The organism is Pseudomonas sp. NPDC087803 (assembly GCF_044742995.1).
Classification (GTDB): Bacteria; Pseudomonadota; Gammaproteobacteria; order Pseudomonadales; family Pseudomonadaceae; genus Aquipseudomonas.
This window is the reverse complement of the sequence record NZ_JBIUVO010000028.1, coordinates 1-57671: the sequence shown is the minus strand read 5'-3', so window position 1 is coordinate 57671 and position 57671 is coordinate 1. Positions and strand designations below refer to the sequence as shown.

The 57671-nt window shown below is 61.2% G+C and carries 46 protein-coding genes, 1 other RNA gene and 2 pseudogenes (1 of these 49 running past the window's edge); 28 read left to right on the top strand and 21 right to left on the bottom strand.

Annotation, left to right across the window (positions count from 1 at the left end):
- From recC to ACIOUG_RS15670, 6 genes are all read left to right on the top strand, one after another.
- A protein-coding gene (gene recC / locus ACIOUG_RS15695; RefSeq protein WP_401066816.1) for an exodeoxyribonuclease V subunit gamma crosses the window boundary here: on the top strand, positions 1-2548 show its 3' portion. Its footprint begins 905 nt before the window's first position; 2548 of the gene's 3453 nt are visible here — the last part of the coding sequence; the start codon falls outside the window, past its left edge; it ends in the stop codon at positions 2546-2548.
- Positions 2545-6234 (top strand): exodeoxyribonuclease V subunit beta, encoded by a 3690-nt coding sequence (recB, locus tag ACIOUG_RS15690; protein WP_401066815.1) that lies wholly within the window; start codon positions 2545-2547, stop codon positions 6232-6234. Before recC ends, recB begins: the two co-directional genes overlap by 4 nt.
- Positions 6231-8339, top strand: coding sequence for an exodeoxyribonuclease V subunit alpha (gene recD / locus ACIOUG_RS15685; RefSeq protein ID WP_401066814.1), 2109 nt, complete (start codon positions 6231-6233; stop codon positions 8337-8339). The genes recB and recD overlap by 4 nt, the downstream gene beginning before the upstream one ends.
- 119 nt (positions 8340-8458) lie before the next feature.
- Complete coding sequence (locus ACIOUG_RS15680) at positions 8459-9034, top strand: YfiR family protein (protein WP_401066812.1); 576 nt, start codon at positions 8459-8461, stop codon at positions 9032-9034.
- Complete coding sequence (locus tag ACIOUG_RS15675; RefSeq protein ID WP_401066810.1) at positions 9031-10299, top strand: diguanylate cyclase domain-containing protein; 1269 nt, start codon at positions 9031-9033, stop codon at positions 10297-10299. The genes ACIOUG_RS15680 and ACIOUG_RS15675 overlap by 4 nt, the downstream gene beginning before the upstream one ends.
- A gap of 43 nt (positions 10300-10342) precedes the next feature.
- A complete protein-coding gene (locus ACIOUG_RS15670; protein ID WP_401066818.1) occupies positions 10343-10798 on the top strand; it encodes an OmpA family protein in 456 nt (151 codons plus the stop codon).
- Here ACIOUG_RS15670 and ACIOUG_RS15665 read toward each other — a convergent pair.
- Positions 10795-11742, bottom strand: a complete 948-nt coding sequence (locus ACIOUG_RS15665) for a LysR family transcriptional regulator (RefSeq protein WP_401066809.1) — start codon at positions 11740-11742, stop codon at positions 10795-10797. The two genes, ACIOUG_RS15670 and ACIOUG_RS15665, sit on opposite strands and share 4 nt — an antisense overlap.
- A 150-nt stretch (positions 11743-11892) precedes the next feature.
- Here ACIOUG_RS15665 and ACIOUG_RS15660 point away from each other — a divergent pair, with 150 nt between their 5' ends.
- On the top strand, positions 11893-13419 hold the full coding sequence (locus ACIOUG_RS15660; protein ID WP_401066808.1) for a CoA-acylating methylmalonate-semialdehyde dehydrogenase: 1527 nt from the start codon (positions 11893-11895) through the stop codon (positions 13417-13419).
- Between the two features lie 9 nt (positions 13420-13428).
- A complete protein-coding gene (mmsB, locus tag ACIOUG_RS15655) occupies positions 13429-14316 on the top strand; it encodes a 3-hydroxyisobutyrate dehydrogenase (protein WP_401066806.1) in 888 nt (295 codons plus the stop codon).
- A gap of 262 nt (positions 14317-14578) precedes the next feature.
- Here the strand turns inward: mmsB and ACIOUG_RS15650 are convergent, their stop codons facing one another.
- Complete coding sequence (locus tag ACIOUG_RS15650) at positions 14579-14929, bottom strand: cupin domain-containing protein (RefSeq protein WP_003221437.1); 351 nt, start codon at positions 14927-14929, stop codon at positions 14579-14581.
- Positions 14930-15024: 95 nt separating this feature from the next.
- Positions 15025-15924, bottom strand: a complete 900-nt coding sequence (locus ACIOUG_RS15645) for a LysR substrate-binding domain-containing protein (protein ID WP_401066804.1) — start codon at positions 15922-15924, stop codon at positions 15025-15027.
- Between the two features lie 231 nt (positions 15925-16155).
- On the opposite strand from ACIOUG_RS15645, the gene ACIOUG_RS15640 reads away from it, so the two are divergent.
- Positions 16156-16920: a sulfite exporter TauE/SafE family protein gene (locus tag ACIOUG_RS15640; RefSeq protein WP_401066803.1), complete on the top strand. Its 765-nt coding sequence runs from the start codon at positions 16156-16158 to the stop codon at positions 16918-16920.
- Here the strand turns inward: ACIOUG_RS15640 and ACIOUG_RS15635 are convergent.
- Positions 16910-17224, bottom strand: a complete 315-nt coding sequence (locus ACIOUG_RS15635; protein ID WP_401066802.1) for a putative quinol monooxygenase — start codon at positions 17222-17224, stop codon at positions 16910-16912. The two genes, ACIOUG_RS15640 and ACIOUG_RS15635, sit on opposite strands and share 11 nt — an antisense overlap.
- Positions 17225-17406: 182 nt before the next feature.
- On the opposite strand from ACIOUG_RS15635, the gene ACIOUG_RS15630 reads away from it, so the two are divergent.
- From ACIOUG_RS15630 to ACIOUG_RS15600, 7 genes are all read left to right on the top strand, one after another.
- A complete protein-coding gene (locus ACIOUG_RS15630) occupies positions 17407-17997 on the top strand; it encodes an NAD(P)H-dependent oxidoreductase (protein WP_401066800.1) in 591 nt (196 codons plus the stop codon).
- Between the two features lie 172 nt (positions 17998-18169).
- Positions 18170-19081, top strand: a complete 912-nt coding sequence (locus ACIOUG_RS15625) for a LysR substrate-binding domain-containing protein (RefSeq protein WP_401066799.1) — start codon at positions 18170-18172, stop codon at positions 19079-19081.
- 103 nt (positions 19082-19184) lie between these two features.
- Positions 19185-20078: an NAD-dependent epimerase/dehydratase family protein gene (locus ACIOUG_RS15620; protein ID WP_401066798.1), complete on the top strand. Its 894-nt coding sequence runs from the start codon at positions 19185-19187 to the stop codon at positions 20076-20078.
- 368 nt (positions 20079-20446) lie between these two features.
- Positions 20447-21796, top strand: coding sequence for a GntP family permease (locus ACIOUG_RS15615; protein ID WP_401066797.1), 1350 nt, complete (start codon positions 20447-20449; stop codon positions 21794-21796).
- Between the two features lie 15 nt (positions 21797-21811).
- Positions 21812-22672 carry a MurR/RpiR family transcriptional regulator gene (locus tag ACIOUG_RS15610; protein ID WP_401066795.1) on the top strand — a complete coding sequence of 287 codons (861 nt, stop codon included), beginning with the start codon at positions 21812-21814 and terminating at the stop codon, positions 22670-22672.
- Between the two features lies 1 nt (position 22673).
- Complete coding sequence (locus tag ACIOUG_RS15605; protein WP_401066793.1) at positions 22674-24131, top strand: amidohydrolase family protein; 1458 nt, start codon at positions 22674-22676, stop codon at positions 24129-24131.
- Positions 24132-24282: 151 nt separating this feature from the next.
- On the top strand, positions 24283-24651 hold the full coding sequence (locus tag ACIOUG_RS15600; RefSeq protein ID WP_123587331.1) for a glyoxalase superfamily protein: 369 nt from the start codon (positions 24283-24285) through the stop codon (positions 24649-24651).
- A gap of 60 nt (positions 24652-24711) precedes the next feature.
- On the opposite strand, the gene ACIOUG_RS15595 is transcribed toward ACIOUG_RS15600, so the two are convergent.
- Both ACIOUG_RS15595 and ACIOUG_RS15590 read right to left on the bottom strand, forming a co-directional pair.
- Entirely contained in the window at positions 24712-25077 is a 366-nt protein-coding gene (locus tag ACIOUG_RS15595) for a DUF6124 family protein (protein WP_401066792.1), read from the bottom strand.
- Between the two features lie 481 nt (positions 25078-25558).
- The gene (locus ACIOUG_RS15590) at positions 25559-26575 is read right to left on the bottom strand and encodes an AraC family transcriptional regulator (protein WP_401066790.1); all 1017 of its coding nucleotides are present in this window, start codon (positions 26573-26575) and stop codon (positions 25559-25561) included.
- A gap of 211 nt (positions 26576-26786) precedes the next feature.
- On the opposite strand from ACIOUG_RS15590, the gene ACIOUG_RS15585 reads away from it, so the two are divergent.
- From ACIOUG_RS15585 to ACIOUG_RS15560, 6 genes are all read left to right on the top strand, one after another.
- On the top strand, positions 26787-28382 hold the full coding sequence (locus tag ACIOUG_RS15585; protein WP_401066788.1) for an FAD-binding oxidoreductase: 1596 nt from the start codon (positions 26787-26789) through the stop codon (positions 28380-28382).
- Between the two features lie 5 nt (positions 28383-28387).
- A complete protein-coding gene (locus tag ACIOUG_RS15580) occupies positions 28388-29983 on the top strand; it encodes a glycerol-3-phosphate dehydrogenase/oxidase (RefSeq protein ID WP_401066787.1) in 1596 nt (531 codons plus the stop codon).
- A 20-nt stretch (positions 29984-30003) separates the two neighbouring features.
- On the top strand, positions 30004-31572 hold the full coding sequence (locus tag ACIOUG_RS15575; RefSeq protein WP_401066786.1) for an FGGY-family carbohydrate kinase: 1569 nt from the start codon (positions 30004-30006) through the stop codon (positions 31570-31572).
- Between the two features lie 230 nt (positions 31573-31802).
- Positions 31803-33092: a phospholipase gene (locus ACIOUG_RS15570; protein WP_401066784.1), complete on the top strand. Its 1290-nt coding sequence runs from the start codon at positions 31803-31805 to the stop codon at positions 33090-33092.
- A gap of 47 nt (positions 33093-33139) precedes the next feature.
- A complete protein-coding gene (locus ACIOUG_RS15565; RefSeq protein ID WP_401066782.1) occupies positions 33140-35098 on the top strand; it encodes a DUF1302 domain-containing protein in 1959 nt (652 codons plus the stop codon).
- A gap of 149 nt (positions 35099-35247) precedes the next feature.
- The gene (locus ACIOUG_RS15560; protein ID WP_401066780.1) at positions 35248-36621 is read left to right on the top strand and encodes a DUF1329 domain-containing protein; all 1374 of its coding nucleotides are present in this window, start codon (positions 35248-35250) and stop codon (positions 36619-36621) included.
- Positions 36622-36885: 264 nt separating this feature from the next.
- Here the strand turns inward: ACIOUG_RS15560 and ACIOUG_RS15555 are convergent.
- Positions 36886-37482: pseudogene (locus ACIOUG_RS15555) on the bottom strand (methyl-accepting chemotaxis protein); the annotation flags it as partial.
- A 309-nt stretch (positions 37483-37791) separates the two neighbouring features.
- Positions 37792-38772 (bottom strand): annotated as a pseudogene (locus tag ACIOUG_RS15550) (methyl-accepting chemotaxis protein); the annotation flags it as partial.
- 288 nt (positions 38773-39060) lie between these two features.
- On the opposite strand from ACIOUG_RS15550, the gene ACIOUG_RS15545 reads away from it, so the two are divergent.
- Positions 39061-39729, top strand: a complete 669-nt coding sequence (locus ACIOUG_RS15545; protein WP_401066778.1) for a histidine phosphatase family protein — start codon at positions 39061-39063, stop codon at positions 39727-39729.
- A 76-nt stretch (positions 39730-39805) separates the two neighbouring features.
- Here ACIOUG_RS15545 and ACIOUG_RS15540 read toward each other — a convergent pair whose 3' ends face one another.
- Together ACIOUG_RS15540 and rimJ are read right to left on the bottom strand one after the other, a co-directional pair.
- Positions 39806-41284 carry an ArnT family glycosyltransferase gene (locus ACIOUG_RS15540; RefSeq protein WP_401066776.1) on the bottom strand — a complete coding sequence of 493 codons (1479 nt, stop codon included), beginning with the start codon at positions 41282-41284 and terminating at the stop codon, positions 39806-39808.
- Positions 41285-41314: 30 nt separating this feature from the next.
- Positions 41315-41902 carry a ribosomal protein S5-alanine N-acetyltransferase gene (rimJ, locus tag ACIOUG_RS15535; RefSeq protein WP_401066775.1) on the bottom strand — a complete coding sequence of 196 codons (588 nt, stop codon included), beginning with the start codon at positions 41900-41902 and terminating at the stop codon, positions 41315-41317.
- Between the two features lie 168 nt (positions 41903-42070).
- Between rimJ and ACIOUG_RS15530 the strand changes: the two genes are divergently transcribed.
- Complete coding sequence (locus ACIOUG_RS15530; protein ID WP_401066774.1) at positions 42071-42616, top strand: GNAT family N-acetyltransferase; 546 nt, start codon at positions 42071-42073, stop codon at positions 42614-42616.
- A gap of 90 nt (positions 42617-42706) precedes the next feature.
- Here the strand turns inward: ACIOUG_RS15530 and ACIOUG_RS15525 are convergent, their stop codons facing one another.
- From ACIOUG_RS15525 to ACIOUG_RS15485, 9 genes are all read right to left on the bottom strand, one after another.
- Positions 42707-44113, bottom strand: a complete 1407-nt coding sequence (locus ACIOUG_RS15525) for a DUF2252 domain-containing protein (RefSeq protein ID WP_401066773.1) — start codon at positions 44111-44113, stop codon at positions 42707-42709.
- A gap of 76 nt (positions 44114-44189) precedes the next feature.
- Positions 44190-44636, bottom strand: a complete 447-nt coding sequence (locus tag ACIOUG_RS15520) for a hypothetical protein (RefSeq protein ID WP_401066772.1) — start codon at positions 44634-44636, stop codon at positions 44190-44192.
- 160 nt (positions 44637-44796) lie between these two features.
- Positions 44797-45186: a transfer-messenger RNA gene (gene ssrA, locus ACIOUG_RS15515) on the bottom strand.
- Positions 45187-45282: 96 nt separating this feature from the next.
- Complete coding sequence (locus tag ACIOUG_RS15510; RefSeq protein ID WP_401066770.1) at positions 45283-45561, bottom strand: hypothetical protein; 279 nt, start codon at positions 45559-45561, stop codon at positions 45283-45285.
- 129 nt (positions 45562-45690) lie between these two features.
- Complete coding sequence (locus ACIOUG_RS15505) at positions 45691-48501, bottom strand: FAD-binding and (Fe-S)-binding domain-containing protein (RefSeq protein WP_401066768.1); 2811 nt, start codon at positions 48499-48501, stop codon at positions 45691-45693.
- Positions 48498-49169, bottom strand: coding sequence for a lactate utilization protein C (locus ACIOUG_RS15500; protein ID WP_401066767.1), 672 nt, complete (start codon positions 49167-49169; stop codon positions 48498-48500). Before ACIOUG_RS15500 ends, ACIOUG_RS15505 begins: the two co-directional genes overlap by 4 nt.
- Positions 49169-50623: a LutB/LldF family L-lactate oxidation iron-sulfur protein gene (locus ACIOUG_RS15495; protein WP_401066765.1), complete on the bottom strand. Its 1455-nt coding sequence runs from the start codon at positions 50621-50623 to the stop codon at positions 49169-49171. Before ACIOUG_RS15495 ends, ACIOUG_RS15500 begins: the two co-directional genes overlap by 1 nt.
- Positions 50620-51444: a (Fe-S)-binding protein gene (locus ACIOUG_RS15490; protein WP_401066763.1), complete on the bottom strand. Its 825-nt coding sequence runs from the start codon at positions 51442-51444 to the stop codon at positions 50620-50622. The genes ACIOUG_RS15495 and ACIOUG_RS15490 overlap by 4 nt, the downstream gene beginning before the upstream one ends.
- A 150-nt stretch (positions 51445-51594) precedes the next feature.
- On the bottom strand, positions 51595-53289 hold the full coding sequence (locus tag ACIOUG_RS15485; RefSeq protein WP_401066761.1) for a lactate permease LctP family transporter: 1695 nt from the start codon (positions 53287-53289) through the stop codon (positions 51595-51597).
- Positions 53290-53550: 261 nt separating this feature from the next.
- On the opposite strand from ACIOUG_RS15485, the gene ACIOUG_RS15480 reads away from it, so the two are divergent.
- Positions 53551-54318, top strand: coding sequence for a GntR family transcriptional regulator (locus ACIOUG_RS15480; RefSeq protein WP_401066760.1), 768 nt, complete (start codon positions 53551-53553; stop codon positions 54316-54318).
- A 102-nt stretch (positions 54319-54420) separates the two neighbouring features.
- On the opposite strand, the gene smpB is transcribed toward ACIOUG_RS15480, so the two are convergent.
- Positions 54421-54903: an SsrA-binding protein SmpB gene (gene smpB / locus ACIOUG_RS15475; RefSeq protein ID WP_003221505.1), complete on the bottom strand. Its 483-nt coding sequence runs from the start codon at positions 54901-54903 to the stop codon at positions 54421-54423.
- 119 nt (positions 54904-55022) lie between these two features.
- On the opposite strand from smpB, the gene ACIOUG_RS15470 reads away from it, so the two are divergent.
- From ACIOUG_RS15470 to ACIOUG_RS15460, 3 genes are read left to right on the top strand one after another with little or no spacing between them, the layout of a single operon-like run.
- Positions 55023-56426 carry a sodium-dependent transporter gene (locus tag ACIOUG_RS15470; protein ID WP_401066758.1) on the top strand — a complete coding sequence of 468 codons (1404 nt, stop codon included), beginning with the start codon at positions 55023-55025 and terminating at the stop codon, positions 56424-56426.
- Positions 56427-56433: 7 nt separating this feature from the next.
- Positions 56434-56868: a type II toxin-antitoxin system RatA family toxin gene (locus ACIOUG_RS15465; protein ID WP_401066757.1), complete on the top strand. Its 435-nt coding sequence runs from the start codon at positions 56434-56436 to the stop codon at positions 56866-56868.
- Entirely contained in the window at positions 56861-57175 is a 315-nt protein-coding gene (locus ACIOUG_RS15460; protein WP_401066756.1) for an RnfH family protein, read from the top strand. Before ACIOUG_RS15465 ends, ACIOUG_RS15460 begins: the two co-directional genes overlap by 8 nt.
- A 61-nt stretch (positions 57176-57236) precedes the next feature.
- Here the strand turns inward: ACIOUG_RS15460 and ACIOUG_RS15455 are convergent.
- On the bottom strand, positions 57237-57671 hold a 435-nt coding region (locus tag ACIOUG_RS15455; RefSeq protein WP_401066755.1), incomplete at its 5' end, for an outer membrane protein assembly factor BamE.

Sequence of the window (57671 nt, the reverse complement as noted above, 5' to 3'; positions counted from 1 at the left end):
CGAAGCGTTGCACCAACACGCTCATCCGCTGCTCGCGGCCTGGGGCAAGCAAGGTCGCGATTACATCAACCTGCTCGACAGTTACGATGACCCCAACAGCTATCGCGCCGCTTTTCGGGACGGGCGTATCGACCTGTTCAGCGAAACGCTGCCGAAGAACCTGCTCAATCAACTTCAGGACGACATCCTCGAGTTGCGGCCACTCAATGAAACGCGTGAGCACTGGCCTGTGGTCGACCTGTCACGGGACGAGTCGATCCGCTTTCACATAGCCCACAGTGCCCAGCGCGAAGTGGAGATCCTCCACGACCAGTTACTCGCACGATTCAGCGCCAATCCGGATCTGCGTCCACGCGATGTGATTGTGATGGTGCCGGACGTCGACAGCTATGCACCGCATATCCGGGCGGTGTTCGGTCAACTGGATCGACATGATCCTCGTTTCATTCCATTCACCTTGGCCGACCAGGGCCAGCGCGGTCGCGATCCCTTGCTGATTGCCGTCGAGCACCTGCTCAAGTTGCCGGACAGTCGTTTCCCTGTCAGTGAAATCCTCGATCTGCTCGACGTTCCCGCATTACGCGCCCGTTTTGGCGTGCAAGAGCGCGATTTGCCGACGCTGCATCGCTGGATCGAAGGGGCGGGAGTGCGCTGGGGAATGAATGCCGAGCAACGCGCCGGTCTGGGCTTGCCGGATGAGCTGGAGCAAAACAGCTGGCATTTCGGTTTGCGGCGGATGTTGCTCGGTTACGCAGTCGGCAGCTCCAGCGCCTGCGCCGGTATCGAACCCTACGACGAAATCGGTGGACTGGATGCAGCGTTGATTGGCCCGCTGGTTGCCCTGCTCGACGCACTGGAACTGGCTCATCACGAACTCACTCAGATCGCTCAACCCCAGGTGTGGGGCCTGCGACTGCAAGTCCTTATGCAGCTGTTTTTCAAGGCCAGCAACGAGCACGACGATTATCTGCTGAGCCAACTCGAAGAGTTGCGCGAAACCTGGTTGCAGACTTGTGAGTCCGTCGGGCTGGTAGATGAATTGCCGTTGACGGTGGTCCGAGAAGCCTGGCTAGCGGGATTGGATCAGGGGCGTCTGTCTCAGCGGTTTCTTGCCGGCGCCGTAAACTTTTGCACACTGATGCCCATGCGCGCGATCCCGTTCAAACTGGTCTGTTTGCTGGGGATGAACGATGGCGATTACCCCCGGGCGCAACCGCCACTGGACTTCGACCTCATGGGCAGCGACTACCGACCGGGGGACCGTTCGCGGCGCGAGGATGATCGCTATCTGTTGCTTGAGGCGCTGCTGTCCGCGCGCAGTCAGCTGTACATCAGTTGGGTCGGGCGCAGCATCCGCGACAACAGTGAGCGGCCGGCGTCGGTATTGATCGGCCAGTTGCGCGACCACCTCGCCAGTGGCTGGCGACTCATCGACGAACATCAGGATCTATTGAGCGCCATGACCGAGGAGCATCCCCTGCAACCGTTCAGCTCGCGCTATTTCCATGAAGGCGATCAGCTATTCAGCTATGCCCGCGAGTGGCAGGTTCTGCACCAGAGTCATGAGCCCGAGCACGAGGCTGAACTACTCGCGCCTCATGTTCAGGAGGAGCCCCTGAGCTTGGCCCTTCTGCAGGACTTCCTGCGTAATCCGGTGCGGCATTTCTTCACTCAACGGCTCAAAGTCTATTTCGAGGCCGCCGAGGCTCCTTTGGCAGACGAAGAACCTTTCGTGCTGGACGCACTGCAGCGCTACACGCTGAGCGACAGCCTGCTCGAGGCCGCACTCAGACAGCCGGACAATATCGCTCAGGCGCTCGAGGAGCACGCGCGGCGTTTGCAGAACAGTGGATTGCTGCCCATGGCCGGTTTCGGTGAATGCCTTCAGAGAGAGTTGATCGAACCGTTGCCGGACCTGTTGCAGCGTTATCAGCAACTACTGGCGCTTTGGCCAACACCGTTGACGAGTGCGATTCCTATCAGTCTTGATTTGCAGGGCGTGCGTGTTGAAGGCTGGCTCGCGGGGCTGCATCAACGCGCTGACGGTGGCGTGTTGTCAGTCACGACCATTCCCAACAGCATCGGCTCGATCAAAAGTCGAAAATGGCATCGCCTGATCAAACCCTGGGTCAATCATCTGGTGGCCTGCGCCAGCGGACTTTTGCTGACCACCGCGTTGGTTGCGAGTGACGATACGCTGTTGCTTGAGCCTATGGAGCAGGACCGAGCCGTGCGTTTCCTTGGCGATTTGCTGCTTGCATGGCAGGCCGGCATGCGTCAGCCACTGCCGATCGCGGTGAAGACGGCTTTCGCCTGGCTTGCTCAACCTGACCCGCTCAAGGCCGAAGCTGCCGCTCGCAAAGCCTACGAAGGTGACGGCCAGAACAGCGAAGGTGAACGCCGTGAGAGTCCTGCGTTGTCCCGTCAATTTGCCGACTTTGATGCGTTGATGGCCGAGGAAACATTCTCCGGTTGGTGCGATGCGTTATACCGTCCTTTATACGAAGCGCCATGGCGTTCCTTGAGCAGCGAAGGGGCACGCGCATGAGCACCAAGACACCACTGGCCCTGGCATTCCCGCTGCACGGCAGTCAGCTCATCGAAGCCAGTGCCGGCACCGGCAAGACCTTCACCATCTCGGCCCTCTATCTGCGTCTTATACTTGGCCACGGCGGTGAATCGCACGGCTTTGGCCGTGAACTGCTGCCCCCGCAGATTCTTGTAGTGACCTTCACCGATGCCGCCACCAAAGAGTTGCGTGAACGAATCCGTACGCGACTGGCCGAGGCTGCGCGCTTTTTCCGTGAAGAAACCCCCGCGCCCGACGGGTTGATCGCCGAACTGCGTGAGCAGTTTGCTCCGGCACAGTGGCCAGGTTGCGCCAATCGCCTCGACATCGCCGCGCAGTGGATGGATGAAGCGGCCGTGTCGACGATCCATAGTTGGTGTCAACGCATGCTGCGCGAACATGCGTTCGACAGCGGCAGCCTGTTTACCCAATCCCTGGAAACCGATCACAGTGATCTGCTCGGCGAAGTGCTGCGCGATTACTGGCGCCTGTTCTGTTATCCGATGCAGGGCGATGCTCTGAACTGGGTTCGCAATAATTGGGGCGGACCGGCAGCGTTGTTGCCGCGGGTGCGCGGTCTGTTTGGCAGTGAGCGCGACAGCGATGAAGGCAAAGCCCCTGCGCAGCTGATCGAAGAATGTCTGCAGGAACGCCGTGCGGCGTTGCTCGAACTGAAAATGCCTTGGCGGCAGTGGGCGGATGAACTGCTGGTGATCTGTCACGAGGGCGTGGCGAGCAAAGCTGTCGACGGGCGCAAGATGCAGGCACGCTATTTCGAACCCTGGTTCGAGAAGCTCAAGGCCTGGGCTGAAGACGAGTCCATGGAGCAACTGGACATCGGCACCGGCTTCACTCGATTGACCCCCGATGGGATGGCCGAAGCCTGGAAAGGCCAGGCGCCGAGCCATCCTGGTCTGGACGCGATGCCGGGGCTCAAGTCGAGCCTGGACTCACTGCCGACACCTGATGCCGCGGTGCTGTTGCATGCGGCGAAGTGGGTGGGTGCGCGCTTTGAAGAAGAGAAGCGTCGCCGTGCAGAAATGGGCTTCGATGACATGCTGTTGCGCCTCGATGCTGCGTTGCAATCCGATAGCGGCGAGCGCTTGTCGGCAGTGATCCGCGAACAGTTTCCAGTGGCCCTGATCGATGAGTTTCAGGACACCGACCCGGTGCAATACCGGATCTTCGAAAGCATTTACCGCATCGAAGACAACAGCTCGGATACCGGCCTGTTCCTGATCGGCGACCCCAAACAGGCGATTTACGCGTTCCGCGGCGCCGATATCTACACCTATCTGCGAGCGCGTCAGGCCACCACCGGCCGTCTGCATACGCTGGGCACCAACTTCCGCTCAAGCCACGGTATGGTGAGCGCGGTCAACCATGTATTCGAACGCGCCGAATCCCGTGAACAGGGACGTGGCGCGTTTCTGTTTCGACAGAGCACCGGAGAAAACCCGGTGCCCTTCCAGCCTGTTGAGTCTCAAGGTCGTAAAGAGCGGTTGCAGATCGCCGGGCAAGATGTCGCGGCGCTGAACGTCTGGCAACTGTCCTCGGATCAGCCGTTGTCAGGTGCGGTTTATCGCCAGCAGTTGGCGGCGACCTGCGCCAGCGAAATCACCGCATTACTCAATGGCGGGCAAACCGGTTCGGCGGGATTTGTCCAGAACGGTGAGGATTTCAGAGGCTTGCGGCCTTCCGACATTGCGATTCTGGTGCGCGACGGCAAAGAGGCCCAAGCGGTGCGCACAGAGCTTGCTGCGCGCGGGGTACGCAGCGTTTATCTGTCGGACAAGGACTCGGTCTTCGCCGCTCAGGAGGCCCACGATTTGCTGTCCTGGCTCAAGGCCTGTGCCGAGCCGGATGTCGAGCGTTCACTGAAGGCTGCGCTGGCCTGCATCACCCTCAATCTGCCGCTGGCTGAACTGGAACGCCTGAATCAGGACGAGTTGGTCTGGGAAGCCCGGGTCATGCAGTTCCGTGGCTATCGTGAACTCTGGCGCAAGCAGGGTGTACTGCCAATGTTGCGGCGTCTGCTGCACGACTTTCACCTGCCACAGACCCTGATCGCGCGTAGCGATGGCGAGCGGGTGCTGACCAACCTCTTGCACTTGTCGGAGCTGATGCAGCAGGCCGCCGCGGAACTCGATGGCGAGCAAGCGCTGATCCGTCATCTGGCCGAGCTTCTGGCGTTGTCCGGCCAGGCTGGCGAAGAGCAGATTTTACGTCTGGAGAGCGACGAACAACTGGTCAAGGTAGTAACCATCCACAAGTCAAAAGGGCTTGAGTATCCTTTGGTGTTTCTGCCGTTCATCTGCTCGGCAAAACCAGTGGACGGCAGTCGCCTGCCGCTGCATTACCACGATGTCTCGGGCAAGGCGCAGGTGACGCTGAAACCGACCGCCGAATTGATCGCCCTGGCGGACGATGAGCGTCTGGCCGAAGACCTGCGTTTGCTCTACGTCGCTCTGACTCGCGCGCAGCATGCGTGCTGGCTGGGTGTAACGGACCTCAAGCGCGGCAATAACAACAGTTCGGTGCTGCATCTTTCGGCGCTTGGCTATCTGTTGGGGGGAGGGCAAACGCTTGCTGAATCAACCGGTCTGAGTCGTTGGTTGCTGGATCTGCAAGAGAACTGTCTGGCCATTAGTCTGGGCGAAATGCCTCAGGCTACCCAGGAAATTTACCGTCCGGAACGTCATGAAGCGGTCCTCAGTACGACATTGGTGCCCACGCGCAAGGCCAGCGAGAACTGGTGGATCGCCTCTTACAGCGCCTTGCGTATCAGTGATGTGTTGAGTGTTGGCAGCGATGAGGCACCGGACAGTCCGCAAGCGCAAAAGCTGTTTGATGATGAGCGCCTCGACCCGGATTCGCCGCGCGAGATCGTGGCCGGCGGCGCCGATATCCATCGTTTCCCCCGCGGCCCGAACCCGGGGACCTTTCTCCATGGCCTGCTGGAATGGGCTGGCGAGGAAGGTTTTGCCGTTTCCTGCGAGTCGATCAAGGATGCCATTGGCCGGCGCTGCAACCTGCGCGGTTGGGAGGGCTGGATCACCACCCTGAGTGATTGGCTGCAGCATCTGCTCAAGTCTCCACTGCCAGCCGGTCGCGGACAGCCTCCGGTGGTACTCGAGCAGTTGAAACAATACCGCGTCGAGATGGAATTCTGGTTTGCCAGCCACAAGGTCGATGTTCTCAAACTCGATGAGTGGGTACGCGAATCCACCCACAACGGCGTGGCCCGTGTGGCCGCCGAGCCGGTGCAACTCAACGGCATGTTCAAAGGCTTCATCGACCTGACGTTCGAGCACGACGGTCGCTACTACGTAGCCGACTACAAATCCAACTGGCTGGGTGACGACGATGCGGCCTACACCGAGCAGGCCATGGAGCGCTCGATCCTCGACAACCGTTACGACCTGCAATACGTGTTGTATCTGCTCGCATTGCATCGGCAATTGAAGGCGCGGTTGCCCGGCTACGATTACGACCGGCATGTCGGCGGAGCGTTGTACGTGTTCCTGCGCGGCACCCGGGCAGACAGTCGCGGCGTGTATTTCGCTCGTCCGTCGAGAGAACTGATCGAGCGTCTGGATCGCCTGTTTCAGGGCAAGCCGGAACCGAAGGCCGAACCCGCATGGGAACAGGGGGTGTTGCTATGAACCGTACATTCGCCGACTTGGTGCCCGAGTCCCTGGCAACCGCCAGCCAGTCGAGCCTTGCACCGCTGACGAATGCCGCGGATTTGCTGTTGTTGCTCGGTCGTTGGGTCGAGCGCGGCTGGCTGCGCTCGCTGGACAAGGCCTTCGTCGCCTTCCTGCACGAACTCGCCCCCGACTCCGATCCGCTGGTATTGCTCGCCGCCGCACTGACCAGTCATCAGCTGGGTCACGGGCATGTCTGTCTGGACCTGTTCGAAACCCTCAAGGCGCCGGATTTCGCCCTGTCGTTGCCGCCCGAAGGGGATGTGCAGAATGGCGCGTTGCTGCTGCCATCACAGTTGCTGGAAACGCTGGATGGCGGGCATTGGTGCAAGGCGCTGGCGAACAGCTCTCTGGTTGCACTGGCCGTGGACAGCAGCGAGGCGGCACGACAGCGTCCATTGGTGTTGTCTGGCAAGCGTCTGTATCTGCGCCGCTACTGGGCTTATGAACGCCGTATCGACATGGCATTACGCATACGTCTGGCTCAGGGTGAAACACCGCCCGACGACTTGCCCAAGCGGCTCGATGAGTTGTTCGGTCCCGTCCGGCCCGGTGCGGTGATCGACTGGCAGAAACTCGCCTGCGCCCTGGCCACCCGTGGCGCCTTCAGCATCATCACTGGCGGCCCGGGGACCGGCAAGACCACCACGGTCGTGCGTTTGCTAGCGCTGCTGCAGGCGCCGGCGGTGGAGGCCGGTCAGCCGTTGCGCATTCGTCTGGCGGCGCCCACCGGCAAGGCGGCTGCGCGGTTGACCGAGTCCATCAGCCAGCAGGTGCAATCGCTGAAGGTCGCCGATGCGGTTCGGGAAAAAATCCCTTGCGACGTGACGACGGTCCACCGTCTGCTCGGCAGTCGTCCCGGCACCCGCCACTTCCGTCACCATGCCGGAAACCGTTTGCCGCTGGATGTGCTGGTGGTTGATGAAGCCTCAATGATCGACCTGGAGATGATGGCCAATCTGCTCGACGCGTTGCCGGCGCATGCGCGCCTGGTACTGCTCGGTGACAAGGATCAGCTCGCGTCGGTTGAGGCCGGGGCGGTGCTGGGCGATCTGTGCCGCGACGCCGAAGCCGGCAGGTATGACCCGCAGACCCGGCGGTGGCTGGAGTCGGTCAGTGGCGAGTCGTTGCAGGACAGTGGCCTGCACGAAGACAGCGACGGCGAACACCCTCTGGCCCAGCAGTTGGTGATGCTGCGGCATTCGCGGCGCTTCGGTGAAGGCAGCGGCATCGGTCAACTGGCGCGGCGGGTCAATCAGCAGTTGCCGGATGAGGCGCGCCAGTTGTTGACGGCCGGGCACTACGACGATGTTTTTTCCCTGCCACTCAAGGGTGAACACGATCACAAGCTGGAGCGACTGCTGCTCGAAGGTCATGGCGACGGTCCACAAGGTTATCGCCACTATCTGAGCGTGCTGCGCAATCAGCGCCCGCCAGCGGGCCGACCGCTGGAGCATCCGGACTGGCTCCACTGGGCACGGGATGTGCTGCAGGCGTTCGACACCTTCCAGCTGCTGTGTGCGGTGCGTAAGGGACCTTGGGGCGTTGAAGGGCTGAATCTGCGGATCACCGAAGCATTGCTCAAGGCGCGCCTGATCGAACATGACCAGCAGTGGTACGAAGGCCGCCCGGTGTTGATGACCCGCAACGACTATGGTCTGGGTTTGATGAATGGCGATATCGGCATCGCCCTCAAGTTGCCCGAGCGTGAAGGTCCGGAGGCTGGCAAACCGGTATTGCGCGTGGCCTTTCCGCGCAATGACGGGCAGGGCGGTGTGCGCTTCGTGTTGCCGAGCCGGCTCAACGACGTTGAAACCGTGTACGCCATGACCGTGCACAAATCCCAGGGCTCGGAGTTCGCCCACACCGCGCTAATCCTGCCGGATGCCCTGAATCCGGTACTGACCAAGGAATTGATCTACACCGGAATCACTCGCGCGAAAAACTGGTTCACCCTGATCGAACCCCGGCCAGGGGTGTTCGAGGAGGCGGTGCAACGCAAGGTCAAGCGGCTGAGCGGCTTGATGCTGGAACTGGAGGAGGGCAGCGAGGCTCGGGGATGAAAGATCTGGCGATTGGCGGCGGTTACTGACCAGCCGGTCAGAAGGCACTGTCTCGCTGGTGTTACTCCGCTGTGCTATCGTTGCGGCATCATTTCGCTACGATCCAAGAGAATCCCTGCATGAAGGTGGCAGTCTGGGCGACAGAGCGCGTGGTTCGCTGCAAACACGCATTGCTTGTCGGTCTGCTCTGTTTGCTGACGGGCGTTGCCGTTGCGCAGCCACAAACGCCCGCAGGCATGGCCGAACAACGCGCCCAATCGGTGACGCAGGTTGTGCTTGGCATCCTCAGCTATGCACGCTGGCCGGTCGAACCTGCGCAGTTGCGCCTGTGTATCGTCGGCCCCACCGAGTACACCGATGATCTGGTCAAAGGCACCACGCAAGCCACTGGTCGTCCGGTCACTGTGCGCCGGTTGCTGGCCGACAATCCGGCCATCGTCAGTGAATGCGATGCGGTGTACATCGGCAAACTCACCGCAGATGAACGCAGTCGGCTGTTCACTTCACTGATCGGCCATCCAGTGCTGAGCATCAGTGAAGGTGGCGACCAGTGCACGGTCGGCAGCCTGTTCTGCCTGCGCGTCGGCGATGAGCAGGTGTCCTTCGAGGTCAATCTCGATTCCGTCGCCCGCAGCGGCGTACGCATCCACCCGAGCGTGCTGCAGTTGTCGCGCCGCAAACCGGCGGCGCCATGAAGCTGTTCGGTTCCAGAACCCGCCCGACACTGGGCTCGGTCATCGGCCGTGGGCATTTGATTGTCGCGCTGGTGGCCGTGACGATGGCCAGTGTGTCGCTGACCCTGCTGGGGGTTCTCGCGCTGCGGGTCTACGCCGATCACAATCTGCACCTGATTGCGCGCTCGATCAGCTACACCGTGGAAGCGGCGGTAGTGTTCAACGACAAGGCTGCCGCCACCGAGGCGCTGGCGTTGATCGCGTCCACCGAGGAAGTGGCGGACGCACAGGTTTTCGATGCGCAGGGCAAGCTGCTGGCACGTTGGCAGCGGCCCGAGAACGGCTTGTTCTCCGAAATGGAAATGCAGGCCGCCCGCACTATTCTGGAAAAGCCGATCAGCCTGCCGATCCTGCATCAGGATCGTGAAATCGGGCGCATCCTGCTGGTCGGCCACGGCGGCAGCCTCATGCGCTTTTTGCTCAGCGGTCTGGCGGGGATCGTCCTCTGTACCGCGATCAGTGCCTGGGTCGCGCTGTATCTGGCGCGCCGACAGCTGCGCAGCATTACCGGCCCACTTCGCAGCCTCGCGGCGGTGGCCCACGCCGCCCGCAGCGAGCGTGCGCTGGATCGACGGGTACCGCCGGCGCAGATCGCCGAACTGGATAACCTCGGCAACGACTTCAATGCCCTGCTCGACGAACTCGAATCCTGGCAAACCCATCTGCAAAGCGAGAACGAAACCCTCGCCCACCAGGCCAGCCATGACAGCCTCACCGGCCTGCCGAACCGGGCGTTTTTCGAGGGCCGGTTGATTCGCGCCTTGCGCAATGCCGGCAAGCACAACGAGCGGGCGGCGGTACTGTTTCTCGACAGCGACCGCTTCAAAGGCATCAACGATAACTTCGGCCACGCCGCTGGCGATGCCGTGCTGGTGGCGGTCGCCAATCGGGTGCGCGCGCAACTGCGCGAAGAAGATCTGGTGGCGCGGCTGGGCGGCGATGAATTCGCCGTGCTGCTCGCGCCATTGCACAAGATCGAAGACGCCGAACGCATTGCCGACAAGATTCTCGCCAGCATGGACATGCCCATCGCGCTGCCGGGTGACACCAGTGTGGTGACGTCGCTCAGTATCGGCATTGCGGTTTTCCCCGATCATGGTGCCACCCCAGGTGCCTTGCTCAATGCTGCCGACGCGGCGATGTATCAGGCCAAGCGCCTGTCGCGTGGCGCTCAATCCACTGCCGGGACGGAGAGCCCGGTCGTCAATCTTCAAACCAGGAGCTGATTCCGTGTTCAGATTTCCCGCTCGACTGTTTTCCGCCTTGTTGATGATCGCCGTACTGGCGCTGACCGGGTGCCAGACCGCACCGCAAAAAGGCCTGACCCCGGCACAGATTGCCGTACTCAAACAACAGGGCTTCGAGCCGACCGACGAGGGTTGGGCATTCGGCCTGTCGGGCAAAGTGCTGTTTGGCAGCGATATCGAAAGCCTGAACGCGCAGAGCACCGAGATCGTCGAACGCATCGGCAAGGCGCTGGTGGGTGTCGGCATTGAGCGGGTGCGAGTCGACGGTCATACCGACGCCTCGGGCAAAGAGGCCTACAACCAGCAACTGTCACTGCGCCGTTCCAAGAGTGTGGCCAAGGTGCTGACCACCGTCGGCATGAAGGTAGAGAACATCCAGTTGCGCGGACTGGGCAGCAGCGAGCCGGTGGCGTCCAACAACACTGCCGCCGGACGAACCGAGAATCGTCGGGTGTCGATTGTGGTCAGCGCCGATTAATCGGCAAACCGCATCTCGCGGGTCTGCCCCATCAGCAGACCCTGATTGCACTCGGTCACCTCACGGATGTAATCCCACAACAGGGTGATCCGCTTCAACTTGCGCAGATCCTCCCGGCAGTACATCCAGAACTGCCGGGTAATGTCGATTTCCTCGGGCAGCACCGGCAGCAGGCGCGGATCCTGCGCGGCGAGGAAGCACGGCAGAATCGCCAGTGAACGCCCTTGCTGCGCGGCGACGAACTGCGCGATCACACTGGTGCTGCGCAGGTTTGCGCTGGCGCCGGGCAGCACGTTCGCCAGGTACAGCAGCTCCGAGCTGAACGCCAGGTCATCCACATAACTGATGAATTGATGCTTGCCCAAATCGGCCGGGCGGCGGATCGGTGGGTGCTGGTCGAGGTAGTCCTGGGTTGCGTAGAGCTGCAAGCGGTAGTCGCAGAGTTTGCAGCACACGTACGGGCCGTGCTCCGGGCGTTCCAAAGCGATGACGATATCGGCTTCGCGCTTGGACAGGCTGATGAAGTGCGGCAGCGGCAGGATGTCCACCGAAATCGCCGGGTAGGCGTCGACGAAGTGGCTCAGTTGCGGGGTGATGAAAAAGCTGCCGAAACCTTCGGTGCAACCCATGCGCACGTGCCCGGAAAGTGCCACACCGGAGCCCGAGACCTGCTCGCAGGCCATGTGCAACGTGCTTTCAATCGACTCGGCATACCCCAGCAAACGCTGGCCTTCGGTGGTCAGCACGAAACCGCTGGTGCGCGATTTTTCGAACAGCAATGTCCCCAGCGCCGCTTCCAGCGAACTGATGCGCCGCGACACGGTGGTGTAGTCGACGGCGAGCCGTTTGGCCGCGGTGCTGGCCTTGCGGGTGCGGGCGACTTCGAGGAAAAACTTCAGGTCGTCCCAGTTCAGCGACCCCAGGGAGGTGATGTTTTTTTGCATGATGGACGGGCTTATATGTGCGTTCTTATTAGAAGTTTGCACATCTATACTCCAAAAACAGTCCGACAACCAATTCGTGACACACGCCTCATCTCAAGGCGAACCCCTTCGCCTTGGCTCCTACGATAAAAACAAGTTTCGGAGACCAGCATGAACGCATCGCTTACGCCCAACGAAACCACGGTCCAGAAGGTCAAGCTGCTGATCAACGGCGAGTGGGTCGAATCGCAGACCACCGAGTGGCACGACATCGTCAACCCGGCGACCCAGCAAGTGCTGGCCAAAGTCCCGTTCGCCACCGCCGCTGAAGTCGATGCCGCCATCAGTGCCGCGCACCGCGCGTTCCAGACCTGGAAACTGACCCCGATCGGCGCGCGCATGCGCATCATGCTCAAGCTGCAGGCACTGATCCGCGAGCACTCCAAACGCATCGCCGTGGTGCTGAGTGCCGAGCAGGGCAAGACCATTGCCGACGCCGAGGGCGATATTTTCCGTGGCCTGGAAGTGGTCGAGCACGCCTGCTCCATTGGTACCCTGCAAATGGGCGAGTTCGCCGAAAACGTGGCGGGCGGCGTCGATACCTACACCCTGCGCCAGCCGATCGGCGTGTGCGCCGGCATCACCCCGTTCAACTTCCCGGCGATGATTCCGCTGTGGATGTTCCCGATGGCCATCGCTTGCGGCAACACCTTCGTGCTCAAACCGTCGGAACAGGATCCGCTGTCGACCATGCTGCTGGTAGAGCTGGCGATTGAGGCGGGTGTTCCGGCCGGTGTGCTCAACGTGGTTCATGGTGGTAAAGAAGTCGTCGATGGCCTGTGCACTCACAAGGACATCAAAGCTGTATCGTTCGTTGGTTCGACGGCGGTCGGTACCCACGTTTACGACCTGGCCGGCAAGCACGGCAAACGCGTGCAGTCGATGATGGGCGCGAAGAACCACGCCGTGGTGCTGCCGGACGCCAATCGCGAGCAAGCGCTCAACGCCTTGGTCGGCGCCGGTTTCGGTGCGGCCGGGCAACGCTGCATGGCCACCTCGGTGGTGGTGCTGGTCGGAGCGGCGAAACAATGGCTGCCGGATCTGAAAGCGCTGGCGCAGAAACTCAAGGTCAACGCCGGCAGCGAGGCGGGCACCGATGTCGGCCCGGTGATCTCGAAAAAAGCCAAGGCGCGGATTCTCGAGCTGATCGAAAGCGGCATCAAGGAAGGCGCCAAGCTTGAACTCGACGGTCGCGACATCAAGGTGCCGGGCTACGAGCAAGGCAACTTCGTCGGCCCGACCCTGTTCTCGGGCGTGACCACCGACATGCAGATCTACACCCAGGAAATCTTCGGCCCGGTGCTGGTGGTGCTGGAAGTCGACACCCTTGATCAGGCCATCGCGCTGGTCAACGCCAACCCGTTCGGCAACGGCACGGGCCTGTTCACCCAGAGCGGTGCAGCGGCGCGCAAATTCCAGAGTGAAATCGACGTCGGCCAAGTCGGTATCAACATCCCGATTCCAGTGCCGGTGCCGTTCTTCAGCTTCACCGGTTCCCGTGGTTCGAAACTCGGCGACCTCGGCCCGTACGGCAAGCAAGTGGTGCAGTTCTACACCCAGACCAAAACGGTCACGGCGCGCTGGTTCGATGACGACAGCGTCAACGACGGCGTGAACACCACCATCAACCTGCGCTGAGGACTGGCCATGAAAATCGCATTTATCGGTCTGGGCAACATGGGCGCGCCGATGGCGCGCAACCTGATCAAGGCCGGCCACTCGCTGAACCTGGTGGACCTGAACAAGACTGTGCTGGCGGAACTCGAGCAACTGGGCGGCACTATCCGCGCCTCGGCCTGTGAAGCCGCCGAAGACGCCGAACTGGTGATCACCATGCTCCCGGCGGCGGTGCATGTGCGCAGCGTCTGGCTCGGTGGGGACGGGGTGCTGGCCGGTATCGGCAAAGGCGTGCCGGCGGTGGATTGCAGCACCATTGATCCGCAGACCGCCCGTGATGTGGCGGCCGCAGCGGCCAAACAAGGCGTGGCGATGGCCGATGCACCGGTTTCCGGCGGCACCGGTGGCGCGACCGCGGGCACGCTGACCTTCATGGTCGGCGCCACCCCGGAACTGTTCGCCACCCTGCAACCGGTGCTGGCGCAGATGGGCCGCAACATTGTGCATTGTGGGGAAGTCGGTACCGGGCAGATCGCGAAGATCTGCAACAACCTGCTGCTGGCGATTTCGATGGTTGGCGTCAGTGAAGCCATGGCGCTGGGTGATGCGCTGGGGATCGACACTTCGGTGCTGGCCGGGATCATCAACAGTTCGACCGGGCGTTGCTGGAGTTCGGAAATGTACAACCCGTGGCCGGGCATCGTCGAAACGGCACCGGCCTCGCGCGGTTATACCGGTGGTTTCGGTGCCGAACTGATGCTCAAGGATCTGGGGCTGGCGACCGAAGCGGCACGTCAGGCGCATCAACCGGTGGTGCTCGGCGCGGTGGCGCAGCAGTTGTATCAGGCGATGAGCCAGCGAGGAGACGGGGGCAAGGACTTCTCGGCGATCATCAACAGCTATCGCAAGCCGCAGTAACCACGCATCAAATGGTGGGGTGAGCTTCTGTGGCGAGGGAGCTTGCTCCCGCTGGTCTGCATCGCAGACCCAAACCCGGTCAATGCGGTTCTTCAGAAAAACCGCATTGACTGAAGTTACGACTGCTGCGCAGCCGAGCGGGAGCAAGCTCCCTCGCCACGGGTTTTTACAGAAGGCATAAAAGATGGCAGCCTTCGGCAGCTCCTACAGGGGATAGGTGAATTCCGTGTAGGAGCTGCCGAAGGCTGCGATCTTTTGCTTGTCAGGCGAAGACGAAATATTTGCGCACGGTCTCGACCACTTCCCAAGTGCCTTTCATCCCCGGCTCAACCACGAAGATATCGCCGGCGCGCAGATGGATCGGCGCCATGCCGTCCGGAGTGATGATGCAGTAGCCTTCCTGGAAGTGGCAGTACTCCCACTTCACATAGTCGACCCGCCACTTGCCCGGCGTGCAGATCCAGGTGCCCATGATCTTGCTGCCGTCTTCGCTGGTGTAGGCGTTGAGGTTGACGGTGTGCGGGTCACCTTCGAGTTTTTCCCATTTGCAGGCATCGAGTACCGGCAGCGGGTGGGTGTCGCGCAGAACGGTGATGGGGGCGGTCGCGGTCATGAGAACTCCGGGCAGTGGGCGGCTGGCAAAGAAACCAACTCGCACCCTATAGCGCCCGGTTGCCGCTCAGTTGTCTGTGCTCGACATCAAGCTGCTCAGAAACGCGCTTTGCCCTCGGGAGGAGTCAAGGCTTGCAGCAAGGCTTTGGCATAACCGGGCAGGGCGCTGAAGTCCCGGGCGCAGAGCATCAGGGTGCGGCGCGCCCATGGCTCGTTGAGGGCGATGCTGTTGAAAGTGCGTGGCGTCGCGCGTTCGATGGCGGCCAGCGGCACGATGGCGAGGCCGGCGCCTCGGGCGACCATGCGCAGCACTCCGTCGAAACCGTCGGCGCGGATGCGTACCTGCATGCGCGAGCCGCAGTGCAGTGCCTGTTCTTCGAGGTAGATTGCCAGCGCGCTGTCTGCGTTCAGGCCGACGAAATCGTGGAGCAGGGCTTCGCTGAAGCTGACTTCGGCGGCGTCGGCCAGTGGATGACCGAGCGGCACGATCAGCCGCAATGGATCGTCGCGAAACGGCTGGGTCTGCAAGTCGGTGGTGTCCACTGCATCGGAGACGATGCCAATATCGGCTGCGCCCTGACGCAAAGCGTGGGTGATGCGCGCGCTGGGCAGTTCCTGCAGATCAATGTCGAGGTTGGGGTGTTCGCGCAAAAAGTCCGCGAGCACTTCCGGCAGGTATTCGGTGATCGCCGTAGTATTGCACAACAGCCGTACCTGACCTTTGACGCCCTGGGCGTACTCGGCCAGATCCTGCTGCAGGCGTTCGGCCTGTTGCACAAGGATCCGCGCGTGGTGCGCCAGCGCTTTGCCGGCGGGTGTCGGGCTCACCCCACGACGACCGCGTTGCAGGAACTCGGTGCCCAGCGAGGCTTCCATGGCACGGATGCGCGCACTGGCGGCAGCCAGCGAGAGATGGCTGCGGGCGGCGCCGGCGGTGATGTTGCCGGTGTCGAGGATGTGCAGGTAGAGGCGCAGGTCGGTGAGGTCGAAGTGCATGGGGCAGCCTCTGGTTTCTGTGGTGTCTGGGCTGGCCCTATCGCTGGCAAGCCAGCTCCCACAGGATTTGTGTTGTGCACAAATCCTGTGGTCCACACTGAAACCTGTGGGAGCTGGCTTGCCAGCGATGAGGCCAGAAGTCGTAACAAATACTTAGCCTCTTGCATTGGCAGAGGCAGCCTCAGTATATGGCAGATTTTCAGCGCACCCGCCAAAGCGCACAGTAGCGCCATGAACACACTCGCAGATTTTTACCAAAACCTCGGCCTGACCTTGTCCCTGTTGGTCGTCGCCACCTTCATCATGGCCGGCCTGGTCAAGGGCGTGATCGGCCTCGGCCTGCCCACCGTCGCCATGGGCCTGCTCGGTCTGGCTATGGCACCGTCACAGGCAGCCGCGCTGCTGATCATTCCGGCGACGCTGACCAATGTCTGGCAACTGGCCTTTGGCGGGCATCTGAAAGGGCTGCTCAAACGCCTGTGGCCGCTGCTGCTGATGATCTTCCTCGGCACCGCCGTCGGCACGTTGTCGATCGGCATGGCAGGCGGGCATTGGGTGGTGCGCGGCTTGGGCGCGGCGCTGCTGCTGTATGCGCTGAGCGGGTTGTTGCTGCCGACGCTGCAGGTCAATCCTCGGCATGAGCCTTGGCTCGGTCCGCTGTGCGGGCTGATCACCGGGGTCATCACCTCGGCCACCGGCGTGTTCGTGATTCCGGCGGTGCCGTACCTGCAGGCGCTGGGTTTGAGTCGCGATGAGCTGGTGCAGGCGCTGGGCCTGTCGTTCACGGTTTCGACCCTGGCGCTGGCCGGCGGCCTGTTCTGGCATGGCGCACTGGGCACTGGCGAGTTGACTGCCTCGCTGCTGGTGCTGATCCCGGCGATGCTGGGCATGTGGTTCGGTCAATGGCTGCGTCAGCGCATCAGCGCCATGCTGTTCAAGCGGGTGTTCTTTATCGGACTGGGCGCACTCGGCGCCCATTTGCTGATCAGCGGCTAGCCGACGAGGCGCTGAGCATGTCGATCCGACGGATATCGAAATCGCGTTCCAGGTACGTCATGCGGTTGTCGAAAAACTCGCGCATGTGCGGCAGGTTCGAATGCACGTCGAGGTGCGTCTGGCTTTCCCAGATCTCGTAGAAGATGAACAGCGTCGGATCTTCCTTGTCGCGCAGCATGTGGTACTCGATGCAGCCGGGCTCGGCGCGGCTTGGCTCGACGTAGGCGCGGAACAGCGCTTCGAAGGCCTCGGCTTTTTCCGGGCGGGTCTTGGCGTGCAGGATGAAACCGTGGCGTTTACTCATCGAAACAACTCCTCAAATGCAGATGGCCAAGAATGCTATTGCAACAATCGGCATTCGATTCGTGCTTTTTGATCAAATGTATTTTGCGCCGACGCGGCTTATTCCGCGCGAGATGGATGGTTAACCTGCCGCCATTCGTTTTCCCATCTTTCTCCAGCCCAATGGCTGCGCGAGGCTTTCTGATGAAAAAAGTGTTGTTGCTCAATGGCGGCAAAAAATTCGCCCACTCCGACGGTCGTTACAACGCCACCCTGCACGAAACCGCGCTGAGCGTGCTGGATCGCGGCGGCCTGGACGTCAAAACCACCTTCATCGACGAGGGCTACGACGTCGCCGAAGAAGTGGCGAAATTCCTCTGGGCCGACGTGATCATTTATCAGATGCCGGGCTGGTGGATGGGCGCGCCGTGGACCGTGAAAAAGTACCTCGACGAAGTCTTCACCGAAGGCCACGGCAGCCTCTATGCCAGCGATGGTCGTACCCGTTCCGATGCGTCGCAGAAGTACGGCAGCGGCGGTCTGATTCAGGGCAAGCAGTACATGCTGTCGCTGACCTGGAACGCACCACAGCAGGCGTTTGATGACCCGACAGATTTCTTTGAAGCCAAGGGTGTCGACGCGGTTTATTTTCCGTTCCACAAGGCCAACGAGTTTTTGGGCATGACCGGGTTGCCGACGTTCCTCTGTGTGGACGTGATGAAGCGCCCGAACATCGAGAATGATGTGGCGCGGTATGAGCAGCATCTGACTGAGGTGTTCGCTCTCAAGGCTTGAGTGAATCAAGCTACTATCGAATAGCTTGGCCAAATCCTGTGGCGAGGGAGCTTGCTCCCGCTGGGCTGCGCAGCGGCCCTCGCTTCTACCTGAATCGCAGGGGAGCGCTGCGCACTCCAGCGGGAGCAAGCTCCCTCGCCACGATGAATACGCATTCGATTAGAGAGTTTCCGTGAAAGCCAGATCCGATGAGTTGCAGATTTTCGTCTGCGTGATCGAATGCGGTTCGATTTCCGCCGCTGCCGAGCAGGTCGGCCAGACCCCTTCGGCGGTCAGCCGCACACTGTCGCGACTGGAAGCCAAGCTCGACACCACGCTGATCAACCGCACCACGCGGCGCATGGACTTGACCGAGGAGGGCAAGTATTTCTTCGAGCAGGCCAAGCTGATTCTCGATCAGATGGACGCCCTCGAAGAGCGTCTATCCTCACGCCAGCAAACCCCGTCCGGACGCCTGCGAATCAACGCCGCGTCGCCGTTCATGCTGCACGCCATCGTGCCGTACATCGACGAGTTCCGAGGCCTGTACCCGGACATCCAGCTCGAACTCAACAGCAACGACCTGATCATTGACCTGCTGGAACAAAGCACCGACGTCGCCATCCGCATCGGCACTCTTGCCGACTCGACGCTGCATGCGCGCTCGCTGGGTTGCAGCCCGTTGCTGATCGTCGCCAGTCCGGCGTATCTGGAGCAGCACGGCGCGCCGCAGCAGGTCGCTGACTTGAGCGAACACACCCTGCTCGGTTTCACCCAGAACGAAGGACTCAACCAATGGCCGCTGCGCTACGTGCACGGTGACCGCTGGCCGATCACCCCGGCAATCAGCGCGTCCAGCGGCGAGACCGTGCGCCATCTGGCGCTGGAAGGCCAGGGCATCGCCTGCCTGTCGCACTTCATGACCATCGACGATATCCGCGCCGGGCGCCTCAAGGTGCTGCTGGCGGAATTCAACAGCGGTTATCGCCAGCCGATCAACGCGGTGTACTACCGTAACTCGCAACTGGCGCTGCGCATTCAGTGCTTCCTTGATTTCATCCAGAGCAAACTCGCGGCCTACGCCAGCGCCAATTTCAAGGGCTGATTCGTGATCCCTGCGCAACAGTGATTTGGCTGGTCGCGGGTTTTTCCACCGGGGTTAGCGGTCGATACTCGCGGCATCACTTATTCACGCAGGGAGTTTCTCCATGAACGTATTCGTCACCGGCGCTGCCGGATTCATCGGCGGTTCCATCGCCACTGGTTTGGTCCAGGCCGGCCACACCGTCACGGGCCTGGTGCGTAGCGCCGAACAGGCCGAGGAACTCAAGGCATTGGGCATCACCCCGGTGATCGGCACCCTCGAAGACACCACGCTGCTGACCGCACAGGCCCGCGCCGCCGATGCGGTGATCAACGCCGCCAGCAGTGACCATCGCGGCGCGGTCGAAGCGTTGCTCGATGCCCTGCGCGGTTCGAACAAAGTGTTCCTGCACACCAGCGGTTCGAGCATCGTCGGCGATGCCTCGGGTGGCAAGTCCAGCGACGTCATCTACTACGAAGACAACCTGCCGGAACCCACCGTCGACAAGGCTGCCCGCGTGGCCATCGACAATCTGATCCTCGCTGCCGCACAGGACGGCGTGAACTCGGCAGTGATCTGCAACACCCTGATCTACGGCCACAGCCTGGGCGTCAATCGCGACAGCGTGCAGTTGCCGCGTCTGCTCAAACAAGCGCGCAAAAGCCGCGTGGTGCGCCATGTCGGCACTGGCCAGAACATCTGGTCCAACGTGCACATCGAAGACGTCGTCGCCCTGTACCTGCTGGCGCTGACCAAAAACGTGCCCGGCACGTTCTACTTTGTCGAAAGCGGCGAAGCCTCATTTATCGACATGACCACCGCCATGGCCCAGGCGCTGAACCTCGGCGAGCCACAAGACTGGCCGCTGCAAGACGCCGAAGCCGAATGGGGCTACGAAATGGCCAACTACGGCCTCGGCTCCAACAGCCGCGTACGCGGCAAACACGCCCGCGAACTGCTGGGCTGGGCACCGAAGCGCACGTCGGTGGTGGACTGGATTCGTAACGAAATGGTGTGAGCCTAAACTGCACCGAGTGAAGCCATTCGCGAGCAAGCCCGCTCCCACAAGTGAAGCGCATTCTGGCCGAAGGAATGCGCTCAACCTGTGGGAGCGAGCCTGCTCGCGAAAGCGGTGGATCAGTCGGCAGAGATGTTGGATGTGAAGCCGCCTTCGCGAGCAGGCTCGCTCCCACATTGCTTTCTCGCTCACCGAAAAGCTATGTAAATCCCGCCCCCTGATTTTCATTGATCACGACAAGACATACCCATCAGCGACACGCCTTACCTCTCCACGAAAATTACTTTCATGGCGTTTGAAAACTCGATCTCGAAATGATTTATGAGTTTCACAACCCATTCGAACGTGACCCTTTCGAGGAGTACCGCATGACGCCTTCCTTCGGCTATTGGCTGCTGATTTATGCAGCGGTCGCCATCATCGCCCTGATCGTGCTGATTGCCCGTTACCGGCTCAATCCGTTCATTGTCATCACCCTGATTTCCATCGGCCTGGCGCTGGTGGCGGGGATGCCGCCGTCGGGCGTGGTGGGGGCGTATGAGGCCGGGGTGGGCAAGACGCTGGGGCATATTGCGCTGGTGGTGGCGCTGGGGACGATGCTCGGCAAGATGATGGCCGAGTCCGGCGGTGCGGAGCAGATGGCCCGTACCTTGATCGAGAAATTCGGCGAGAAGAACGCGCACTGGGCCATGGTCTGCATTGCGTTTCTGGTCGGGCTGCCGCTGTTCTTCGAAGTCGGTTTTGTGTTGCTGGTACCCATCGCCTTCACCGTGGCGCGGCGGGTGGGTGTGTCGATTCTGATGGTCGGTCTGCCGATGGTCGCCGGTCTGTCGGTGGTGCATGCACTGGTGCCGCCGCACCCGGCGGCGATGCTCGCGGTGCAGGCGTATCAGGCCTCGGTCGGGCAGACTTTGCTGTATGCGATTGCCATCGGCATTCCCACCGCAATCATCGCAGGTCCGCTGTACGCCAAATTCATCGTGCCGCGCATTCAACTGCCGGCAGATAACCCGCTGGAAAAACAATTTCTCGACCGCGAGCCCCGCGACAAACTTCCGGGTTTCGGCATCACCATGGCGACCATTCTGTTGCCAGTGGTGCTGATGCTGATCGGTGGCTGGGCCAATCTGATTTCCACGCCGGGCAGTGGTTTCAACCAGTTCCTGTTGTTCATCGGCAACTCGGTGATCGCCTTGTTGCTGGCGACCTTGCTGAGTTTCTGGACGTTGGGCATCGCTCAGGGTTTCAATCGTGAATCGATCCTCAAATTCACCAACGAGTGTCTGGCACCGACTGCCAGCATTACCTTGCTGGTCGGTGCTGGCGGTGGTCTGAACCGGATTCTGGTGGATGCCGGCGTCACCGATCAGATCGTCGGCCTCGCGCATGAATTTCACTTGTCGCCGCTGATCATGGGCTGGCTGTTCGCCGCGCTGATGCGAGTCGCCACCGGCTCGGCGACGGTGGCGATGACCACCGCGTCCGGCGTGGTCGCGCCGGTCGCCATGGGGCTGGGTTATCCACACCCGGAATTGCTGGTGCTGGCGACCGGCGCCGGCTCGGTGATCTTTTCCCACGTCAACGACGGCGGCTTCTGGTTGATCAAGGAATACTTCAACATGACAGTCGCGCAGACGTTCAAGACCTGGACCGTGCTTGAGACCCTGATCTCGCTGGTCGCTTTCGGGCTGACCGTCGGCCTTTCTTACCTGCTGTAACCGGAGCCAGTCGCCATGGACATCCTTTATCAGATCCGCGCCCGTCAGGACGCCTTCAGCGCCGGCGAGGGCCGCATCGCCCGGTTGATGCTCGACGACGTCGGTTTTGCCGCCTCCGCCAGCCTCGAAGATCTGGCGCAACGGGCCGAAGTCAGCACCGCCACGCTGTCGCGTTTCGCCCGCACGGTGGGCTGCCGCGACCTGCGTGATCTGCGCCTGCAACTGGCCCAGGCCAGCGGCGTCGGCAGCCGTTTTCTCGACCCGGCGGGCACGCCTGAACAGTCGGCGTTCTACGGGCAGATTGTCGGTGATATCGAAACCACGCTGCGTCAGCATCTGGCCGGATTCGACGAATCACGCTTCGCCGATGCGGTAAAAATGCTCGGCCAGGCACGGATGATTCATGCGTTCGGCATGGGCGGCTGCTCGACCCTGTGCAGCGATGAATTGCAGGTGCGTCTGGTACGCCTGGGCTACCCGATTGCGGTGTGCCACGACGCGGTGATGATGCGCGTCACCGCCGCCAGCCTGAATGCCGAGCAAGTGCTGATCGTCTGCTCGCTGACCGGCATCACCCCGGAGCTTTTGGAGACCGTCGAACTGGCACGCAACTACGGCGCACGCATTCTGGCCATCACCCGCGCCGACTCGCCGCTGGCCGAACTGGCCGACCTCGTCCTGCCCCTGCAAGGCGCGGAAACCTCGTTCATCTACAAACCGACGGCGGCGCGCTACGGCATGCTGCTGGCCATCGACGTGCTTGCGACCGAGCTGGCGCTGGCCAATCCTGAAGACAATCAAGAGCGTCTGCGGCGGATCAAACTCGCCCTCGACGAATACCGTGGCGGCGACGATCACCTGCCGCTGGGAGACTGACATGCTGTACGACACGCTGATCCGCAACGCCATCGTCATCGACGGCAGCAACACGCCCGGCTACCGCGCCGATGTAGCGATCCTCGACGGGCGCATCGAGCGTATCGGCGACCTGCACGATGCCCGCGCCACGGAAGAAATCGACGCTGCCGGCCGCGTGCTCGCGCCGGGTTTCATCGACGTGCACACCCACGACGACACCGTGGTCATCCGCCAGCCGCAGATGCTGCCCAAGCTCAGCCAGGGCGTGACCACGGTGATCGTCGGCAACTGCGGGATCAGCGCGTCGCCGGTCAGTCTGAAAGGCAATCCCCCGGACCCAATGAACCTGCTCGGCACGGCGGCGGCGTTTGTCTATCCGCGCTTCAGCGATTACCGCGCGGCTGTCGAAGCGGCGAATACCACGCTGAACGTCGCCGCACTCATCGGCCACACCGCACTGCGCAGCAATCACCTTGATGATTTGTTCCGCACTGCGACGCCAAGCGAAATCGCTTTGATGCGCGCGCAGTTGCGTGAAAGCCTTGAAGACGGGGCGCTCGGGTTATCCACAGGGCTGGCCTACGCCAGCGCCTTCAACGCCTCCACCAATGAAGTGAAGCAACTGACCGAAGAACTGACGGCATTCGGCGCGGTGTACACCACGCACCTGCGCAGTGAATTCGAACCGGTGCTGGAGGCGATGGACGAAGCGTTCAGCATCGGCCGTCACTCGCAATCGCCGGTGATCATCTCCCACCTCAAATGCGCCGGTGTCGGTAATTGGGGGCGCAGTCCGCAGTTGCTCGCGGCGTTGGAGGAAGCCGCGAAAACCCAGCACGTGGGCTGCGATTGCTATCCCTACGCGGCGAGCTCTTCGACGCTGGATCTGAAGCAAGTCACCGATGCTCACCGCATCACCATCACCTGGTCGACACCGCACCCGGAAGTCAGCGGCCGCGACCTGCTCGACATCGCCGCCGAATGGAACGTGCCACTGCTCGACGCCGCCAAACGCCTGCAACCGGCGGGCGCGGTGTACTACGGCATGGACGAGGCCGATGTACGAAAAATCCTTGCGCATCCACTGTCGATGGTCGGGTCTGACGGACTGCCGGAAGACCCGTTCCCGCATCCGCGCCTGTGGGGCGCCTTCCCACGGGTATTGGGACATTTCAGTCGTGATGTCGGGCTGTTTCCGCTGCACACCGCCGTGCACAAGATGACCGGTCTGTCGGCGGCGCGCTTTGGCCTGAAAGAGCGCGGCGAGATTCGTGAAGGCTATTGGGCGGATCTGGTGTTGTTCGATCCGGCGACGGTGCGCGACGTAGCGGACTTCACTGATCCGCAACGGGCGGCGCAGGGGATTGATGGGGTGTGGGTCAACGGGGTGTTGAGTTATCGCGACGGGCAGGCGAATGGTCGCCGGGAAGGGCGGTTTCTGGCGCGGGACGGGGATTTGCACGAAGGTTTCAATTGATCGCAAAGCCCCTGTAGGAGCTGCCGAAGGCTGCGATCTTTTGATCTGCGTCTCATAGTGGCACTGTGAGATTAAAGAATGTCGAAACCAAGCCGAATTGCTGACATCCAGCCCGGCTACACTCTTGGGCCAACCAGTCAGGGAGCACCCCATGAGCTTCGGCAAAACCACCCCGATCCTGCGGATCTTCGATGAAGCCAAGGCGTTGGAATTTTACGTCGATTTCCTCGGTTTCAAGGTCGATTGGCAGCATCGCTTCGAAGCGAACTTCCCGTTGTATCTGCAGGTGTCCCGGGGCGAATGCGTGCTGCACCTGTCCGAGCATCATGGCGACGCGACGCCGGGTTCGGCACTGCGTATCGAGACCGATGAGCTGGAGGCGTTTCAGCAGCAACTGGTGGCCAAGGATTACAAGTTCTCGCACCCACAGATTCAGGCGATGCCGTGGGGCAGTCAGGACATGACGATTGCTGATCCGTTTGGTAATCGGTTGGTGTTTACCAACGCGATCAGTGTCTGAGTCGAGCCAGACAAAAAAGCCCGCTGCCAGACCATTAAGGTCTGGCCGCGGGCTTTTTCGTTATTCGATCGGCACTAATTTATCCAGCACGCGGTTGACGGCGATCTCCGCCACCATCACTACTTGCGCGATGCCTTGCAGGGTCTTGCGGTGCGAGCCTTCTAGCAGACCGGCGAAGTCGTTGAGCATCACGGTGGCCGAGCCGAGGCTTTCGCAGGCGTCGGCCAGCAACGGTTCGGTGCCGCTGGCCGGGTTGGCCATGTAGAGGCGGTTGGGCTGGTACGGGGTGGCCATGATGGCGGGCGTCGGTGGGCCGAGATAGTGGTCGAGGGCGCGCTCGGCGGCTTCGTGGAATTTCCTTGAATCGGGGGATTCGTAGGGGGAGGCCGCGTCGGTGGGCGGAGGGTTGGGGGTAACTTTGAACATAGGCTGTGTTCCCGTCATTGAGCGCCAGCCCCTTTGCTACTAAACGAAAGGGTGGCAGCTGTACGCAGGTTAGTAGACCGGGGAACTCAGCTTAAGCCGGCGCGCCGAAGCGCCCTACGTACAGCCACCATCAAGCTCAGGTACGAGAGCACCTGTGATGAATGTACGACCAACCGAATTACCACGGGCTACTAAACCCGATCACTGGAAATCAGTGACGGACTCAAGTTACCGACGGCCTCCAGGGCGCACAAGCCGGCGGATTCTGGCTTAGCCGTAGGCAGCGGCGCAAGGATTTGTAGGCAGCAGGGCGTAACACTGAGTGTCTTTAAACATTTGCGCTAAAAATGTTTATTGCGTTATGGCGGCGGGCCTCATCGCGAGCAGGCTCACTCCTACAAATGATCTTCAGTGAGCGCAGATTTTGTGTTCCGCACAACTCACTGTAGGAGTGAGCCTGCTCGCGAAGAGGCCAGTCCCGTCACCCGCGATGCATCTGCCGAAACTCCCCCGGCGGCATCCCTCGCCTACTTTTGAACGTGCGATGAAACGACCGCGGCTCGGTAAACCCCAGATACTGCGCAATGTCCTGAATCGGCAAGGTGCTGTTGAGCAAATAATGCTCCGCCAGCTCCTGACGCAAATCATCCAATATCTGCTGATACGACGTCCCCGCCTGATGCAGCTGGCGTTGCAACGTGCGCACCGACACCGCGAGCTGTTCGGCCACCTGTTCCTTGCGCGGCAAGCCTTCCTTGAGCAACTGGCGCAGGATGCTTTTGACCCGCTGCTGCAGCGATGCATCCTCCAGCGTCGCCATCAAGCCCATCGCGTGCTCTTCCAGCGTACGCAGCAATTGCGCATCGGCCTGGCGCAGCGGTAATTGCAGATACGCCAGCGGCACGATCAGCGCCGAATACGCCTGCTCGAACAGCACCGGGCAATCGAAAAACGCTTCGTACTGCGCCTGGCTGGCGTCTGGCGGGCATGGATGTTCCAGCCACACGGCGGCGGGCGACAGCTGCGTGTCGGCGATCCAGCGCGCATATTGCAGCCAGGAGCCGAGAACGTTTTCCACCAGATGCCGGCGAATCCGCGGACGCTCGTAGCGGCAAGTCCAGATCAGGTGTACATGACCGTCCTGCACCTCGGCGCGGCTGACGCCCATGTCGCCCACCAGCTTTTCGAACGGCATGATCCGGCTCATGGCATCGCCCAGGGTCGCGCAGTTCATGGTGATGTAACCGAGCACGCTCCAGGAATTGGGCAGGACGAAATTTGCCGCGTTGAGACCAAACAGCGGATCGCCCGAGTGCTCGCAGAAATAATCGAGCAGGCGCTCATGGGTTTCGCCCGGCAGGCGCAGGCTGTTGTCGCTCAATTGCTGCGCCTGCAATCCGGCTGCCGCCAACGCCGGCTCGATGGCCATGCCCAGTTGCTCGGCATGGCGCACGTATTTGAGCAGCGGCGGAACCGAGGTGAAGCCGAGCGATTGCATGATCCGAATCCCTTGATCAAGGCCTGCGTGAGCGAATGAATGCCTGAAAGGTAATTTGAAACCCCGACTAAAGTAAATGGCTGACACTTGCGCGACGTTTGACTCAATTGGCTACTCGAACTGGCCGGATGCGACCGTGACACTTTTTGGCCGCTGACTAGTATGGAGGCCTGCCACATCACTGATCAGACTGCATAAGAAGGACACACGCATGCGACGCTGGAACGGCTGGGGAGATGCAACCACGGTGGTCGAACTGCCGGCCCAGGGCGCGAGTTTTCTCCATGAACGACTGGGGGCCGGGCAGGTGTTGCCCGATGCCACGCTGGAGTCGGCATTGGCGCGGGTGCCGCTCTCGCGATTGGCGGCGCACACCTTGTACAGCGTTGATGCCCATGACCGTCTGCTGCACGCCCGAGGCCAGAGCCTGCCGGACTGGCTGGCGCTGCGCGAAGGTGCGCTGGGCAACTATCCCGATGCGGTGGCGTTTCCCGAAACGGCTGAGCAGATCCGCCAATTGCTGGCGCTCGCCCATGAACAGGACCTGTGCCTGATTCCCTACGGTGGCGGCACCTCGGTGGCCGGGCACATCAATCCGCCGGATTCGGCGCGGCCGGTGGTGACCGTGTCGCTGGCGCGGATGAATCGTCTGATCGACCTCGACGAGCAGAGCCAACTGGCGACGTTCGGCCCCGGCGCCAGTGGCCCGCAGGTAGAAAGTCAGCTGCGCGCTCGCGGCTACACGCTGGGGCATTTCCCGCAGTCGTGGGAGTTGTCGACGCTGGGCGGTTGGGTCGCCAGTCGCTCCAGCGGTCAGCAGTCGTTGCGCTACGGGCGTATCGAGCAATTGTTCGCTGGCGGCACCCTGGAAACCTTTGCCGGGCCCTTGGAAATTCCGACCTTTCCAGCCTCGGCGGCGGGACCTGATCTGCGCGAAGTGGTGCTCGGGTGCGAGGGACGTTTCGGGATCATTTCCGAAGTCAAGGTGCGGGTCAGTCCGCTGCCGGCCGATGAGCGGTTTTACGGAGTGTTCCTGCCCAGTTGGAGCAAGGCGCTGCAAGCGATCCGCCAATTGGCCCAGGCGCGAGTGCCGCTGTCGATGCTGCGCCTGTCGAACGCGGTGGAGACCGAAACCCAACTGGCGCTGGCCGGCCATCCGCAGCAGATCGCCTGGCTGGAGAAGTATCTGAACCTGCGCGGCGCCGGTGAAGGCAAGTGCCTGCTGACCTTCGGCGTAACCGGCAACCGTCGGCAAAATGCGCTGTCGTTGAGCCAGGCGCGCCAGCATCTGAAAGCCTTCGGTGGCGTGTTCACCGGCACTTTGCTTGGCAAGAAATGGGCGCAGAACCGCTTCCGTTTCCCCTACCTGCGCGAGAACCTGTGGAACGCCGGTTACGTGGTCGACACCCTGGAAACCGCCACCGACTGGAGCAACGTCGACCACCTGCTCAACCTGATCGAAAACAGCCTGCGCGATGCCTTGGCGGCGCAGGGCGAACGGGTGCACGTGTTCACCCATCTATCCCATGTCTACGGCGAAGGCTCGAGCATCTACACCACTTACGTGTTTCGCCCGGCGGCGGATTATCCGGCGACGCTGGCGCGCTGGCAGGCACTCAAGCACGCGGCCAGCCAGACCATCGTCGACAACCACGGCACCATCAGCCACCAGCACGGCGTCGGCAAGGATCACGCGCCGTACCTGCCGCGCGAGAAAGGCGCACTGGCGATCGACACCTTGCAGGCGCTGAGCAAGCACTTTGATCCGGCCGGGCGCCTCAACCCCGGCACGCTGTTGCAGGAGTGACGATCATGCACCCGGACTGGAACGCCGCGTGGCGCCAGCAAACCTTGCCGACATTGGCCGACGAAACCTGGGATCTGATCGTCATCGGCGGCGGCATCAGCGGTGCCGGTATCCTGCGCGAAGCGGCGCGGCGGGGCTGGCGTTGTCTGCTGCTGGAGCAACGGGATTTCGCCTGGGGCACCTCCAGCCGATCATCGAAAATGGTCCACGGCGGTTTGCGTTACATCGCCAAGGGTCAGTGGCGCCTGACCCGTGATTCGGTGCGCGAGCGCCAGCGTCTGCTCGACGAAGCGCCGGGGCTGGTGGAGCCGATGAGTTTCATGATGCCGCACTATCGCGGCGGCTTTCCCGGGCCGCGTGTGTTCGGTGGCTTGTTGTCGGTGTACGACGCGTTGGCGGGACGCCGCAGCCATCGTTTTCATGATGCGCAGCAACTGCGTTTTCTCGCGCCGGGGGTGAAGGAAAACCACCTGCTCGGCGGCACCTGTTTTGTCGATGCGCTGACCGATGATGCACGGCTGGTGATGCGCGTGTTGCGCGAAGCGCGGGCCGATGGCGCGGCGGTGTTCAACGGGGTGCGCGTCGAACATTTGCTACGCGAAGACGGCCGGGTGTGCGGGGTTCAGGTCGAAGATTGCGAAGCGGGTGGCTCGCTGCAATTGCGTTGCGGCGTGCTGGCGGTGGCGACCGGGGCGTGGGCTGAGCGCCTGCGTTTGCCCGAGGCACCACGACAGTTGCGCCCGCTGCGTGGCAGTCATTTGTTGCTGCCGGGCTGGCGCTTGCCGGTGGCGCAGGCCTTCACTTTTTTGCATGAGCGCGACCGTCGGCCAGTGTTCGTTTTTCCGTGGGAGGGGGCAACGGTGGTTGGCACCACCGACCTCGATCATCGCGAGAATCTGGATCAGAGCGCGAGCATCAGCACTGACGAACTCGACTATCTGCTGGCGGCTTGCACGCAACAATTTCCAGGTGCCGAAGTGACGGCGAGCGATGTGCTGTCGACCTGGTCCGGCGTGCGTCCGGTGGTCGGCAGCGCGGCGGGTGAACAGCAGGGCAAACCGTCGAATGAAACCCGTGAGCATGTGCTGTGGCAGGAGCCGGGTTGTGTCACGTTAGCCGGCGGCAAGCTGACGACATTTCGCCCGCAAGCCATCGAAGTGCTCAAGGCCTGTGCCGACATGCTTGGCCGCTCTTTCGAAGATCACGGCGCCGCCGTTTTCGCAGCCGTACCGCCACTGATCATTCCCGGACTCAGCCCGCAACAGTGGCGACGGCTGGCCGGCAGACACGGCCGTGATCTGCCGCGACTGGCGCAACTGATCGCCGAGCTGGGTCACGCAACGGTCGGCAACACCGACACCTTGTGGGCAGAACTGGCCTTTGCTTGCGAGGCGGAAATGGTGCTGCACCTCGATGATCTATTGCTGCGCCGCACCCGACTGGGCCTGTTGCTGGCGCGCGGTGGCGAAGAACATTTCGCTGCCATCCGCCAACTCTGCCAGCCACGCCTGGGCTGGGACGATGCACACTGGCAGCAAGAGCTGCAGCGTTACCGGGCGTTGTGGCAACGCCATCACGGTCTGCCGGATGCCACGCCTTGAGGCCCCTTGAAGAGAGCGCCATGGACACCCCCCCGAACAAGCGTTACCTGCTGGCAATCGACAACGGCACCCAGAGCGTGCGCGCATTGCTCTTCGACTTGCAGGGCAATCTGCTGGGCAAAGGCAAGGTCGAGTTGCAGGCGTATTACTCGACGCAACCGGGCTGGGCCGAGCAGGACCCGGAATATTACTGGGCGAAACTCGGCGAGGCTTGCCAGCAGGTGTGGACGCAAACCGGGATTGATCGCTCGCAGATTGCCGGGGTGTCGCTGACCACCCAGCGCGGCACGGTGATCAACGTCGATGCTCAGGGCAAGCCGCTGCGCCCGGCGATTCTGTGGCTCGATCAGCGCCAGAGCGAAGTCGAGGGCGGGATCAACGGGCCGTGGGGCTGGTTGTTCAAACTGGTCGGCGCGCAGGCCACCGTGGATTATTTTCGCGCGCAGGCCGAGGCCAACTGGATCGCCAGACACCAGCCAGAAGTCTGGGCGGCGACCGACAAGTTTTTGCTGCTCTCGGGCTTTCTCACCCATCGTTTGTGTGGGCGCTTTGTCGACTCGGTGGGTTGTTGCGTCGGCTATCTGCCGTTCGACTTCAAGCGCCTGAAATGGGCCGCACCCAGCGACTGGAAATGGCAGGCGCTGGCGGTGCGTCCCGAGCAATTGCCGACCTTGCACAAACCCGGTGAAACCCTCGGCTACATCAGTGCTGAAGCCAGCCGTCACACGGGGATTCCCGAGGGCTTGCCGCTGATTGCCGCGGGCGCTGACAAGGCCTGCGAGGTGGTCGGTTCCGGCGTGGTCGATGCGAGCACGGTGTGCCTGTCCTACGGCACCACCGCGACGATCACCAGCACTCGCTCGCGCTATCTGGAAATCGTCCCACTGATCCCGCCGTACCCCTCGGCGATACCGGATCAGTACAACTGCGAGGTGATGATTTATCGCGGTTACTGGATGGTCAGCTGGTTCAAGAACGAGTTCGGCCTGCGCGAGATGCAGCAGGCAAAAGAGCAGGGCATTGAACCCGAGCAACTGTTCGATGCGCTGGTCAATGCGGTGCCACCGGGGTCGATGGGGTTGACGCTGCAACCGTACTGGTCGCCGGGGATTCGTGAGCCGGGTGTCGAGGCCAAGGGCGCGATGATCGGCTTCGGCGACGTGCACACCCGCGCGCACATTTACCGGGCGATTCTCGAAGGGCTGGCGTATGCGTTGCGCCAAGGCCTAGAGAACATCGAGAGGCGTTCGAAGGTGTCGATCAAGCGTCTGCGGGTGGCCGGTGGCGGCTCGCAGAGTGATGCGGCGATGCAGCTCACGGCGAACATTTTCGGCCTGCCGGCGGAGCGTCCGCATGTGTACGAAGCGTCCGGGCTGGGCGCGGCGATCTGCTGTGCGGTGGGGTTGGGCTTGTATGCGGATTTCCCCACGGCTATCGCGGCGATGACGCGGGTGGGCGCGGTGTTCACACCGCAGCCCGAGGCGCAGCAGATCTATGAGCGTTTGTACAAAGAGGTGTACCTGCGCATGTACCGCCAGCTCAAACCGTTGTACCAGAGCATCCGCAAAATCACTGGTTACCCCGCCTGAAACAACACCGCAGAACCCCCTGTAGGAGCTGCCGAAGGCTGCGATCTTTTGATCTTGTTTTTAAAAATCAAAGTCAAAAGATCGCAGCCTTCGGCAGCTCCTACACAGGGTGGGGGGTGAGCCTTCTGTGGCGCTATCGGAGACTTTTTCTGGTGAGATCGGACAGTGTCAGCGCCGGAGGCGGTTGTTAGGCTCAACCCCCACAGCACCTCCAATAAGAATTAAAAGCAATGAAGCTGACATTTCTCCTGTTGCTGCTTTGTGCAACGGCCCCGACGGCTTGGGGCTGGTCGAACCACACGGTGGGCAGCTATCTGGCGTTGCAGGAACTGCCGGCCCTGCGCGATGCGTCGCCGGTTGAGGTCGAGCCGCTGGAGCGTTTTCTCGCCGAGCAGTATCCAGCCGTGGTCGCGCTGCTGGAGCAACAGGAAAGCTTCGCCCGTGAACACTTCACCCAGTACCCGCCGCGTCCCGACAACCTGAAGCTGCCCGCCGTACCGAGCGACAATCTGCGCCACGATTTTCTCACGGCGTTGCGGCTCAATCCGCGCATCCATCTGGCGATGGTCATTCAGCCGCTGCCGGGTCAAGACCTGCCCGAACGCGAACATCTCAACGCCGATCAGGTGATGGTCGAGCAGACGCTTTCGCCATGGAATCGTCAGCGTTTCATTCGTGTGGCGGACGGCGAAAAAGTCGCCGCGCTGGCGGTATTGGCGAGCGCCGCCGACGAGCCGGATTACGGTCACGACATCAACCTGTTCAGCGATAACCCCGGCGAGGTCGGCGCGCTGTATGGCTTCGGCCCGCAGCCGTTCGGCGATGCGCGTTTTCAGTACAGCTCGCAGGCGCCGTTTCACATGGGCTTCTTCCATGAAAGCCCGGTGGTGTACGCGGCTGCCGGATTTCTTCAGCGCAGTTGGCCGGACTGGCGCGCCTATCAGTACCTGGGCCTGGCGCGTTTGGCGTTCGCCTCTGGCCATCCTTACTGGGGGTACCGCTTTCTCGGATGGGGCGCGCACCACGTGCAGGACCTGACCCAGCCGTATCACGCCAAGCCACTGCCTGGGGTCGAGCTGCCGAGTCTGTTGCTGCTGGAGGGCAAGGCGCTGGCCGGTTTTGCCGATGATAAACAGGCGTCGATCGAACGCGTCGCCACCCGCCATATGGAAATCGAAAAGTATCAATCGACCTGGTTGCGCCGTGTGCTACGCGCCGGTCAGGCGCATCCGATGCTCGCGGCCTACGCCGATGTCGCTCAAGACCAACAGTATCCGCCGTACTCGGTGGACTACTTGCGCGCAGTGGTCAGCGCCGAGTCGGTCGAGGACTCGGCGGCGTTCGATGAAGCCATCGGCCAGTGGCTGGAGACGGCCCCGGTGACCAGCGATTTCAGCAGCGGCAATCAGTTGCAGCGCGAGCGTTTCGACCATCCGGCACTCAATCAACAGCTGTTCAAACTGCTCGGGCATTTCGGCGCGCACAGCCGGATTTATGTCCGCGCTGGACTGGCACCGTAGCCATCGCGGCCACGTAAAAAACAATAAGAACAAGGAAGGAGGAACCCATGATCAACACTCGATTGCGCCTCTCCGGCGTGGCACTTCCCGGTGTCGGCCTGGCAGGGCTGCTGCAACTCTGCGCGGTGGATGCGTTGCAGGCTGCCGAGTTCAGCGTGCTGGACAATCAAGTCAGCGGCTCGATCGATACGACCCTGTCCTATGGCCGTTTGTGGCGGGTGCAGGGCCGCGACAAGAACAACGATGACGTCAACACCAACGACGGCAATCGCAACTTCGACACCGGGCTGGTTTCCGAGGTGTACAAGATCACGTCGGAGCTGGAGGCCAACTATCAGAACTACGGGATGTTCCTGCGCGGCACCGCGTTCTACGACACCCAGTTGATGGACAAACGCAACGATTACTACCGCAACAACAATCCGGCGCAGCCGAGCCAGAGCTACCCGCAGGACGACCGTTTCACCAGCCAGACCCGCGACATCGCCGGCAGCCGCATCGAAATGCTCGACGCCTATGTCTACGGCAATTGGGACGTGGCGCAGATGCCGGTCACCGCGCGGGTCGGGCGTCAGGTGTTCAACTGGGGCGAGGGAATTTTCTATCGCGGCGGGATCAACACCACCAACCCGGTGGACGCGGCGAAATACCGTTTGCCGGGGGCCGAGGTCAAGGAAGTGCTGATGCCGGTGGAGGCCGTGAGCTTCAACATCGGCCTCAGCGATTCGTTGACCCTGGAGAGCTTCTACCAGACCAACTGGAAGGAGACCCGCATCGACCCGGTCGGGACTTTCTACTCGCAGACCGACCTGTTCACCGATGGCGGCAACACCGGTTACAACAACTTCAGCGGCACCGCGCTCGACACCCCTGTGCCGGGCTTCGGCAACGTCATCGGCCTGTACAGCGCACTGGGCAACAACCCGTTGCTCGGCCCGGCGCTGAAAAGCACCGGCCTGTACGCCAACGGCGTGACCCCGGCCTACGGCAACACGCTGAAAGTGGCGTCGATCGGCAAGGACTACAACGCACGCAACGATGGGCAGTTCGGCTTCGCCTTCCGCTACATCGCCGAAGAACTCAACAGCACCGAGTTCGGCCTGTACCTGGTCAACTACCACGCCAAGGAGCCGACCATCGCCGCTGATCTGGGTGGCTACAAGGGCATCGACATGAATGCCCTGACCAACATGCTCGCCGGTGTGGCCGGCAGTCAGGCCGGGGCGCTGGCCAACGGTCTGGCGACGGCCGATGTGATGGGCAACATCCAGGCGCATCGGCGTTATGCCGAAGACATTCGCATGTATGGGTTCAGCTTCAACACCACTTTGGGCCAGGCTTCGGTGTTCGGCGAAATCGCCTATCGACCGAACCTGCCGATCGGTGTCGCTGCCACCAACGATCTGATCGGCGACCTGGCCAACGGTGCCGCTGTGGCGGTGACCGGCAAGCCGGTCAACGTCGGCGGGCAGATGGTCACGCTCGACAGCGAGATCAACAACGCCGAGCGCGTCGAAGCGTTCAACACCTCGCTGGGCAGCATCTACAACTTCGGCCCGACGCTGTCGTTCGACTCGATGTTCGGCATTTTCGAACTGGCCTCCGAACACTTGCGCGGCAGCAGCCTTCAGTACACCGCCTACGACGGCAGCACGCGCTATTACGCAGGCACCGGCAACACCTCTTATGTGTCCGGCGGTGATCGTGACGATCAGGTCAACCGCAACTCCTACAGCTACACGGTGATGTTCAACGGCACCTGGAACGACGTGTACGCCGGGGTCAACGTCTCGCCTTACGTCGTCTACAAGGATGACTTCAAGGGCAACAGCTATCAGGCCGGCAACACCATCGACGGGCGCAAGGCCTACACCCTGGGGATCAAGGCCAACTACCAGAACAAGCTCGAAGCCGAGGTGCAATACACCAACTTCTGGGGCGGCGGGCAGAACAACGGGATTCGCGACCGCGACAACGTCGGGTTCAACCTCAAGTATTTCTTGTGAGTTCTGCACGAGATTTCAGCAACACCTCATCCCCCCTGTGGGAGCGGGCTTGCCCGCGAAGACGGCAGCACATTCGACATCAATGGTGGCTGACCCACCGCTATCGCTGGCAAGCCAGCTCCCACAGGGTAAGCATTCTGGAGAAGAACATGTTTCATATTTCAAGATTGACGAAGACAAGGCTGGCACTGGTTCTGGGCCTGAGCGCCGGCAGCGCTTTCGCCGCCATCACCCCCCAACAAGCCGAACAACTGAAAACCACCCTCACGCCCATGGGCGCCGAGCGTGCGGGCAATGCCGCCGGCACCATTCCGGCCTGGACCGGCGGCATCACCCAGGCGCCCGCCGGCTACAAACCGGGCCAGCATCACCCGGATCCGTATGCGGCGGACAAGCCACTGTTCACCATTACCAAGGCCAACCTCGATCAGTACAAGGCCCACCTCAGCCCCGGTCAGATCGCGCTGTTCAACAGCTACCCCGACACGTTCCAGATGCCGGTCTATCCGTCGCGTCGCTCCGGTTCGGCGCCGCAATGGCTGTATGACAACACTCTCAAAAACGCGACCTCGGCCAAGCTGCTGGAGGGCGGTAGCGGATTTGCCGATGCCTACGGTGGCGTGCCGTTCCCAGTGCCCAAGGACGGCATCGAAGTGCTGTGGAACCACATCACTCGTTATCGCGGGATTTACGTGGTGCGCCGCGCCTCCGAGGCCCCGGTGCAGCGCAACGGCAGCTTTGCGCTGGTCACCTCGCAGCAGGAAGCGCTGTTCAACTTCTACCGTCCGGGCGGGCAGTACGCCGACCTGAAAAACATCCTGTTCTACTACCTCGCCTTCGTGAAAAGCCCGGCGCGACTGGCCGGTGGCGCGGCGCTGGTGCACGAGATGCTCGATCAGCTCAAGGACCCGCGCCAAGCCTGGGTTTACGACGCCGGCCAACGCCGCGTGCGCCGCGCGCCGAACCTCGCGTACGACACGCCGATCGCCTCATCCGATGGCCTGCGCACCGCCGACGACACCGACCTGTTCAACGGCGCGCCGGACCGCTACGACTGGAAGCTCAAGGGCAAGCAGGAAATCTACATCCCCTACAACAACTACAAGGTCGGCAGCCCCGACGTGAAGTACGCACAATTGCTGACCCCGGGCCACCTCAACCCGCAATTCACCCGCTATGAGCTGCACCGTGTGTGGGTGGTCGAAGGCAACCTCAAGCCGGGCGCGCGGCATATCTATTCCAAGCGCGTGCTGTTTCTCGACGAGGACAGCTGGGGCGCGGCGCTGGTTGATCAATACGATGGGCGAGGGGAGTTGTGGCGGGTGTCGATGGCCTACCTGAAAAACTTCTACGACCTGCCGACCACCTGGAGCGCACTGGACGTGTTCCACGACCTGCAGGCCCGCCGTTACTACGTGCAGAACCTCGACAACGAAGAAGCCTCCACCGTCGACTTCTCGCAACCGGTGCCGGAAGACGCGTATTTCATGCCGTCGGCGTTGCGCCAGCGCGGCACACGCTAGAGGCGTATCACAACCTCTGTAGGAGCTGCCGCAGGCTGCGATCTTTTGACTTTGATTTTAAAAACAAGATCAAAAGATCGCAGCCTGCGGCAGCTCCTACACAAGGCGGGTTGTCTGTGACATTGGGTTGACTGGTCGGACGCCATCGCGGGCAAGCCCGCTCCCACAGGTTTTTCGGTCGTTCACATATTTTGTGTTCGACCGGTTACCTGTGGGAGCGAGCCTGCTCGCGAATCGATCTTTCGTTCAGCGCACAGGTGAAGATCAGACGCGGAAGTGGCTGACCATCTGCTGCAGCTGGCCACCCAGGCGTGCCAGTTCAACGCTGGACGCTGCGGTTTCATCACTGGCAGCGGCTGTCTGTTCCGACACGTCGCGGACGTTGATGATGCTGCGGCTGATTTCTTCGGCCACGGCGCTTTGCTGCTCGGCGGCGGCGGCGATCTGCTGGTTCATCGACTGGATGTTCGACACCGTACGGGTGATGTTTTCCAGGGAGTCGCCAGCCTTGCGGGTCAGGGCCACGCTGCTGTCGGTCAGGGCGCGGCTGTTGTTCATCACGGCAGCCACTTGCTGGGTGCCGTTCTGCAGACCGGCGACCAGGCCTTCGATTTCTTCGGTGGATTTCTGCGTGCGCTGGGCCAGGCCACGGACTTCGTCGGCAACCACGGCAAACCCGCGACCGGCTTCACCGGCACGTGCTGCTTCGATTGCGGCGTTCAGCGCGAGCAGGTTGGTCTGTTCGGCCACGGCCTTGATCACGTCCATGACGCTGCCGATCTTGTCGCTTTCCTGTTGCAGCACGCTCATGGCTTCGGTGGAACGCACCACTTCGCTGGCCAGACGCTCGATCTGCGCGATGGCTTCATTCACCACCTTGTCACCTTCACGGGCTTCGCCATCAGCGGCGGCAGCGGCTTGCGAGGCTTCTTCGGCGTTGCGCGCGACTTCCTGCACGGTGGCAGTCATCTCGTGCATGGCGGTGGCCACCTGATCGGTCTCGACCTTCTGGCTGTTCACGCCGGCGCTGGTTTGTTCGGTCACGGCCGAGAGTTCTTCGGCGGCGCTGGCGATCTGAGTGACGCCGTCGCGGATACCGCTGATCAGGTCGCGCAGGGTCACGCCCATGCGTGCGATGCCTTGTTGCAGTACGCCGAGCTCGTCGCGGCGGGTGACCGTGACGTTCTGGGTCAGGTCGCCGCTGGCAATGCGCTCGACCACGGCCAGGGTTTCTTGCAGCGGACGGGTGATCTGACGGGTGATGATCACGGCGGCAATCACACCGACCAACAGCGCCAGCAGGGTGCTGATCAACTGGAAAGTACGGGCCTGGGCGCTTTCGATGTCACGGCGGTCGAGCTGGATCTGGTACAGCTGCTCGCTGGTGTTGACGATCGCGGTGCCCTGATCGGTCATCTCTTTACGCGCCTGCACCGCTTCGCTGTTGGCGTTTTTATACGCCTGCAATGCGCTGCGGTAGTTGGTCAGGGCGGTTTCCAGCTGACGAAGCGTGTCTTGCTGAGTCGCCGAGAAGTGCGTGTTCAACTGCTTGAGGCTGTCGATGGCCACGTTCAGTTGGCCGACGGCTTTCTGTTCGGTTTCGTTATTGGTGGTGGCGGTGTAGCCACGCACTTCATAGCGCGCGAGGATGAACGCTTCCTTGGCTTCGGTGATGGCCTGGAACTGCGCGAAGCGCTCGTCGCTCAGGGGCAACTGCTGAACGCGGTTGCTGATCGACTCGATCAGGTTATAAGCGGTGTCGGCGTTGGTGCCCATCACGTCGCGGGCGCTGTTACCGGTGCGGTAGGCGTTACGCATCTTGTTCAGCGAGGCCTGGTATTCGGCGATGGTCGCCGCCTGCTCCTTGAGCAGTTTGACGTTTTCCGGGCTCTTGAACTTGTTGATCAGCGCCTGTTGTTGCGCGGCGAAGCTTTCGAGGGTGGTTTGTACATTCTGCGCGGCAGTTTCGTCGCCGTTGGTCAGCATGTATTGCAGACGCACCACACGCAGCTTGGTCAGACCAGCATTGAGCTGGGTGATGTCGCTCATCCAGTTGCTGCGGTCAATCAGGCCGCCGAGACTGGTCCAGCCAGTCAGGGCCAGCACGCAGGTCAAGGCCAGGACCAGGCCGAAGCCCAGACCCAATTTCATGTTCACGCTGATGTTGCCGAACCAGCTATTCATCACAATTCCTCCAGGAACGTAGAGCTACTTGATCGTCGGTCAGGCTGGAAGATTGTTGTTTTTTTGAGCCAGCAAGGGTGTTAGCAGATTTGTATCGGCCGCAAACACGAGAGCTGAAAGGATTTTGTCCTACGGAATTTGTAACAAGGGCACTTCAAGACTTTTTTCACATGCGTTTCACCGACTGCTTACGCGCGCTTCTCTACCCTCGCCACATCGAATTGACTGTGATGGATGCCGACGAGGCGGCCCGATGTGGAATTGAGACTGAGTCTGTTCGGCGTCAAACGCTCGCTCTCCCTGAGCGGATTGGCCCGCTATCGCAATACCTGGGTGGTGCTCGGCGCGTCGCTGCTGGTGATTCCGCTGACCCTGTGGCTGCTCGCCCCGGCGGCGGTGCCGGATCTGGCGCATGGCAATGTGTCCGGCGCCCGCGCGCTGGCAGCCGGGTGGGCCAAGGGCGAGATGATCGTGCTGGTGCGGCACGTCGAGCGCTGCGATCACTCACCGGCGCCGTGCCTGAGTGGCGACGACGGCATCACCGACCGCTCGCGCAGTGTCGCGGTGGGTGTCGGCGCACGGTTCGAGCATTTGGGCCTGGACCACGCCGATATCTATAACAGCCCGATGCTGCGCACCGTGCAGACCGCCGGTTACATGTTCAATCGCGCGGCCAGTGAAGACTGGCTGATCAGCTGCAAGGGCCACATCCTGCAGGAAGCGCTGGCGCACAAGCTCCCGGGGCGCAATCTGATCCTGGTGACTCACAGCGAGTGCATGGCGGAGCTGGAAAAGGACTTGAATAAACCGGTTTCTGACCCCGGCTACGGCTCGTCACTGTTTGTGTCTGCCGCAAACAAAGCGGACCCGCGCGTGCTTGGCTTCATCGAAGCCTCCGACTGGCACTCAGTGAGCACTCGATGAACTGAGGTGTGCAAAGCGCCAGACAATAAAAAACCCGCCAGTCCGGCGGGTTTTTTATTGTCTGGCGCGAGGGGTGTCAGTAGCCGACGAAGTAGTACGCCTGACGCCCGACCATCATGGTCTTGAGCACTTTGAGCGGTGCGGCGGGTTCGCTGTCTGCCGAGATCACCGCGACGTTCGAGGGGGAGGCGCTGAGGAATTCGTGCAGTTGCGCGTCGGTGTCCAGGCCCTTGAGCACGCTTTGGGTGTAGAACACGCTGGCACCGCCGACCCGTTCATTGGCCTGGAACAGCGCCACCTGCTGACCGTTGGCTTGCAGGGTCTGAATATGTTCGGTCAGCGGCAGGAACGACAACTCCTTGTCGGCGTTGGGCAATGCCCACTGGGCCGCGCCGAGGTAGCTGGCGATCACCACCGTGAGCAAGCCAGCGGCAATCGCCTGACGATGACGGGCGACTTTTCCGATGAAGCGGTCGGTTGTTTCACGCGCCTGCAAGCGCTCGAACAACACGCGCGCGTACTCCGCGGCGATCACCGCCGCGGCCGGGGTCATCGACATCAGGTACACCGTGCGCTTGCTCGAAGCCAGGGTCAGCATGATGAACTGCGCGACGATCCACAGGCTGAAAAACAGCAGATAACGGTTGGCCTTCAGTTCCTTGCGGAAATGCCACAGGCCCAGGTACACCAGAATGTTCCACGGCAGGAACGCTTCCGGCAGTTTGGCCAGATAGTAATAGAACGGCTCGTAATGTCCGGCCTCGACGAACGAGCCGCTGAAGCGCCCGACGCTGTTGGTCAGCAGTACCTCCGCGACCGCGCTCGAGCCACCGCGCTGATAGAGCACGGCGAGCCAGATCAGCAACGGGATCAGACCGACGGCCGTGAGCAGGCCGGGACGCAGCCAGGCGCCGAGCTTCAGGCGTTTGTCGATCAGGTTGTCGGCCAACAAGTAGGCGAAAATCACCACCCCCGGCATCGCCAGTCCGAGCACGCCCTTGCTCAAAGTGGCGATGGCGATCCCGACGATAAACAGCAGCGAGTTAGCGGCGTTCGGTGCGCGTTGCGCCTGAAAGAATGCCAGCAACGCTGTGGTCACGCCGAGCGCCAGCAGCGCATCCTCACCGACCCCGCGCACGTTGCTCCAGTAACTGGCCATGGTCGCCAGCAGAATCCCTGCGGTCCAGGCCACCGCTTTCGGCCGTCCGAAGCGGCGCAACATGCCATACAGCAGCATCACGCTGAGCAACCCGGCCACCGCCGACGCCAGCCGCACCGCCCACGGCGAAACACCGAACACGCGCATGGCGCCGGCATCCAGCCACAGGCTCAGCGGTGGTTTTTCCAGAAACGCTTCGCCGAACAGGCGCGGCGTCACCCAGTCATCGTCCAGATGCATCTCCATGGCGATCCCGGCGACCCGGGCCTCGGTAGAGCCTTGCAACTGGTGGTTACCCAAAGCGAAAAAAAACAGCAGGGCGGCGAGTAGAAACAGCGAAGTGGCGGCACGCGGCATGGATTTCAGGCAACCGGAAAGGGCAGGAGCCTTGAGCATACTTCGCCATTGCTTAACAAATTGTGAAACTCACGCCAGTTGGCGCGACCAACGCTTCTCCGGCGTTTCAAACAACGGATTGACCAGCGCCGTCAGCACATGATCCTGCCAGCGCCCGGCGATGTTCAGATAGGCCTTGGCGTAGCCTTCACGCTCGAAACCCAGACGCTCCAGCAGGCGCGCACTGCGCTCGTTGCCGGGCATGTAGTTGGCCATGATCCGGTGCAGGTTCTGCGTGTCGAACATGTAGCCGATGCCGGCCTCCAGACCTTCCTGCATCAAACCCTGACCCTGATGCGCGTGATCAATGTGATAACCCAGATAACAGGCCTGAAACGCCCCGCGAATGATCCCGCTGAAATTGCACGCGCCGATCATCTGCTGGCCGTCCGGCGTCAACAAGGCGAAATGCATCGCCAGCCCGGCCTCGAAAGCACTGGCCTGGACTTCAAGCCGACGGCGAATCTGCTCGGTGGAAAAGTACTCGGTGGTGCGAATCGGCGACCACGGGGCGAGGTGGCGCTGGTTGCGTGCATAGAAATCACTTTCCAGTCCGGCCTGTTCCGGGGCGAGGATGGCGAGCGTCAGGCGTTGGCAGGGCAAAGTCAGCAGCGACATCGGCGGCTCCGGTGGGCAAGGTTGAGGGACAGGATTGATCACGGGGCGGAAAAAAACAAACCGCGCTGGCGCCCTGTAAATTTCTTTGGTTGAGTGCACAGGGTTATTGACTGCGGCATTTCCGGGATTGGGGAACAAGCAATGGAATTTGCATTGATGGTAAATGGGTTGGCACTGCGTGTTCGGGCGCCGGACCCAGCGCTGGTCGCTCCGGTGCGGGAGGCGCTGAACGCCAGTTACCGCGAGCATGCGCCTTTTCTAGGGTGGGCGGTTGAACACACCGGTGAGGAGCAGGCGTTGTCGTCCATGCTGCAAGCGCGGGATGATTTCGCCAGCGAGACCGGTGAGCGGCGCTTATTCATCGTGACTGAAGACGGACAAACCGTCGTTGGCTGCATCGGCCTGGTGCCGCGTCGGCGCAAGCGTTATGTCGTCGGTTATTGGGCCAGCAGCGCGTTTGCCGGCAAGGGCTACATGCGTGAAGTACTGCAGCAACTGGTCAGGCGCCTGCCTGAGTTCACCTTTTACCTGACCACATCGTCGGCCAACACCCGCAGTCAGCGTCTGGCTGAAGCGACGGGGTTTGCGCTGATCAGGATTCACCCGCAGGCGCGGCAATCGCAGCAGCACGGTGTGCAGGACACTTGGGTGTATCGCTTCGGCACTAAACGCCAGGCAAAAAAAAGCCCGCGGGAGAGCGCGGGCGAACCGTAGTTTCTTGAATGAGCGAGCGGACTGTACCGTGTTGATCGACCCGGAGCAGTGAAGAAAAATTCATCTCGGCAGCGACCGCTCTGCAACGCATCAGGGCAAGTGATCCGCGGCGAAATCGGCTTCCGAACGCGCCGTCAGCCGGCCCTTGCGGCAGGCCTGCTGAAAGCGTTCGAAGTCGCGTTCATTCTGCGCGGTGTAACTGCGGGCGTATTTGAACAGGGCGTCAGCCAAGGCATCGCCCTTGCCGATGTAACCGCTGATGACCGCCGCATTGCCCGAGGCTTTGGCGTGCGCCCGGGCCAGTGCACGGCCGCAGACCCGGGCGTAGGCGGCGAAGGTTTCGGCGTCGAAGTTTTCCAGCTCGGCGGAGATCTTCATGTCGCGCAACTGCCGCACATAAAACTGCCGGCCGTTGGGGCCGCTCGTCCAGCCGAGAAACAGATCGCTCGCCGACTGCATCAGGCGCTGCCCTTCGACCACCCGCTGGCCCTCATGACGCGTGCGGGACTTGGCCTTCACATAGTCGGCGAGCACTGAGCGCCGCGCCTCCTTGAACTGTAGAAACAACGGAAACTCCTGATCGTCAGTCAGCAGCGCCACCAGACACCGCGTGCCGACACTGCCCACTCCAACCACCTTGAACGCCAGATCCTGCACGTGAAACCGCGAGAGCAATTCCCGCCGGTCAGCCTGCAGTGTGGTGCGATAGTCACGCATGAACGTATCGAACAACGGCCGCCAGTCCGCCAATTGCAACCAGTCATCATCGGCGTCGAGCAGCGTGGTGTTCTTGTGCAGGTGGAAAATTTCCGGCAGGTCGTCACGAATGACCAGCCGCCCGTTGGCGTCGCGCTCGCTGATCTTCGGCAGCAACTCGGCGTGGGTGCGCCGCTCGGCCTTATCGACGGCACGCTGCACATGCTCCAGCGCACTCTTGCGCGCCTGATCGAGCAAGTCTTCGTACTTGATCGATTCATACCAGGTTTCCAGCGCACTCTGTTCGGCGCACTCCAGCATCGTCGCCTGATAGGCGCCGACCATCTGCCGACACACGTCTTCCTCAACCGACTCGCCATGGCGCAAATCCCGCGCCGCCACCACAAAACTCGCCGCCAGCCGCTTCACATCCCATTCCCAGGGACCGGGATGCGCCTCGTCGAAATCATTGACGCTGAACAGTAGATTGCGCTCCGGCGTGGCAAACCCGCCGAAATTCATCAAATGCGCATCCCCACAAATCGGCCCGACCAGCCCCATGTTTTCGGTGCTCGACAGATCGTATGCCTGCAGCAACGCATTGCCACGGAAGAAGGTGAAGGGCGACACCAGCATCCGCCCGTAACGCAATTCCACCAGTGAGGCGACACGGCCCTGACTGGAGGCCTTGATCAGTGGGATCGGATCGCGGTTCATCTTTCCGGTGGTGGCGTGGGCGCTGCGCGAGCAATTCTTGCGGGCGTCCTTGCCTTGCTTCATGCGGGTTTGGAGGGTGGTCATCAGCGCTCGCTCTGTGAAGGGGCGCTGTGAGTGTAGAAGGGGATTTGGGGTTTATCTGGCAAGGCGTTGATGTCTGTCAGGGACTTTTTGTTGCCGGTTTTTTCGCGTCCGCCGGGGCGTTGTCGGATAGCCACAACGACAACGAATAACTGGCCACCGCCTGCCGCCGCGCCGCGTTGCGCATCAGATACACCTGAACCGTGTACTCGCCATCAACAGGCACCGCACCGGCAAAGTGATCGCCCATGATCGAGCCGTTGAACAGCGCTTCGTCAGCACCCGGGGCGGCGACGTTGAAATACGCGGACGTGTTGGAAGATTTGAAATCAACCGTCAGCGTCTGACCAGCCTTTGCGACGAGTTTGTATTCGGCGGTCTGATAGCCCTTGATCTTCTGTTTGAACTGCACGCTGCCGACTTCGCTTTTGAACGTGACCTGTTGCACACGTGGGGGAGGTGCGTCTGCGGCGATGGCGGGGAGTGACATCAACGAGGCCAGGGCGGCGGCGATCCAGGTGTTCATGGTGGGCAATCTCCGTGATGTTCAAACCGTAGCTTGGAGCTTCCAGTCACTGTGACAGTCGGATCCGGCGGGAGTGCGGTTTGCGTTGGAGGTGGTGTTCCGGTTGGGGGAACGCCAGATGCGACAAAGCCCGCACAAGGCGGGCTTTGTCGTTGAGAGTTGGTGGAGCCGGGGGGATTTGAACCCCCGTCCGCCAGTGCTCCGCTGTCGGTACTACATGCGTAGCCGTGTCTATTAAGTTAACCCTCAGCGACCCGACGGGCAGGGTGCTTTGGGCGAGTTGTGTAAGTTTTAGCCGCTTCGTCCACAACGTACTGCACGGCGATTCTGTTCTATATGACAATCATTTCGGGTTTACAGACATCCCCTGATGATTGCTGGGCCCGAAGGCACCAGGAGTGCATGTCAGCTGCAATTAAGCAGCGAGAGCAGCACCGTATTGGTCGTCATTGGCAACTATAAGAAGTTGCAACAGTGGATTTACGACTTCTGTTACCAAGTCGGCATGCACCTAAAGTTTCGTCACCGGCGTCGAATCCTAATCGGCCCCGAACTCATTGCCTCGTACATCAGGTGAGGCAACAAGCCTGTGCAGTGTACGCCAAACGGCCCCCGAGGCCAACCCGAAGGTTGGCCGGGAGGTGAATCAGTTGTTGGTGCCGGTGGATTTGCGCAGTTCCAGAATGGTTTGCGAGGTTTCCGCAACGCAGTCATCGATCTTGCCTTGGGCTTTCAGTGCCTGAGCCTTGCTGACACTGGCTTCAGCGCGCTGGCTCAGTTCTGGCGACGATGACAGCTGGCCCTTGGCATTGTTGATGGTCTGGATATTGGCATCGCACAGGTCGGCAGGCTTGTCGGCGGCGAACGAGGTGGAGGCCAGCATCGAGGCAGTAACGAACAGACCTAACAGTACAGAACGTTTCATGTGTATCTCCTTGAACTGAGGGATCCAGACTTCGCTGGCCGTCAGGACGGGCAACCGAGTGGAAGAAAAGCCCCGATTTTCGGGGTCTGTTCTGTGGACTACGGTCGCGCGCAAGGGTTCTATTTTTCTTCAGCAGGCCTTGGCGCGGGTCACCCGATCCACCAGATACACCAGCCCGTGATAGTCGATGCCACCGTGTTGCGTCAGGCCGATCTCACAAGTGCGGCTGGTGGAAATCCCCTCGCTGCAATGCTGCACCGCGTCCTTGAGTGTGCGCAGCGAATGGCTGTTCAGCTCCGGGGTGGTGAAGCCCTTGTCACCGGCAAACCCGCAACAATGGATGCCCTCCGGGATGACCACGGAGTTGCTGCATTTGCGCGCCAGATCGATCAGTGCCTGGCTTTCGCCCAGATGCTGGGTGCTGCAGGTCACGTGCACCGCAATCGGTGCCTCTTGCGGGGTGAACTCCAGACGATCGAGAAGATGCGTACGGATGAAGCGCACCGGGTCGTACAGATCCAGACGAACATCTCCTACGTCCTGCACCAGGCGCAAGGTGCAGGGGCTGGTGTCGCAATAGATTGGATCAAGCCCGCCACGACTGGCGTGGAGCAGCGCGCTGATCAGTTCCTGACGCTTGTGCTCAGCCTGTTCGGCGTAGCCTTTGGAGGCGAAAGGCTGACCGCAGCAGAGGTTGTCCAGATTGTCCGGGAACACCACTTGGTAACCGGCCTTTTCCAGCAGGCCACGGGTCTTGTCGTACAGCGACATCTGCTCTTTGTCACCCGCCGCCGGGCCCATCACCCGTGATACGCAGGCCGCCAGATACACCACGCGCGGGCGCTCGTCCGACACACTCGGGCTGAAGCGAATGGCTTTTTCCGGTTGCGGCATCGCATTGGTCCACAGCGGCACGTGGCCTTTGGACAAGCGCGTCAGCGTCGCCGAAAGCTTGGCTAGACGCGGTGCGCCAAGCAGCATCCGTGCGCCATTGGCCGCGTGCAGGGTGAAGCGTGCACCTTGCAGGGTCTTGGCGAAATTTCCTTCGATCCAGTCAGCGGTTTTCTGATGCGTCGCGTGTCGGCCACGAAGCTTTTTCACCAGTTCGCCGGTGTTGATGCCCACAGGGCAACGCTGTGCGCACAACCCGGTCGCCGCACAGGTCTCGATGCCTTGGTACTCGTAGGCTTGTTCCAGCTCGGTGGTGTCAACACCGGCGCGTTTTTTCGCCTGAATATCACGCCAGATCACGATGCGCTGGCGCGGGCTGAGGGTCAGTCCTTTCGACGGGCAGACCGGTTCGCAGAAACCGCACTCGATGCACTTATCAACAATCTCATCCGCCGCCGGCAGCGGTTTCAGATGTTTGAGATGGATCTGCGGATCTTCGCTGAGCACCACGTCCGGGTTGAGGATGCCGTTGGGGTCGAGCAGGCGTTTGAGCTGCCACATCAGTTGATAGGCATCGCTGCCCCATTCCAGCTCAACGAACGGGGCCATGTTGCGCCCGGTGCCGTGTTCGGCTTTCAGCGAACCGCCGAACTCCACCGCCACCAGTTGCGCGACGTCGTCCATGAACGCCTGATAGCGTGCGACTTCTTCCGGACTGTTGAAGCCTTGGGTGAAGACGAAGTGCAGATTGCCTTCCAGTGCGTGTCCGAAAAGGATCGCTTCGTCGTAGGCATGTTTGTCGAACAGCGCGATCAGGCGATTGACGCCGATGGCCAGTTGCTCGACCGGGAAGGTCACGTCTTCGATGATTACCGTGGTGCCGGTTTTGCGCACCGCGCCGACGGCGGGGAAGGTGTCCTTGCGGATCGCCCAGAGTTTGGCGTTCTCGGCCGGGTCTTCGGTGAAGTCGACCTGTTTTTCCACCGGGAAACTGGCCAGCGAAGCCATGATCTGCGCCAGTTGTTCCTGCAGCAAAGTGGAAGAGGCGGCGCGGGATTCGATCAGCAGCGCGCAGGCGTTGTTCGACAGGTGTTGTACGAAATCCGGCATGCCCGGTTTGTCCTGCACCGAGCGCAGACTGCGCCGATCCAGCAGTTCTACCGCCGACACCGGTTGGTTTTTCAGCACGGTGACCGCGTTGCAGCAGGTTTCCACATCCGGGAACACGATCAGAGCCGAGGCCTTGTTCGGGTGGTCGATCACCGTGTCGTAGGTCACCGCACTGATGAAGCCGAGCGTGCCTTCGGAACCGACCAGCAGGTGGCTCAAGATATCCACAGGCTCGTCGAAATCCACCAGCGCATTGAGTGACAGGCCGGTGGTATTTTTCAGACGGTATTTGTGGCGGATTCTCGCGGCCAGTTCGGCATTGGCGCGGGTCTCGCGGCCCAATGTCGCCAGGCGCTCCAGCAGATCGCTGTGGCTGACGCGGAAAGCGGCGACGCTTGCGGCGTCTTCGGTGTCGAGGCAGGTGCCGTCGGTGAGTACCAGGCGAATTCCGGCCAAGGTGTGATAGGTGTTTTGCGCGGTGCCGCAGCACATGCCGCTGGCGTTGTTGGCGACAATGCCGCCGATCTTGCAGGCGTTGATCGACGCCGGATCCGGGCCGATCTTGCGTCCGAACGGTGCCAGCCACGCATTGGCCTGCGCGCCGATCACGCCAGGCTGCAGGCGGATTTGCAGGCCTTGATCACGAATCTCGCGAGCGTTCCAGTTATCCCCCAGTACGATCAACACCGAATCGCTGATCGCCTGCCCGGACAAACTGGTGCCGGCGGCGCGGAAGGTCACCGGGACTTGATCGCGCTGGGCCAGTTTCAGCAGCGCCACCACTTCGTCTTCGGACTCGACGCGGATCACCAGTTTGGGAATCAGCCGATAAAAACTGGCGTCGGTGCCGAAGGCCAATGTCGACAGCGGATCGTCGAAACGGCGCTCCGCTGGAATCAGTTGCTGCGCATCGCGCAGGAAATTCACCGGAAGTGTCATTGGTCCTCCAGGATCAGCACCACCAGATCTTTCGGGCCGTGGGCGCCGTAAGCCAGCACTTGTTCGATGTCGGCAGTTTTCGACGGGCCGGACACCAGCAGCGCATTGGTTGGCATGCCTTGAGCCCACTCGAATTCCTGTTGCACCTGATAGAAGTTGTCGCGGATTTCGCTGGCCTTGAGCAGGGCGAAATGCACCGGCGGCACCAAACTCATCAACCGCGGTTCTTCACGGGTTGGCCAAAGGATCAGGCTGCCGGTCGCGGCGATGGCGCCGAGGGTGCCGGTGAGGCTGGCTGGGGTGTCGTTGAACAGCTCGGCTTTCCATTCTTCCATCGGCCGGTCGTAGGACTTAAGCGTCGGCAGATCAGGACTGTTCGCCCAGTGCTGTGTGATGCGCTGCCCGTGGGGTGTAGTCGGTGCGATCAGCAGGCTTGGCAGTTGACGGTCACGCAGCAGTTGCGCGAGCAGCGTCGGCCAGTCTGCGTCAGAGGTCAGATGGATTTCGGTGTGTACCGCTTCCATCAGTTTGCGCAGCTGCGGGATACGTTGCTCGGCGCTGTAGGTGTAAGGCTGGGTCACCAGATCGACGTCGAAGTCGTCGGCAATCGGTGTGGCGCCGGTCAGACTTTTCCGTAGCTTGGCGAGGATATTTTGCTTGGCGCTCATCAGCGGTCCCCCTGTTTGGCCAGATGCTCGCGGGCCATGTCGTGGAGTGAGCGGGCGGCGGGTTTGGGTGCGCTGTGGTTTTGCGTCCACGGGCCGACATTGCTCGGGGTCAGGGCGCGCAGGCGCGTGGCGAAGAAACCGAACAACCGATACAGCGTCGGCGAGCTGTTGAGTTTCGCCCAGGCGTTCCAGATAAAGCGTTCCTTGCGCGAATATTTGCTGCCCTGACCACGCATCACTTGATGCGGACTGTCCGGGGCTTTGACGTTCTCTTCGCGTAGGCGTCGCAGCAGAGCGGGGATCGGAATTTTTACCGGGCACACTTCGCCGCAGGCGCCGCACAGCGACGAAGCGCTCGGGTGATCCGGGACTTTCGCCAGACCGACCATGTGCGGCGTGATGATCTTGCCGATTGGCCCAGGGTACACCTCGCCGTAGGTGTGACCACCGACGCGGGTATACACCGGGCAATGGTTCATGCAGGCGCCGCAGCGGATGCAGTTCAGGGTCTGGCGCAGTTCGCTGTCGGCAAAGGCCTGGCTGCGACCGTTGTCGAGCAAGACCAAGTGCACTTCCTGTGGGCCGTCGAGTTCATGTTCCTTGCGCGGGCCGGAGATCATGTTGACGTAAGTGGTGATCGGAATGCCCAGCGCCGAGCGAGTCAGCAGCGACAGCAGCGGCACCACGTCGCGCAGGTTTTCCACAACCTTTTCGATGCCAGTGACGGCGATGTGCACCGGCGGCACGGTGGTGGTCATGCGGCCGTTGCCTTCGTTTTCCACCAGCAGCAGGGTGCCGGTCTCGGCCACGGCGAAGTTGACGCCGGAAACGCCGATGTCCGCTTCGAAAAATTTCTGCCGCAGGACTCTGCGACCGATCTGAATGAGTTGGTCAACGTCCTTGGTGTACTCCACGCCAAGTTTGTCGTGGAACAAGGACGCGACCTGACCGGCATTCTTGTGGATCGCCGGCATAATGATGTGTGAAGGCTTCTCGTGGTCGAGCTGGACGATGTACTCCCCCATGTCGGACTCCAGGCATTCAACACCTTGAGCCTCGAGGAAATGGTTCATCTCCATCTCTTCGCTGACCATCGATTTGCCCTTGATCACTTGCCGCGCCTCGTGAGCGCGGATGATCGATAAGACGATGCCATTGGCCTCGTCCACCGTTTCCGCCCAGTGCACTGTCACACCGTTGCGGGTCAGGTTCTGTTCCAGTTGCTCGAGCAGGTCGGGCAACTTGGAGAGCGCACGCGCCCTGATCGAGTTGCCCAGGGCGCGCAGATGTTCTCTTTCGTGGGCATCGCTGAAAGCCGCGGCCCGCTTGGTCATCAGTGAATCCATCGCAGTACGGAAGTTATTCCGTAGCTGCTGATCGCCCAAGGCGGTGTGCGCCCGGGTGCGGAAATCTTCTTCTACGGCGACCGTAGGAATAATCGTCGAGGTGCTCATTGCGCACCTCCGGTTCGTTGCCACAGAAAGCTGGCGAGATGTTGCCCGCGCAGCGCTTCTTTTTGTTTCTCGAATGCGCCGTTGATGTTCATCAAACAGCCACAATCGGCGCTCAACACCTGATGCGCGCCGGATTCCTTCAACGCCCGGGTCTTGTCAGCCACCATCGCGCCGGAAATGTCTGGCATACGGACGCTGAATGTCCCACCGAAGCCACAGCATTCGCTTTCATGGTCATGGTTGACCCGTTCCACGTTGCTCAACTGCGCCAACAACTCGCGGCCGTGCAGGTGGGTGTTCATCTCGCGCCGTGCCGAACACGAGGTGTGCAGCGCGACTTTGACCGGCTCGCCGCTGTCCTTGAGCTGCACCTTGCAGACGAACAGCAGAAACTCGGCCAGTTCATAAGTGCGGGCCGCGAGGGCCTGCACCTGTTTCAGCGTTGCCGGCTCGTCCTTGAACAAGTCGGCGTAATGCTCGCGCAGCATGCCCGCGCAGGAACCCGACGGCACCACCACCGGATAATCCCCGGCAAACAACGCCAGTTGCGAGCGCGCGACCGTCCGCGCCTGCTCGGTGTAACCCGAGGTGTAGGCCGGTTGCCCGCAGCAGCTCTGCCCTTGCGGGTACTCGACGCGGATGCCTTCGCGCTCCAGCAAGTGGATCGCGTCCATCCCGGCTTCGGGGTAGAACAGGTCGACCACGCAGGTACCGAACAGGTAAACCCGCGCCGGTTTCTCGCTGGGGTATTGCCGAGGCTCGGGCAGCGGCGGTGCAACGCGGGTGGCGTTGGGCACAGCGTTGTAAAAAAGCTCGCTCATCAGGCGTGTCTCCGGGTGGGCCCGGTTATCCGTCTGTTGAGGCTGCTGAATATAAAGAGCCTTGCTTTCAGCAGCCTTACAGACCGGGTGGTGAATTGCTGACGCCGGAATCACGAACCGGCGTCGGTTATTTCCGTTTTGCTTGAAGGTTTAGTGCACCAGCATGCCGGTGAACCAGTAAGCCTGGGCCAGGGTGATCAAGCCGACAATCGTCGCAAAGAATAGGCTGTGCTTGAGAGTGAAGCGGAACAGATCCGATTCCTTGCCCACCAGCCCGGTGGCGGCGCAGGCCACTGCAATTGATTGTGGCGAAATCATTTTGCCGGTCACGCCGCCGCTGGTATTCGCGGCTACCAGCAGGGTGTCGTTGACGCCGATCTGGTGTGCGGTGGTCGCTTGTAGCGAACTGAACAGGGCGTTCGACGAAGTATCGGAGCCGGTCAGAAACACACCGAGCCAGCCGAGGAACGGCGAGAAGAACGGGAAGGCTGCGCCGGTCGCGGCCAATACCAGGGCCATGGTCGAAGACATGCCCGAGTAGTTGGTGACGAAGGCGAACGCCAACACCATGCCGATCGACAGAATTGGCCAGCGCAGTTCGTAGAAGGTCTCTTTCAAGGTGGTCAGACCAATTTTGAAATTGATCTTCAGCACCAGCATCGAGATCAGCGCCGAGAAGAAAATCGCGGTACCGGTCGCCGAGATCGGGTCAAGCTTGAACACTGCCGGAATCGCGGTCGGGGTGGCGACGATCGGCGCGGTCTTGATCACCAGTTGATCAAGGTGCGGGATCGCAAAGTTGAATACCCAGGCGTACATCGAACCGCCGGCGGCGAACATGGCTTTGAAGGGTTTGAGGGTCCAGATCGTGACCAGTACCGTGAGGATCAGGAACGGCGACCACGCCTTGAAAATTTCCCCGAGGCTGTAAGGCGAAGCCACGGAAGTGCGCTTCTGGCCGAAACCGCCGACGCTGGCGGTCACCGCCGTGCTCGAGGTGGCGCCGGCAATCTGCGCGCCTGCGGTGCGCTTTGGCTGCCAGACTTTGAGGAACAGGGTCAGCGCCACCAGGCTGGCCAGCGCCGAGGTGATGTCCGGCAGCTCCGGGCCAATGAAGTTCGAGGTGAAGTACTGGGTCACGGCGAAGCTCAGGCCGGCAACCAGCGCGGCCGGCCAGGTTTCACGCACGCCACGCATGCCGTCCATCATGAACACCAGCCAGAACGGCACGAACAACGACAACAGCGGCAGTTGGCGGCCGGTCATGGCGCCGATCTTGAACGCGTCGATGCCGGTCACTTGCCCGGCAACAATGATTGGAATGCCCAGTGCGCCAAACGCCACGGGTGCCGTGTTGGCAATCAGGCACAGGCCGGCGGCGTACAGCGGGTTGAACCCGAGGCCGACCAGCAGCGCGGCGGTAATCGCCACCGGTGCGCCGAAACCGGCGGCACCTTCCAAAAACGCACCGAAGCAGAAACCGATCAGCAGCACCTGCAGACGCTGGTCGTCGGTGATCGACAGTACCGAGCTGCGAATGACCTCGAACTGACCGCTCTTGACCGTCAGTTTGTAGAGGAACACCGCCGCGACAATGATCCAGGCAATCGGCCACAGACCGTAGGCAAAGCCGTACCCGGCAGCGGCGAAGGCCATGTCGACCGGCATGTGGAAGGCAAAAATAGCTACGGCGATCGACAGGGCAAGCGTGATGCTGCCGGCCACATGCCCCTTGAGGCGGAACACCGCCAGAGCCAGAAAGAAGAAAACGATGGGGATGACGGCCGCGAGGGCGGAGACGCCGAGACTGCCGAGCGGGGTATAGAGCTGTTGCCAGGTTTGCATATGGGGTGGCCCCTAATTGTTGTTGGTCAGGCACTGTCAGCGTTCTTGGTTAATTGGTAATACCAATTTACAATCGCTGTTGGCTAGGGTAAAAGCCTTGATGTCGGTGTGTCAATTTGTCGCCCTGAAACTTTTGTCGAATAAGCGGTGCAGAGGGCATCTGATCCGGTCGGTCGAATGTGCGCTGACAGGTGTCGGCGGGGCGCCGATAGGCCAGAATAGAGAGCCCGGCGAGCGGTCGGGATCGTGGAGAAATGAGTTATGGGGTTTGATCAGATTCGTCAGCGCCGTTTGTCTGACGATATTGTCGAGCGACTCGAGGGGATGATCCTTGAGGGCACGCTGAAGTCCGGTGAGCGGCTGCCGGCCGAGCGCGCTTTGGCCGAACAGTTCGGCGTGTCGCGTCCGTCGTTGCGCGAAGCGATTCAGAAACTGGCGGCCAAGGGCTTGCTGGTCAGTCGCCAGGGCGGCGGCAATTATGTGGTGGAAACGCTCGGCTCGACCTTCAGCGATCCGCTGCTATTGCTGCTGGAGAGCAACCCGGAAGCGCAGCGCGACTTGCTGGAATTTCGGCATACTCTGGAGGCATCGTGTGCCTATTACGCCGCATTGCGCGCCACGGATGTGGATCGTGAGCGTCTGACTGCAGCCTTTAACGAGCTGCAGGATTGCTACACGCGGCATGACGAAGTGAGTCGGGCGGAGGAGGGCGCGGCGGATGCGAAGTTTCATCTGGCGATCGCCGAAGCCAGCCATAACGCGGTGCTGCTGCACACCATTCGCGGATTGTTCGACCTGCTCAAGCGCAACGTGGTGACCAACATTGGCGGCATGTACAAGCAGCGCACGGAGACCCGCGACATGCTGATCGCTCAGCACCGGGAACTGTATCTGGCGATTATCGAGGGGCGTGCGGAGCAGGCGCGCGAGGTTTCCAGTCGGCACATTCTGTATGTGCAGGAAGTGCTGGAAGAGGTGCGCCAGGAAGTTCAGCGCATGGCTCGGGCGGAGCGGCGTAAAGGAATGTAGCTTTAGAAGCGAAAAGATCGCAGCCTTCGGCAGCTCCTACGCAGGAATCTGTCTTTCCCTGTAGGAGCTGCCGCAGGCTGCGATCTTTTCAGGCAGAAGAAATTATTCTTCCTTGCCCTTGTTGCGCACGGCGCGCTGCAATTCACGACCGGCGTCGCGTTCGCGCTCGGTGTCACGCTTGTCGTATTCCTTCTTGCCCTTGCCCAGAGCAATCTCGCACTTGACCATGTGCTTGCTCCAGTAGAAGGACAGGCACACGCAGGCGTAGCCTTTCTGTTGCACGGCAGCGGCGAGTTTTTCCAGCTCGCGTTTGTTCAGCAGCAGTTTTCGGGTGCGGGTCGGGTCGGCGATGACGTGGGTGCTGGCGGTCATCAACGGCGTGATGTGACTGCCGAGCAGCCACGCTTCGCCATCCTTGAGCAGCACGTAACTGTCGACCAGTTGCAGCTTGCTTGCCCGCAGACTTTTTACTTCCCAGCCGGCCAGGACCAGACCAGCCTCGAAACGATGTTCGATGAAGTAATCGTGTCGCGCCTTTTTGTTCTGCGCGATGGTCCCTGTTGGGTGTTTCTTCTGTTTAGCCATAGGGGCGGCATTATATGGAGATAAACGGTCCTCGGCTACGGTGATGCTGCGTGCTTGAGCAGGTTGAGTGAATCCCGGACAATGCGGCCTCTTTTTCTAACGCTTGGGCGTGATATTCAATGTCGACAGACAAGGTTTCTGTCCACGGCAGTTGGGCTAGCCGCTGGGTTTTCATATTCGCCGCGACCGGTTCGGCCGTGGGACTGGGCAGCATCTGGAAATTCCCCTACATGGTCGGGGTCTACGGTGGCGGCGCGTTTGTGCTGATGTTCCTGGCGTGCATTGCGCTGATCGGAATCCCGGTCATGCTGGCTGAAACCCTGATCGGCCGCCGCGCGCGGCAGAGTCCGGCGAACGCCTTGAAGGTGCTGGCGCTTGAAGCCGGGCATTCGAGCAAGTGGTCATGGGGCGCATTTGCCGGGATGATCACGGCGCTGCTGATCCTGTCTTTCTATAGTGTGGTCGGCGGCTGGTCGCTGGATTACATCATCGACATGGGGCGCGGGGACTTCCAGGGCGCTACCGCGGAGCAGGTCGGCGCTTATTTCGGCAATGTCATCTCCGATCCATGGCGTCTGACACTTTGGCACACAGTTTTCATGCTGCTGTCGGCCGTGGTGATCGCCAAAGGCGTGGTTGCCGGGCTTGAGCGCAGTTTGCGCATCATGATGCCGCTGCTGTTCGTGATGGTGCTGGTGTTGCTGGGTTACAGCATGACCACCGGGCATTTCATGGAAGGCGTGCATTTCATGTTCGATTTCCACCCGGAAAAAGTCCTCGACGGCTTGCTGCCCGCCATGGGCCACGCGTTCTTTTCCCTGAGCGTGGGCGTCGGCTCGATCATGATCTACGGTGCTTACATGACCAAGGAAGCCTCGCTGTCCGGCACGGTGGTCGGTGTCGCGCTGCTGGATACCTTTGTGTCGCTGGTGGCCGGGCTGGCATTGTTTCCGATTGTGTTCGCCGGCGGTTTGAACCCTAGCGAAGGCCCCGGCCTGATGTTCGTCAGTCTGCCATTTGCCTTCGGTAACGTGGTTTTCGGTCAGTTGATGGGCGTGGTGTTCTTTGTCCTGGTGGCGATTGCTGCCTGGAGTTCGGCGATTTCCCTGCTCGAGCCGATGGTTGCCTATCTGGTTGAACGCACGAAAATCAGTCGTGGCTGGGTGACTTTCTGGCTGGCGTTCATCTGCTGGTTCGTCGGTCTCGGTACGGTTTTCTCCTTTAATATCTGGAAGGAAGCCAAATTTTTCGTGAACGAAGGCGGGCTGTTCCATCTCTACCAATGGGGTGCGGCGGGCGGTCTGGACTTCTTCGGCGTGATCGACTTCTTCACCTCGCGGATCATGTTGCCGCTCGGTGGCCTGTGCTTCGTGCTGTTTGCCGGTTGGGTGATGGGGCGTGATGCGGTGCGTGACGAGTTGTCGATTCGTAGCCCGGCGCTGTTTGCCCTGTCCTTGTTCTTGATGCGCTACGTGGCGCCTATCGGCATTCTTGTAGTGTTTGCCGCTCAGCTCTGGAAGTAACGCTTACATGACGACACATATTCAACGTTCGGCGTTGCTGCCATACCCGGCGCAATTCCTCTACGACCTGGTCAACGACGTCGCGCGTTACCCGGAATTCTTGCCATGGTGCTCGTCCGCCGAGGTGCTGGAAAGCTCGCCCGAGCACATGCGCGCCAGCGTTGGCGTGGCCAAGGGCGGCCTCAGTCAGCACTTCGTCACGCGTAATACGCTGGTGCCCGGGCAGTCGATCGAGATGAACCTGGAAGAAGGCCCGTTCAACCAGCTGCATGGCGTCTGGGTGTTCAAGGTATTGAACGAGAGGGCCTGCAAAATCAGTCTTGACCTGTCTTTCGACTACGCCGGCCCGCTGGTGCGTGCGACACTCGGTCCGCTGTTCAATCAGGCGGCGAATACGCTGGTGGATGCGTTCTGCCAGCGTGCCAAGCAGATGCATGGTTGAGCCGGTGATCGAGATTGAGGTGGTGTATGCCGCCGTGGATCGTCAGGTCCTGCGCACTTTTAGCGTCCCTGAAGGGACGACAGTGCGTGAAGCGGTGCTCAAGTCAGGTATCGGCGATGAATTCCCGGAGCTGGGTTTGAGCGAATGTCCACTGGGGATCTTCGGCAAGGTGGTTGCTGATCCACAGGTTCGCTTGATTCAGGCGGGGGATCGCATCGAGATTTACCGGCCGTTGCTGGCGGATCCGAAAGAAGTGCGACGCCTGCGGGCGGCCAAGGCTGCTGAGGCCAAAGCACGAAATCTTTAGGTTGAGCAAATCGCAGGCAATAAAAAACCCGGAATTTCCGGGTTTTTTATTGCCTCGCGCATTACTGCGGCGAGGTGTCCAGCGGCTCAGGCGTCGGAACCGGAACGGTTTCAACACCATCCACGTCCTTCTGGATCGAATCCAGCAAGGAGCCAGGTTTGGCTGGTTGTTCCGGCTTCGGCTTCTCGGCGTTTTCAGCAGGGGCGCTCACGCTGGTGCCACTGTCTTTGCCGAGAATGGCTTCGTCACGGCTCACGCCCGGCATGAAGTCACCGGACAGGCTGACTAGCTGGTCGTTAGAGTTGAAAATAACACTCATGCGTTCCTGTTGGCGTTCACCGCCACCAGGTTGCAGGCTGTACAGATAATCCCAGCGATCGGCATGGAACGTGTCGGTCAGCAGAGGGTTACCCATGATAAACCGTACTTGCCGACGGGTCATTCCCGGGCGTAACTGGTCTATCATGTCCTGCGTGACGACATTGCCCTGCTGGAT

Excerpts from the sequence above, each read along its gene's own strand:
- ACIOUG_RS15600 (WP_123587331.1), top strand. The coding sequence starts at position 24,283 with ATGAGCTTCGGCAAAACCACCCCGATCCTGCGGATCTTCGATGAAGCC.
- ACIOUG_RS15580 (WP_401066787.1), top strand. The coding sequence starts at position 28,388 with ATGCACCCGGACTGGAACGCCGCGTGGCGCCAGCAAACCTTGCCGACA.
- ACIOUG_RS15500 (WP_401066767.1), bottom strand. The coding sequence starts at position 49,169 with ATGAGCGCCAAGCAAAATATCCTCGCCAAGCTACGGAAAAGTCTGACC.
- ACIOUG_RS15635 (WP_401066802.1), bottom strand. The coding sequence starts at position 17,224 with ATGAGTAAACGCCACGGTTTCATCCTGCACGCCAAGACCCGCCCGGAA.
- ACIOUG_RS15480 (WP_401066760.1), top strand. The coding sequence starts at position 53,551 with ATGGGGTTTGATCAGATTCGTCAGCGCCGTTTGTCTGACGATATTGTC.
- ACIOUG_RS15520 (WP_401066772.1), bottom strand. The coding sequence starts at position 44,636 with ATGAACACCTGGATCGCCGCCGCCCTGGCCTCGTTGATGTCACTCCCC.
- ACIOUG_RS15460 (WP_401066756.1), top strand. The coding sequence starts at position 56,861 with ATGGTTGAGCCGGTGATCGAGATTGAGGTGGTGTATGCCGCCGTGGAT.
- ACIOUG_RS15650 (WP_003221437.1), bottom strand. The coding sequence starts at position 14,929 with ATGACCGCGACCGCCCCCATCACCGTTCTGCGCGACACCCACCCGCTG.
- ACIOUG_RS15675 (WP_401066810.1), top strand. The coding sequence starts at position 9,031 with ATGAAGCTGTTCGGTTCCAGAACCCGCCCGACACTGGGCTCGGTCATC.
- ACIOUG_RS15615 (WP_401066797.1), top strand. The coding sequence starts at position 20,447 with ATGACGCCTTCCTTCGGCTATTGGCTGCTGATTTATGCAGCGGTCGCC.
- ACIOUG_RS15595 (WP_401066792.1), bottom strand. The coding sequence starts at position 25,077 with ATGTTCAAAGTTACCCCCAACCCTCCGCCCACCGACGCGGCCTCCCCC.
- ACIOUG_RS15560 (WP_401066780.1), top strand. The coding sequence starts at position 35,248 with ATGTTTCATATTTCAAGATTGACGAAGACAAGGCTGGCACTGGTTCTG.
- ACIOUG_RS15665 (WP_401066809.1), bottom strand. The coding sequence starts at position 11,742 with ATGCAAAAAAACATCACCTCCCTGGGGTCGCTGAACTGGGACGACCTG.
- ACIOUG_RS15540 (WP_401066776.1), bottom strand. The coding sequence starts at position 41,284 with ATGCTCAAGGCTCCTGCCCTTTCCGGTTGCCTGAAATCCATGCCGCGT.
- ACIOUG_RS15510 (WP_401066770.1), bottom strand. The coding sequence starts at position 45,561 with ATGAAACGTTCTGTACTGTTAGGTCTGTTCGTTACTGCCTCGATGCTG.
- ACIOUG_RS15640 (WP_401066803.1), top strand. The coding sequence starts at position 16,156 with ATGAACACACTCGCAGATTTTTACCAAAACCTCGGCCTGACCTTGTCC.
- ACIOUG_RS15680 (WP_401066812.1), top strand. The coding sequence starts at position 8,459 with ATGAAGGTGGCAGTCTGGGCGACAGAGCGCGTGGTTCGCTGCAAACAC.
- ACIOUG_RS15645 (WP_401066804.1), bottom strand. The coding sequence starts at position 15,924 with ATGCACTTCGACCTCACCGACCTGCGCCTCTACCTGCACATCCTCGAC.
- ACIOUG_RS15470 (WP_401066758.1), top strand. The coding sequence starts at position 55,023 with ATGTCGACAGACAAGGTTTCTGTCCACGGCAGTTGGGCTAGCCGCTGG.
- ACIOUG_RS15590 (WP_401066790.1), bottom strand. The coding sequence starts at position 26,575 with ATGCAATCGCTCGGCTTCACCTCGGTTCCGCCGCTGCTCAAATACGTG.
- ACIOUG_RS15670 (WP_401066818.1), top strand. The coding sequence starts at position 10,343 with ATGATCGCCGTACTGGCGCTGACCGGGTGCCAGACCGCACCGCAAAAA.
- recB (WP_401066815.1), top strand. The coding sequence starts at position 2,545 with ATGAGCACCAAGACACCACTGGCCCTGGCATTCCCGCTGCACGGCAGT.
- ACIOUG_RS15485 (WP_401066761.1), bottom strand. The coding sequence starts at position 53,289 with ATGCAAACCTGGCAACAGCTCTATACCCCGCTCGGCAGTCTCGGCGTC.
- ACIOUG_RS15610 (WP_401066795.1), top strand. The coding sequence starts at position 21,812 with ATGGACATCCTTTATCAGATCCGCGCCCGTCAGGACGCCTTCAGCGCC.
- ACIOUG_RS15490 (WP_401066763.1), bottom strand. The coding sequence starts at position 51,444 with ATGAGCGAGCTTTTTTACAACGCTGTGCCCAACGCCACCCGCGTTGCA.
- ACIOUG_RS15660 (WP_401066808.1), top strand. The coding sequence starts at position 11,893 with ATGAACGCATCGCTTACGCCCAACGAAACCACGGTCCAGAAGGTCAAG.
- ACIOUG_RS15570 (WP_401066784.1), top strand. The coding sequence starts at position 31,803 with ATGAAGCTGACATTTCTCCTGTTGCTGCTTTGTGCAACGGCCCCGACG.
- mmsB (WP_401066806.1), top strand. The coding sequence starts at position 13,429 with ATGAAAATCGCATTTATCGGTCTGGGCAACATGGGCGCGCCGATGGCG.
- ACIOUG_RS15585 (WP_401066788.1), top strand. The coding sequence starts at position 26,787 with ATGCGACGCTGGAACGGCTGGGGAGATGCAACCACGGTGGTCGAACTG.
- ACIOUG_RS15620 (WP_401066798.1), top strand. The coding sequence starts at position 19,185 with ATGAACGTATTCGTCACCGGCGCTGCCGGATTCATCGGCGGTTCCATC.
- ACIOUG_RS15565 (WP_401066782.1), top strand. The coding sequence starts at position 33,140 with ATGATCAACACTCGATTGCGCCTCTCCGGCGTGGCACTTCCCGGTGTC.
- ACIOUG_RS15495 (WP_401066765.1), bottom strand. The coding sequence starts at position 50,623 with ATGAGCACCTCGACGATTATTCCTACGGTCGCCGTAGAAGAAGATTTC.
- ACIOUG_RS15465 (WP_401066757.1), top strand. The coding sequence starts at position 56,434 with ATGACGACACATATTCAACGTTCGGCGTTGCTGCCATACCCGGCGCAA.
- recD (WP_401066814.1), top strand. The coding sequence starts at position 6,231 with ATGAACCGTACATTCGCCGACTTGGTGCCCGAGTCCCTGGCAACCGCC.
- ACIOUG_RS15605 (WP_401066793.1), top strand. The coding sequence starts at position 22,674 with ATGCTGTACGACACGCTGATCCGCAACGCCATCGTCATCGACGGCAGC.
- ACIOUG_RS15630 (WP_401066800.1), top strand. The coding sequence starts at position 17,407 with ATGAAAAAAGTGTTGTTGCTCAATGGCGGCAAAAAATTCGCCCACTCC.
- rimJ (WP_401066775.1), bottom strand. The coding sequence starts at position 41,902 with ATGTCGCTGCTGACTTTGCCCTGCCAACGCCTGACGCTCGCCATCCTC.
- ACIOUG_RS15525 (WP_401066773.1), bottom strand. The coding sequence starts at position 44,113 with ATGACCACCCTCCAAACCCGCATGAAGCAAGGCAAGGACGCCCGCAAG.
- ACIOUG_RS15575 (WP_401066786.1), top strand. The coding sequence starts at position 30,004 with ATGGACACCCCCCCGAACAAGCGTTACCTGCTGGCAATCGACAACGGC.
- ACIOUG_RS15505 (WP_401066768.1), bottom strand. The coding sequence starts at position 48,501 with ATGACACTTCCGGTGAATTTCCTGCGCGATGCGCAGCAACTGATTCCA.
- smpB (WP_003221505.1), bottom strand. The coding sequence starts at position 54,903 with ATGGCTAAACAGAAGAAACACCCAACAGGGACCATCGCGCAGAACAAA.